Genomic DNA, 54681 nt, shown 5'->3' with positions numbered 1-54681 from the left:
CTCTTTGATGCCCTGAGCTTGCCAAAACCCGCCTGACCCCTCCGTGTTGTACCATTTTCGGCTATCCAGCCTAAATGATATCAGTCGTTTACGCGTTCAACTGATGAACTTCGGTGCCTCCTGTCGAATGCTGGCGGGGCACTAGCCCCAGCCACGCAGCAAAGTCCCTACCGCGCCGAAAGCTGGACAGGTCAGGTGCAAACGTTTCGATCGCCAGTGCCGTGACCGGCCCGACGCCAGGCATGGTTTGAGCGCGGCGTGCCGCGGCCGTGTTCTTGGCAGCCTAGCCCATCTTGAGGCCGAGTTCCGCAATGCGTTCGGTCAACTCCCCGATCTGCCTCAGATACATCTGGCCGAGGTCCCGGACTTCGACGGGCAAGTTTGTGTTGATGTCTTCGATCGCGTTCGCAAGTTTCTTGAGGTGGGCAGTCCCTCTCGCCGCGACCAGGCCGTGCTCGGCGAGATGCCCGCGAAGGGCGTTGATCATTTGAGTGCGCTGCCCGACAAACATCTGCCGCGTCCGAAACAACATGGCGCGGGCTTGCTGACCTTCCGTCTTCAGCGCGACAAAGCGCATCGACAGGCGCAATGCCGCTTCGACGATTGCCTCGGCATCAACGGAATCGTTCTTCTGACGCTTGACGAATGGCTTCACATAGACTGGCGGGATTAGGCGCACTTCATGTCCGAGCTTCTCGAAATCACGGCCCCAGTCATGCGCCGTCGCACATGCCTCCATGGCGATAACACACCGCGGCACCTGCGACACGAACCCCAGTAGCTGGCCACGGGAAAGCCTCTTGCGAAACACGGCGGACCCGTCGCGGCCGGCACCGTGCAGGTGGAAAATGCGCTTTGCCAGATCGATCCCGATAATCGTAACCTCGGACATGGATGCTCCCTCCTTCTGTGATGGCTTCAACACTCATCACATTGAAACATTGGCACATTGCGATGCCGTCAGGTGGGGGCATCCACGCCATCAACAGAGCCAAGGGGCAGAGCAGAGGCTACCCAACCCAACATCAGAACCCGTTTTTCTTAAAAGCAAAGCTCCAGTTTTTAATCAAAGTGCAACCATTAGGGGGTAGTTTGTCAATTCTGTAGATTGATGAGCGCACAAAATGATTGACCCAGCGTACACACCGTTCTCAGGACACGAAGCGCAATTAGCTCTTAGCATCACACACGGCGTGTACGTTCAAGCCATCAGAAGGGGCGACTTGGTACGGAGCGTTCATTTTGAAGCACGGGTCTCGCAGGCGACGGCGATGCACAGTATGGTCGACATTGTTGCCTTCGATGTGTTGTTGAAAATGGGCTGGCCGAGTCATGAAGCGTGTTGTTTAAGAAATGAGCTAGAACTCATACTCGACGAGCTTTGCTCCGACTATGAACGAGATCGCCACGTCAAAACCACCATACATCGGGGCGATCCTCATCTGTTGTTCAGCTTGGTATTCAAGAATTCCGGTGCGCGGCTTGGCAAGAACATGACTTTAGTCAGCCAGAGGAGAAAAAACTTACAGCGACTAAGCGTGGATTCCTGGTGCAGATGTTGGACTCGCCTAGCCCTTCTGCTGGTTGAGGACGCACACCCTATTGAGACGTTGTTACACTGACCGGCTGCTGAAACAGGTTTTTTCAGAAATGGAAAATTCCAGTTCGCAACGGCCCTGTTCCTGGGAGGAAGGTCAACGGCACCCAAACCTTCCCATCAGGAGGCCATTCCCGCCAACAATAACGCTTCTCCCGCGTCAGCGGGATCGTTCAATCTCCTTTGTCAACACGCCTAGCTTTTCGCACGGATGCTTCTCATGAGGCTAATAAGTTTTCTTACAACACCCTTCTCATTCGATCTCGTCTCCGTCCGAACGCGCTCACGGTCAATGTCGGAATCAAGATTTGAAGGCAAAACTTTTGAAAATGGTGGAAATACCTTGTACTCAGAAAAAAAGCGTTCGGCCATAATATGTATGACCACATCAGGTTCCTCCCTTTCAATTATATCATCGTATACCTGCCCCTTGTGCCAGACAAACACACTTCGCGAGAAGTGTTCGGCCAATAGCGGAATTATGAAATCAGATGTGGAGTCCCGAAAGATGACCGCTCGCGGCAGATTAGATTCACCGTTTTCAAACACAAGCAATGGTCGCTCACCAAGACTGTCGATATACTCCTTGGGTGCCGCGACTTGTTGAGCTTTTCGCGCTTCATTAGGTAATTCATAGCTAACTAAATATTCAAACACGCCTTCGGGAGTTATGGGCCCCCAGGTTGTTTTTATTATACGAGCCTGATCTTCAGGCAGTTGAGCGGCAATATCCCCTTCATATCCGGCAATCTTTGGCATCAATTGCGAAAACCCTATGGGAGCTTTTTGCCACCCGTCGGCCAAACTCGAATTTAGACGCTCTGCAATGTGCAGATAAGCCACAAAAGCACCAAGCCAATTGGTGTGACTGTCTCCTTTAAAGTAAAGAAATCCCAGAGATTTGGCGTCATGAAATATATCCGCCAAATAGCTAAAACCCGGCACTCCTGCGTCCATCAAAAGCTGCGCCGGACGCTCCTTATCAACCTGCATTCCGCCGAACACCTTAGGCAAGTACTCGGGGTATATCGCCGACTTTTCGGGGATTACAAACTTCAAGTATTGGCAGCCTCGTTGACCCAAAGAGGCATGCCGGCTCTTTAGCGTCCCCATTGCGAACTGCAACTGCGCTTCTGTCCACCTCAACTGACCAAACAGATACCGCATATAGTCTGAGCTGTCATTAACGAGGAAAACCCAACCATATTCACTCAACATTCCTTTGTGAGGAAAGCAGCATTTTTCGACATAGGTGATGACATCTCCCTCACCTATATTGAACATAGATGATCTTGCTGACCATAAACGTACATCATAAGATATGCTGGCGTTTTCTCGCCCCAACTGCAAGACCTCTTTCAACTCTAAGAACTCAGAGAGAATCAGTGAATTTTTCGAGTTATCATCATCAATATTGATCTCGCAAAATCGAACCCCTCTTTCTCCAGCCAGCACCCTAATGCGCTCATTCAACTCAACATAAATATTTGACAGATTCAAGATGTCGAGCGCAATTCCAAATTTCGTCATGAACTCCGTCATACTGCGCTGCCACACCTCAACGTTTTTTCGCGTAGAAAGAATAAAATAAGCATCTGGATAGGCGTCCATAAGCTCCTTATAGTAGGTCCTAGTTGGATAGTCAGAAAATGCATCAAAGCCAGAATCGTCAATGAACTTCTTGAGACGCGCCCAGTTATCAGTTAAATGAACATTGATCAGCTGATCAGATTCCGAGTTTTCGATTACGCCGCTCTCTTTAAAATAATAATGAATCGACCTATAACCCGCCCCAAGAAGGAATCTATGGATGGACGTGGTTCCTGTTCTGGAATCACCAAGCACGAAGACCTTGGGGTGTACATCCTTATTCATAGAGCCTCCATCCAGCAGATAATCCCGACCTTTCCGCAGCTAGGCACTTTCTATCAGATCGGCAAGATGAGCCAACCACCCTCGTCAGTTCGTTCTGAACGGGTTCGGAAATGCCTTTCGTGGATTGCCACGGTCCCCGGGCAGCTCGCGCGCCCAACGTGGGATTAGCGATCTATCACGCAATATGCCGTAGCACCACAACCTGTCAATCCCGGCGCAATATCGGTCAGCGCATGGAGTGCGCCCCCGGGCCTTTACCCGCAAGCTGGCCGTCATTCTCAACGCCATGTGGAAGACAAACACCCCATTCCTCTGGAGCCAGCTCGATGCATGACAACCAAGGAGCGTGGCTGAGCGACTGACTTCACGGATGCGTCCTGCCGGGACGCGTGGCCAGGATCAGGCCGGCCCTCTGAAACGCGACGCCTTCAAAAGAAGCAGGTAAGATGATCGCGAGGAACACTTCGGCCGATCCGCCATCAGACGCCAACATGCAGCGACCATGACGAGCGACTGCGGAGAGAACCCTGAACCCGGCGAAGGCGCAGACCTGAAACAGAAACCTAGACCAGAGCGATTAGAGAACATCAGTGGGAGAGGTTCAGCCCTACGAAGCCATTTCCCTCAGTGGCGGGCCACGTTAACGAACATTCAACAAATTCGTTCGGAGATTGCTAACAAAAGCCTAACGCATCACCGATGTTGGGAGATGAGATTTGTTCCTACCGTTTGTCTTGATCGGAGCCGGGATCGGGCTTCTATCGGCGCTCGTCACCCTTTGGATGGGCTACCCATTGCTCTTGGCGTTGGGCGTCTACAGCAGTCTCGGATTGCTGGCTGTTGTGGCGACGATCTGCGTCGAGGCGGTGCTGCCGTGTCAAACGCGGAGCGGTGACGACGACGCCGACACCGTCCCGCACCAGACTTCCTGAACAGTCTCCTCACGCGGCGACGTGCGCGGAGGACTGGTCAACGTCGTTATGTACATGCCTGAAACGATCAGACCAAACTCAGGCTGGCGGTGGAAACTGGCCGGTTACATTCCTCGACGTCGAGCGGCAGTATCACGGGAGGGCCTGGAGGTCTTCGCCAATTGAGGACCCCACCATTTTCTTGAGGCGCGCTACGACGGCGTCATCGGTGCCGAGTGCCACATCGATACTCGCCATTTCAAGCGCCGTCGCCTGACCCGTTATCCAGAACTGTCCTTGGATTCCATCGGCCCCCGAAAGCCCAATGTGATGGGGATAAAGCAGCGTCACGCGGGGCGCTTTGTAAAGATGGGCGTAGGCCATCATCTGGTATACATCGGATTGGGAAACGCCCTGTTTGGGATCATCGATGCGGGAGGATATCCGCTTCCACTTGGTGTCGATCACCTGAACAACCTGGCCGCCACGGCGGATCAGGATGTCAGGTTTGGTCTGAAAAACCTGGCGACCACTATCTTGCTCCGTGAGGCAGTACTCCCGGCCTCCTTGCAGACTGACACGGTACTCCGTCCCGGCCATCGAGCGCGCGACCAGTCGCCCGACATACTCCTCGAAAAGCGTGTTCATTTCGAACAGAAGCGCAGTTCCTTGCCTGGCACCGGTGCTCGTCGTCTGAAACTGGTTGCGCAGGAACATCCGCGCCATCCCGATTAGGTCCTGCCAGCCGCGATTGGTTCGATCGATCACGACCTCGCCCCAAGGCAGAGCGGGCACCGGAACAGAAGAAATATCCGCGTAGACAAATGCCAGTTCCCGAAGCCGCTGAAGGTTAGAGAAGCTGCGCGACAGCCTGGAAAGATGGGCAAGTGCCGCCTTCATGATGCGGTTCAGTGCGATGTCGGTCGACAGCTCGTCAAACCGGCATGCAAGGCGGCTGGGGTTTACTGCATGGCGGGTGAATTGGCGGGGCACGTCGAGGGTGCCACGTAATGTGGGCAAGTCGTCCTCGTGGCCGATATATCGCCGAGGCATGCCGCGACGGACGGCTTCCGTCAGCTTGTCACAGAATATTCGGATCAGGATTTCGAGAAGCGTCTCGTTCTGCCAGTCCAGATACGACAAGCGCCCGGTCTCGATCTTCATGTCCAGCGCGACGGCGAGCATATGAACAAGACGCTTACGGATTTCGCTTCGCTCCTCGACGGAGCCGTCCGCGGCGGGCACGTCGATCTTTGGAAGGATCTCAAGGCTGCAATCCTCGGCTGCGACGACGCCCACCACGCCGCGGGCCCGCAATTCATGCCGACGGTCCTCAAGAACGCCACCTTCGCCCCGTCCAGCAAAGGTTGAGGCCTTGGCGACTGCGGCCAAACGATCAGCCAGCAAGTCCGGAATGCAACCGGGCCCGTCACCGCGGGGGAGCGACCGGTATTCCAGGACACTGAAGGCGGCCATCAGACTTCGAACTCTGTGAAGTCGAAGCCGCCATTCCTATCGCCTTGGACCTCGGGCCGGACGCGCCAGCGATACCGCGCGCCGGAGAACGTGTCGTTGTCCAACCCGGTTGGAGCGGTGATGACTTCTCGCACCAGGAACCGTGGATTGTTTTGCGCCGCATCGCCCAGAACTGCGGCGACCTTCGACCAATCCTCGTAGAAGTACTCAGCCAGCAACGGGATCACCTTGTATCGCATCACCGCAGCGATCTTGGCACGGGTGTCGCAGCCGGTAAAATAGGCATGCCCGACCTGGTGTTCGCGATCGAACAGGTATTCGATCCGTTCATTGATTGTGCGCAGAAACTTCTGCAGGTTGATCCCTTCAACGTCAGCTGACAGCGCCCCGGGCTCCGGCATCAGTTCGCGAAACGTGAACCTCCGGCGGAGGGCGGTGTCCAGAAGCGCAATGGATCGGTCGGCCGTGTTCATGGTGCCGATGATGTGCAGGTTCGCTGGTACACCGAATGGCCTCTTCGAATAGGGCAACATGAGCCGGATCTCATTCTGAAGGCCCAAACGTTTGTCCGGCTCCAGAAGCGTGATCAATTCGCCGAAGACCTTTGAAATGTTGGCGCGGTTAATTTCGTCGATGATGAGAACGTGGTTTCGCGCGGATTGGCTTGCCCGAGGCGCTTCATCGCCAAACACGATCGCCTCGAGTGCGTCCCAGTCGACGAGACCCTGGTTCAGCTTGTAAACAGAATGGCGGCGAAAGCCGTTCGGGTAGAAACGATCGCGCTCGACACCCGCATCGTCGCGCCACATCCACTCTACCATGCGTCGGTGCGGATGGAATGAGGCATCAGGATCATAGAAATACTCTCCAGCGACCCTGCCAAACGCTTGGATTCGGTCTCGCCCATCGGAGACGACAACGTAATCGCCCACCTGCATATCCGCCCTGAACGAGAAGGTCATAACGATGTTACCATCGTTGCCGGTCGCTTCCGGATCGCGCTTGGACCTCCATTCGGAGAATATCCCGTTGAAATCATCGAACCGCTCGTCCGACCAATCGATATCTCCTCCCCAGCCGATATGGATCAAACCGTGATCCAGGCCAAAGCGGATCCTGTCATCTTCGACCTGCCGTCTTCCAAGAGCCACCTTGAAAACACGCGCGGATCGGTCGAGACGCTCCGTTGTACCGTTGTCAGATCGATCAAGCCTTGCGCGCTCGCTGACGCGCTTGAATACTCCATCGTGGGGCTTCAACCGAAAACCGTTACTGACGTCCATTTCTGCCGCGACCTCGGACGCTTCGTCTCCTGTGCTTGGCCGCAGTCCTTCGACGAATTCCTCATAGGACATGGATTGGTGGAACGTCACAAACTCAATTCGCCCCTCGCTGACCAACCGCCGATACTCAGCCATCAGCGCGTCACGCTGTTCATCACCCTGGAGGAACGCAGCCGCTTCGCTCCCCAGACAAAGGCGTACCGCCTCCCAGGCTGTTCGATAAGTCTTCCCGGTGCCGGGGGGGCCGTATAGGATCAGGTTGATCGCGGGCGTCTGGGCGGAGTAGTCAGGGGTCATGCTGGGCTGCCCTCTCGAAGGGGTGAGTTGATATGTGAGGATGGTCGCCGAACTCTCATCGACCCCGGTCTGTGTTGGCTCGGTGACATTCGCCAGATCCTGAAATGCCTTGCCTCTCAAGGCTTGCCAAACGTCGCGATAGTGATGATTGGGGAATAGATTTTCCGACACATCTCCAACGCGCACAGCCACTTGGGCGTCCCCCCTCTCACGGGCGGGAGAAATGAAATAGTTCAATGCGACAAGCCGTGCGCGATCTGCACCTTTTATGAGATAATCCTTATCTGGCGGAGCAACCGGCTTGTTATCTTGATCAACGATGATGAAACCGGAGTTGTGGAGCGCCGCAGCCGAGTAGGCGGGACCGCCCCATCCGCCCGAACTGCCTTTGTTTCCGTTCGCCCAGAAATGAAGCGGTTTTGAGGGATAAACCTGGTTAGGCCGAAGCTTAGTTGATCTTACCCAATAGTCCCGAGGCTCGCCGAAAGCCTCGAACACATCCGCGTGCGCCCCGCTGCTTCTATAGGCGTCATAAGCATCCATTGCAGCTTCAATCGCGTCGCGCCCTATGACTTTAGGATCTAAGCCTTCCTCTCTTCTGACAACCTCGTACCCAAGCCGCTCCAGCGTGCTGAAAGCCTGTGTTTCACCGAAGCCGTTGAAGAACCCCTTGGCCGACAGCGTACGGCCATTAGGTAAATGCGCGAGAGCTCCCGCAACGGTTGCCTTAGCAGGGTAGGTCTGCTCTCCGACGCTACCTTTGACCCAAACTTGCGGACGCACGAACCCACGCCTCGTAAGGAAGCCATGCAGGCCCAATCGGTCGCAGTCACGCATCGCTGCGTCGATTTCCTTCCGCGTCAGAAGGTCGAGTGATGCCTGCTGCGTTTCAGACGAAGCAGCCATTGCGCCGTCCGAACCGTCCTTCTTCCAATGGCTGCCGTTGCTGTTGCCGTCGATCACGACCCCAGCAGCGGTGCTTTTGCTGGAAAAGACATGGTCCTTGGCAAATCGAAAGAGTGCCGGATTAGCATCAGGCACCAAGACGCCTAACGCAACCAGCCGATCACGCTCAGGGCGATTGCGCTTCTCTTTGGGCGAACCCTCGCGCATGGTGGTCGACCCGGCACGAACCAGAAACTCCGTGCTGGAAAGCTCCTTGCCATAAGCCAAGGCCCGCTCCTTGCGGATAACCATCCAGTCATCATTGTCGATCATTAACTTCCCTCTCCGAAAGGTACTATCTGCAACGCACAGAGCGTGTTCACCAGTCGCATCTGGTCGACCGCCTCGCATTTCGCCTCGCGAAGACGCGGCGCGCCGAAGACCAGCGCCAGCCCCTTCGCACGGGACACGGCCACGTTTATGCGGTTCAACGAGAACAGGAACTCCATCCCACGAGATGTTTCCTCGGCCGAGGACGCGGTCATCGAGACAAGGCAGATCGGCGCTTCCTGGCCTTGGAACTTGTCCACCGTGCCGACACGGATTGCCTCGGGTAGCACTTCGCGTAGCGCGTTCACCTGTGCGTTGTAGGGGGCGACAACGATGATGTCGCTTGCGCGCATCGGGCGCGCGGTGCCGTCCTTATCCGTCCAGGTGCCCTTTAGCAGGTCCGCAACGGTGCCACTGATGGCAACGACCTCCTCGGCGGCGATCTGCGCATTGCCCTCGTGGGGCACCGGCACCCAAAAGGCCCCGGCCTCGGGGAAGCTTGTGCCGCGGACGGCCTGGCGCGCGGTGTCGGGATGGCTTTCCAGCCGCCCCTCGTAGACCAGATCCGAGATGAAACGGCAGACCTCGGGGTGCATCCGGCGCGAAACGGGCAGGAAGATGCCCCGGTCGGGAGGCACCGTGGCACGGTCTCCCAGCACCCAGTCGAGACAGGAAAGGTTCGCGGGTTCCGGATGCGCGCCTTGGATGACTTGCGGCAGTTGGCGAGGGTCGCCCACCAGCACGATGTTCTTCGCCGCACGGCCCATCGCAGCCAGGTTGGCGAGGCCGACCTGTCCAGCCTCGTCCACGAATAGCCAGTCGAAAGCCTGCACGTTCTCGTCACGGGAGAAGAACCAGGCGGTCGCGCCGACGACACACATTCCGCCTGCGGCCTCGTCATTGCTGGTGGTGCGGCGGACGGGGCAATCCTCGGGATAGCCATCATCCTCGCCCGAAGTCTTGTGGACGAGGTCCAGCGTCAGGTCAGGATCGTTATCCTCCAGCGCACTCAGGCAGCCCATCAGCACATTTCGGATGGCCTCGTGGCTGTTCGAGGTCACACCCACACGCGCGCCCTTCCGCACCAGCGACAGGATCGCCCGGGCGGTGACGTACGTCTTGCCCGTTCCAGGAGGCCCCTGGATCGGCAGCACCGTCTTATCCATGGCGCCCACCGCGGCGATGGCGCCCGCAACCGGATCGACGACGGGCTGCAGAGGGCCGGTGGTCAGGCGGGGCGCCGCACGAGACAAAAGGTCATCAACCGCACGGTAGGCGCGTGGGCCGCATTGATCGGCGATCACGTCGCGCAAGGCCGTGGCGATCACCTTGGTGTCCAGCGGCCAGTCAGGGTGTAGCGTCAGCCGGTCGGCCAGAAGATGTTCCTTGCCCGGCCCGGCCTTGATCGTGATCCGTCGCGCTCTGCGGTCCATATCGTCAATGATGACCGAGACGGGAGGGCCGTCGAACACCGGCACGGTCGCTTTCTTGCCGCCCCGAAGCTTGGTCTCCTGCGGCGGAAAGCCGTAACTGCGCGCGAAGGATCGCTTCACCGGCTCCACCGGTCCGATCGCCTCTAGCCCCGCCAGAGCATCAAGATCGTCGATGAGTTCATCCTCGTCCTTGGAGGCCGAGTCGAACACCGCCCATTGCGCCGGTTTCACTTCGCGCTTGTGGAATACTCCGAGGTTGAACAGCATCGTTTGTCGATCCTCGGGCAAACCCGACGCGGCAAGGGTTGCACGCAGCGCCTGCGTCTCGGCGTCCTCCTCGGCCTCCTTTTCGCCTGCGTCCTGGCCCAACCTGGGCCAGGGGTCCGGCGGCCGGATGCCTACCAGCCAATTGCGCAACTCTTCGGTCGAGATGCAGTCGATGCGGTTGTAATCCTCGATCTCGTCCAGGATGTGCTGATCGTTCGTTTCGCGCCAATTCTCGTAGGCGACGACTGATCCACCCGCTGTCTTGACCTCGCCGTCGCGCTTGCGGCCATAGAAGGCCTCCATCGACTTGATGGAGTAGTTCGGCTCAGAGCCGATCAGCCCTCCCCGCACCACGGCGAACAGATCGACAAAGCGCCGCTCGCGCAGCAGTCGGTCGATCAGGGCTTCGCCGATCCCGTATTTCGTGGTCAGGCGGCGCAGCGCGGTGATCTCGTAGGCCGCATAGTGGTAGATGCGGGCCTGCGGGAACGCCTCCAGCCGCGCGCGGAAGAACACCAGAAGATCCTCCAGCGCCTTCGCCTCGGCGATGTGGTCATGAGCCCAGAAGGCCCTGAACTGCCCATCGCACCAGACGCCGTGCAGGTATTCGAGACCTCCTTCGTAATGCGGATCGCCTTCTATGTCGTAGAACAGATCGCCCGGCTGTGGTTCGGGCAGCAGGTCGAAGCCCTTGCCGGGTTCGGGGGCGCGTAGCTCATAGGCAGGCGCCCCGCTCTTGCGGGCATGCTGGAGGCGGGCTTGGGTCGTAAGTCGCAGCCTCGTGCCTTCGGCCATGCCTCGCACGGGGTGGTCGAGGCCAGCCAGCGCCTCCAGCATCGCGATTCCTGCGGCCTCCAGCTTCTTCACCTGCCCGCGGCTGATGTTGGCCACATTGAACAGGCTGTCCTCGGCCAGCCAAACGCTGTCGCAATGACCGCTCCAACGGCAAAGCCCGCAATCGGCGCAGGGGATCGGCCGTGTCGGTTGCGGGTCGGCCACGAACGCCTCCAGCTGGGCCCGCGCGGCCCGTGCGTAATGTATGTAATCGTCGAGCCGCAGCGTCGCCCGTTCGCCGCTGCCCAGCTCGACATGCGCGCATTCCGGCGCGACGCCCTGAATCTCGGTCAGCAGGTCGGAATAGAGGACGAGTTGCAGAACATGCTTCGGATGCGGTCGGCGCTTCAGCTTGGTGTCGGCCACCTCATAGCCGAAAGACCCAAGCGCCGAGGGCCGGTTTACTCGCATCAGGAAGTCTGACCAGCCGCCCCAATTGCCCGATAGGAACGCGCCCTGGAAGACGACCTCCGCCCCGCGGGCGAGCGCCTCCCGTGTCGTCACAGCATCTGTCACCAGATTTCCACGCGGGATTTCGACCACCGTCCTCCCTGCGGATTTCAGCCGTTTCAGATGAGCTGCCTCATGCGCGTCGCCTTGCTTTTGCAGGAGCGCCGCATCGTCGCTATCCTCACCAGGTTCCGGGCCTTCGCCGCGCAGGCGCAAGAGGTCGAGTGTGGTCGCATGAGCGCAGCCCATGAACCGCATCAGGTCTGTCGCCGAAAACAGGATAGTGCCGCCGAGATCTCTCATGGTCACCCTTCAATCGCAAATGAGCGCAACCCAAAGAGGAATCGTCTCGTCGGATCGCAGCTTCTTCAATAACCGCCATGGGTGTCAATTCATGTCGGGTACCGCAAGTGACTAAAACGTGCCGCAGAGCCCGAGAGTGCTGCGCACGTCAGTCGACAAGCGCGACGTCCTGCCGCACGATCCGCAGGCTTTTCGGCGCAATCAGAGAGGCACGTTTGCCCTTGGCGCCCATCCAAAGAGAGAAGCCGCGCTCGATCAGCGTCGCCGCCTCATCCAGCGTCTTCACATAGGTTGCATGGTCGGCATGATGCTTGTGCTTGCCATGCGCCGGGTCGGCCAGCTGATAGCCTTTGGCGGTGATGGCGGGCTCCTCCACCGCACCGCTCCGAGAGGAAGTCCGTTCAATTTTGATGACATTTCCACGCATTGCTATTCCTTTCCATGCTCTGGTGCGCCTGCCGTGCCTCTGCAACCGTCATGGAAATCACTCGTGAATCGGCTCGACAGGACGCAGGAACCTTCCTAGCGTGCCAGGGTGACAAACTCTGACTGGCTGGCGGGGCGTGCATGTCTTTCTCCAAGGCACAGGATTTAATCCGCCTCGCGCAGATGGCGGCGTCGCGGCGGGGCGGCATCAGCCTTGAGGAGATCTGCGCGGAGTTCCGTGTCTCCCATCGCACCGCGCAACGCATGACCGATGCGCTGGAGGAGACCTTTGGTAATGTCGAAGCCGAGGATGGAGAGGATCGCAAGCGGCGCTGGCGGCTGGTTGATGCTGGTCTCGCCCGAATGCAACTAAGACACGAAACCGGCGTGGAAGCGTTGGATATTGCGGCCCGCGCAGCGGAGGCCGAGGGTCGGCTGCGCCACGCCCGGGCGCTGGACGACCTGCGCGACGGGCTGCTGGCACGGGTTCCGGCACGGGCCCGGATCGAGGCGGATGCCGAGGCGGTGCTGGCCGCCATGGGTCAGGTCACGCGACCGGGGCCGCGGGTCAGCATGGCTCCTGACATCCTCGATGCGATCATCGAGGCCCTGCGCGGCCCCTTCCGCCTGCGCGTGCGCTACAATCAGGATACGTCGACGCGCATCCTTGAACCGCACGGGGTGCTGCTGGGCCACCGGACCTACCTCGCCGCCCGCGACCCCGCGAAAGCGGAGGAAGTGCGGAACTTCCGCATCGACCTGATCCACGAGGCCGAAGCCCTGAACGAAAGCTTCGCACTGCAGGAGGGCTTCACCATTGCCGACTACGCCGCGCAGGCCTTCGGTGTCTGGCAGGACCCGGCGCAATTCGGCGAAGTTATCTGGCGCTTCACGCCCGACGCCGCCGAACGCGCCGCCGGTTTCCGCTTTCACCCGAGGCAGGTGCTGGAACACCAGGACGACGGCAGCCTGATCGTGCGCTTCCGGGCGGCGGGCTGGCTGGAGATGACGTGGCACCTCTACCAATGGGGCGACAAGGTCGAGGTGATCGCACCGCAGGCGCTGCGCGAGATGGTCTACGAGCATCGCCGGTCAGACTTCGCCGCCATGCCGTGAGCTGATTTCAAGAGGATGAACTTGATGACCAACCAACTGACATTAACCGCCCCGAAGAAAAGCTACGCGCCATCCGTTTGGGTTAGGCGCGATGAAGGGCAGCTCCGCCGTCTTCGCTCCGGCTTCCTGTTCCCGTAGGATGGCGATGATCAGTTCCTCGGTGAACTCCGATTTCTTCATGGTCCGGTCCCCCCTTGCGGCGGACTCCAATCGGCGGTGAAGAAGAAATTCTGTGGCAGGTCAGATGCCCACCGGCATGCGTCGCCGCTTCACCCGCGCCCGCTCCTGCGGAACACCAGCTCCGGCAGGACCGTCTCCCAGTCGTCGCGCTTGATATAGGTCTGGTAGCGCTCCTCGTTGTCGGATTTGCGCCAGCGCACGATCGCGCCCACTTTACCCGACACCAGAGCGGTTCCCTCTGGCGGCGCCCAGCTCGCGGCCATGCGGCCAAGCAGGCGACCGTTGCGGTCGAGGATCATCCATTTCCCGTCGCGCCGTCCAAGCGTCACCGGATCGTCGACCTTCGCTTCGGCGATGGCGACAATGGTCGGGCTGGTCTCGGGCAGTCGGCCTGCATAGGACAGATCGACAGAGGTCAAATCCGGCACCTGATACTGATCAGGATCGGGAAGATCGAGCCGCCTCGGCATCTCGACTTTTCGCAACATCTCGCAATCGCTGTCCGCCAGCACGAAGGCATGCGCCCCGCTTGTCACCACCGCCAGGCTGCGACGCGCGCGCGTCATGGCCACGTAGAACAGGCGGCGCGGGGCTTCGCCGTCTTCGCCCTGCGAGAGCACCTTCCAGCCGCCGTTGAGGATCACAACATGGTCGAACTCGAGCCCCTTGGAGCGGTGCGCGGTCAGCAGCAAGAGCCCGCGCTGCGTTGCGCGAATGTCTTGCGACCATTCTGCAAGCCACTCGATCGTATCGGGAACGGGAATCGTCTTTCTTCCCAGTTCGCGGGCGAGATCCGCAATTCCTTCCGCGATGAGATCAACCCAGCGATTAGGCTGCTGCTCGTTGAGCACATCGAGAATGTCCTGGACTGTGAGCATTGCGGCGGGGTTTCTGCGCAAGCTCGCCACAAGGCGCTGCATCTCGCGCAGGCGCCAGACGCTCGGCAGCTTTTCGTTGGCCATCTCGACAGGCAAACCAAGCTTCTCGGCATAGGCGCGCACAGGGCCAAGACGCCGCCAGTCGCGCGAGATGATCGCAGTGCGCGCCCAGGTAAAGCTGGGGTCGAGCCGCGAGATACGCACCAGCTCGTCCACCGCCGCCACCGCCTGTGCAACGTCATCGGCCGCCACATCAAGAAACTGCACCCGCCCCTGACCAACCGGATCAAAACGGGCCATCACCCCGCCACCGGGATCAAGGCCGCGTATCTTGTCCACGGTGATCGCGTGCCCGACCTTCATGCGGCCTCGCGCAGGTTCGATGACCTGGTTGGCAGCATCGATGATGTGCCGGGTCGAGCGGTAGTTCTCGGTCAGGAACTTGGGTTTGGCGCGATAATCCTCCTCGAACTGACGAATGAAGGAAATCGAGGCCCCGGCAAAGGCGTAGATATTCTGGTCATCGTCGCCCACGGCAAAAAGGCTCAGCCGCTGGTCGGGATCATCTAGCGATCGCCCGGCCACAGCGGCGATCAGCGCGTATTCCTCGGGGCCGATGTCTTGGTATTCGTCCACAAGGATCCACCGATAACCTTGGATGAGCGCCTCACGCTGGGCCTCAGCCTCGGAGCGGCTCAGGCCCTCGCCGTTGATCTGACGTACGGCCTCCCTCACGATGCCGTCGAAGTCGCGCGGCTCAGACGCGCCGCCGGCAAAGCTCGCCCCCACCAGCCGCATCGCCAATGCGTGGCAGGTCGAGACGGTGACGCGGGCCGCATCCTCTCCGACCAGATGGCGTAAACGCGCGCGGATTTCGGCCGCCGCATGCCGGTTGTAAGTAAGCACGAGGACACCGCGCGGATCCTCGCGCTTGACCCGCAGCAGATAGGCGATGCGATGCACGAGAACCCGCGTTTTGCCCGAACCTGGCCCGGCCAAGACCAACACGTTCGTTTCCTCGCGGTCATCCGCGACGATATCTTGCTGGACCGGATTACCCAGCCCCTCAACGATTTGCTTCCAGGCCTTGCCGGTCGTCTGGCGGCGGATCTCGACGCTGCGGCCGGGCATCCAGCGCTGTAAGAAGCGGTCTTGATCGAGCGCGAAGTAGTCCTCCGACAAACGCACGGCTTCGTTGATCTGCTCCAGCCCTTTTTCGGCATAGGCGGCCATGACATGGGTCTGGAGGGTCTGCTCGCGGTAATGCTCTTCGAGCGGCAAGAAGTCTTTTTTGGTGAAGCCTGAGCGTCCCGGTTTCAGGTAGATGGTCATGGCCGAGCGGAACACTGTCAGCCCCTTGCCCAGCGTGACCACCTGCTGTTCGTGCAGCCATAGAAGCGCGCGTTCCATGAGCTTGGTCATGTCCTTCACGCCCGACGCCTTGATCAGGGCATCGCCGCTGAGTGCAGCCAGCATGTCGCCGACAGTTGTATCGACATGAATATCCTTGCCTTTCGTGCCCATTGGCACCTTGGCAATCAGGAAATCGAGGAGTTTCTCCGCCGCCATCCAGCGCACCGAGGCGGTCTGGTCCACCACCCGCCACGAGCGTTGCAACACCACCTCGAGCGTCTTCGCCGAAAGTTTGCGCAGGCGGATGTTGCCCATCCCACCGTCGCTGTCCCGGCCGTCCCGCTCGATGCTGCGCAAAAGGCGATCAAGGATATGGGGGCTGGTGTCCTCATGCCCCTCACCGCGCAATAGCTGGCTCGCCGCCGCCATGTCGAGCGGCGCGCTATCGCCCACACCCGCCTCGGGCGCTAGCTCACGCATCCTGGTAATGAGCGCCTTTTCCAGCCGCACCGCGCGCGTCATGCGCTGGCGGGATTGGTTCTCAACGCCGACATGCACCGAGACCGTGATTGCAATGTCATTGCGCGCGATGCCAAGGGTCTCGAGATCGGCCATCGCCTTGCTAAGCTCTCGGTGTGAAAGCCCGCTGATGCCGGTCAGCTCGTCGGTTGAAATGCCCTGATCGGGCGGTGTGTTCATCACGTGGCGCACGATGGTCAAAAGCTGCTCGCGCCGCGCCTGCGTGATATCGGCGCCTTTCAGGCGGGTCTCGGCTTCGGTCAGCGTACGCACCAGAAGCGAGGACGGAAACACCTGCACCCGGTTTTCTTCACGCGAGACGAGCGTCGCCTCCTCAAGCCAGGACACAGCCGTTTTGACCCGTGTGTCGTCGGTGGCGCTGTCGCGCACGAACTCGCGGTCCTTTTCCTCGCGCACGATCTCGCCCGGGGTCGCCACCACCTTGCCGCTGTTGCGGGTGTGCTCGTCCATGCGGCGCAATGCCTTGAGAATGGCGCCAATCTCGTGGCGCTCGAGCCGCGAGCGCGCGGTCAGGGTGAACTGCCGTTCGACATCGTCGGAGTGGTAGAGCAACACACATTCGGCGGGTGCCCGGTCGCGCCCGGCACGTCCTGCCTCCTGCAAATAGTTTTCCAGTGATCCGGGAATGTCTGCGTGGACCACCAGCCGGATGTCGGGCTTGTCGATGCCCATGCCAAAGGCGTTGGTGGCCGCAATCACTCGCAAATCACCCACGCGGAACCGCTCCTGCACCGCCTGCTTGTCGTCTGCCGTCAAGCCTGCGTGGAAATGCTCGGCCGCAAGTCCTTGTTGTTTCAAAAAATCTGCAACGCGTTCGGTTTCCTTACGGGTTGCGCAATAGACAACCGCCCCCGATTGATCCCCGGAAGGCAAACGCTCGGAAATCACCGTCAGCAGATCCCCGAGCTTGCTCTCCTTACGGGTCGCCAGCACCGAAAACGAGAGGTTTGTGCGCGTGGCCCCGCCATCGAACAGCCCAAGCTCGACGCCCAGACGATCGCGGAAATGTTCGGTGATGTCGCGCACGACTTCCGGTTTGGCCGTGGCCGTCAGGCACAGCACCGGCGCGGGGCCCACGTCGCCCGAGAACTCGCGGATGAAGCGCCCGATGTAGCGGTAGTCGGGCCGGAAATCGTGCCCCCATTTCGAGACGCAATGCGCCTCGTCCAGCACCCATAGCCCCACTTCACGCTGTGCCAGAACCGACCGGATCGAGACACTGCGCAACTGCTCGGGCGAAATAAGCAGGATCGCCGCCTGCCCCAGCCGCACCCGATCGAGCGCGTCCTGTCGTTCGGGCATCGACAGCATCCCGTTGATGGTGACGGCGGACGAGATCCCGGCACGCTCCATCCCTTGCACCTGATCGGCCATCAGAGCCACCAGCGGCGAGATCACCACAGTTAGCGCGCCGGTTTTTTCATAAAGGCTGAGTGCGGGCACCTGATAGCAGACTGACTTGCCCGTACCAGTGGGCAGGATGCCAAGGACATTGGCATGCCCCATGGCCTCAGAGACGATGACCTCTTGTAGAGGCCTGCCGTCACTGTCCACCGGCTGGGGACGGTAGCCGTCAAAGCCAAACCACTTCTTGAGCGCGCCGACCGGGTTGTTCATCTCGGCACACCAGCCGCAAGCCCTGTCGCCACAGTTCGTATCGCGCAACTCACGCACGATCAGCGCGGCTTGCGGAAAGGCCGCCCGCACCCAGGGCGGCATCACGGATTCCCCACCAGATACCGAGATCCAGGCGAGCGCATAGGCCATAGGCCAGGCCATCTGCGGGTCTGAGAGCTGCTCGAGTAGCGACCCCACCTGCGCGCCACAGGCTTTGCCCGCAAGCAACGCTTTTATCGCCGCAAGCGCTTCGGCCCGTTCCGGCTGGGGCGCTTTGCGGATATCGCTGAAAACGGCGTCAAACCCGGCGGCACGGTCCATGCGGGTCGCCAGATAGTGATAAGCAAGCAGCGTTCCGGGCGACTGCACGGCCAGTTCCGTCAGCGCCTTGATCTGGTTGCTCAACACCTCGAACACCAACCGCGCATCAAGCTCCGGGTCGTTTACATGCCCCGCTTGCAAACGCCCGTCGTGGTAGTGCTTCACAAGGTGGTGGTAGGGATTGCGCGGAAAGGCCAGCGGATTGAGCCAAAGCGTATCAATGGGCTCGGCCATTTTCGCGGCTAGCCGCGGGCGCGCCGCCAGAAGATGCTCGAGGTCGTGGCGCAGGATATTGTGGCCGATAACATACGGAATTTTCGCCAGCGCTTTTTCGAGCTGGTCGAGGCCCTGCCGGATCTTGCTCTTGGGAGCCACAACCGCAGGCCCGCCGCCGAACCGCACTGCAGCCATGTCGAAAATCTCGGCGGTCTTGGGATTGACCTCGAGATCAACCGACAGACACCGCTCGAGCAGAGGCCCCTGGTCATCGGCCTTTGTTCTTAGGAACGTCAAAAAAGCCATCAAACACGAGGCAATAGCATATGGTTGTGCGAGCTTAGAGCGGCCCAACCGGCACGGCAATAGAGCAAGCCTGGCCCAGGAAACGGATTTACGCAGCGAAGTGTCGTTTGTCGGTTCAACGCTTGGGCAGACCCGTCACACGAAGTCACGGATGCCGAGGCAAATCTCGTCCTTCCTGGGCCACTTCACGACGCCGCGCACCCGCTTCGTGCGTACCCTTTTTCGCACGAGTTTGTTGCCCGCGAGTGCTTTGCGGATGAGGCTTGGAACACCCCCGAAGATTTTTTGAAGCACAGGTCGCCAGCGCGAGGGTAGTGCCCGCCACAACACCGGCCCTCGGGTCACGCCTTGCGCAAATGTCACAACGCTGGGTTGCTAACATGCTCAAGCTTGCAAGCCCACTGGACAACGGCGCTGTAGCGGGATTCTGCTTTGCTTTGAGTAGTTTCGATCTTCGGGGTGAAAATGCCAGATACGTCGATACCGGTTTCCCCCGTCGTTATTGATCTCGATATTGCCACCCGAACCACATTCGCGTCAGCGCAGAACTCGGTGCCTATTCTGAGGCGGGTCGCGATCTCGAACACCCAAGACGAAGCATTGAGCGACCTGCGCCTTACGATGGTCGCGCAGCCCGGCTTCTGCCGTACCAAGGAATGGGCGATCGACCGCATTCCAGCCAGCGAGACAGTAGAGTTGCGCGACCGCGACGTGGCGTTGGATTTCGCCACGCTCGATCGCCTCAACGAAGCCGAGTTTGGGCAATTGACCTTTCGTCTTTGCCGGGGCGATGAGATTCTCGCCGAGCATGTCGCCAAGATCGAGCTTCTCGCCCGAGACGAATGGGGCGGTTCGGGTGAGATGGCGCAGATTCTCGCGGCCTTCGTTTCTCCGAACCACGCGCAGACGGCGCGGATACTCAAGGAGGCTTCGCGGCTTCTTGAGCAGGCCGGGCACAGCGGTGCGCTCAATGGCTATCAAAGCGGCGATCCAGCGCGGACCTACATTCTCGCGGCGGCGGTCTGGTCGGCCGTTACGGCCATGGGCCTGTCATATGCCGAGCCGCCGAAGTCGTTCGAACTGACAGGCCAGAAGATCCGCGACCCCGGCACGGTCGCGGAAACCGGGCTCGCCACCTGTCTTGATACCGCGCTCCTGATGGCCGCGGCTTTGGAGGCGACCGGACTCAACCCTGCGGTCATCTTCACCGAGGGCCATGCATTCGCCGGTGTGTGGCTGACGGACAGGACCTTCCCGGCCACGGTCGAGCGCGATGTCACCGAAATTCGCAAGGCCATCGCGGCGCGGGAGTTCGTTCCCTTCGAGACGACCTTGCTGACCCAGCGCCCCAGCGTCGGCTTCGATCACGCGGTCGCGAACGGCGGCCAGCAGTTGAGTGAGGAGCGTGAAGCCGGGTTTCGGATGGTTGTCGATATCGGCCGAGCCCGATCCGCGGGTATCCGGCCGCTGTCGAACCGCAAGGTTGCCGATGCCATGGGCGTAGCGGAACCGCACGAGGTCGCCGCCGCGCCACTTCCAAAGGCACCGGACTTCAGGTTTTTGCCTGCGGAAACCGCCGAGGAGCCGCAAACCCCGCAGGGTCGGATCGAAAGATGGCAGAAGAAGCTGCTCGATCTTTCGCTTCGCAACAGGCTGCTGAACTTCTCGGAAACCAAGCAGACGCTGAGCTTTGTCTGCCCGGACGTGCCCGCGCTCGAGGACGCGCTGGCGGATGGCGCGCGGTTCCGGGTGATCTCGCTCAACGACGAGAATCCCGTGGGCGACCGCGACCCGAAGCTTTACCGTCAACAGACCGGGCGCGACATCCACGCCGATTTCGCGGCGAGAGCGTTCGAGAAAAAGCAGCTCTGCGCACCCGTGACCGGCAGCGATATGAAGGGCCGGCTGACCACGCTCTACCGCAAGGCCAAGGCCGACCTCGCCGAAGGTGGTACCAACACGCTCTTCCTCGCCGTCGGGTTTCTCCGCTGGAAGAAGACCGAAACGGACACGCGCAGCTACAAGGCGCCGCTGCTGCTTTTGCCGATCAAGCTGAACCGTCGATCCGCGCAGTCCGACTTCTACCTGTCTCATCACGAGGACGACATCACCTTCAACCAGACGCTCCTTCAGTTCCTGGAGCAGGATTTCGGCCTGACGGTCCCGGCACTCAGGGGAGATCTGCCGACGGATCACTCCGGTCTGGACATCGCGCGGATCTTTGACCTGATGCGTGCCGCTGTGCGCGAGGTTCCGGGCTTCGAGGTGACAGAGGACATCGCGGTTTCGACCTTTTCCTTCGCCAAGTACCTGATGTGGAAGGATCTGGTCGATCGCACCGACAGCCTGCGCAACAACCGGCTGGTCCGGCACCTGATCGACAACCCGACCGAACCCTTCGCCGGCGGCGAGGGCGGTCTGCCCGACCCGCGCGAGATCGACCTCCGCGTGCCGCCGTCGAACCTCTTCCTGCCGCTGCCGGCGGACAGTTCGCAGATCGCGGCCGTCGTCGCGGCCGAGGAGGGCAAGGATTTCGTCGTGATCGGCCCGCCCGGAACCGGCAAGAGCCAGACCATCGCCAACATGGTCGCCCATTGCCTCGCCAGCGGGAAGACCGTGCTGTTCGTGGCCGAGAAATCAGCGGCCCTAGACGTCGTCCATCGACGGCTCAAGGCCTACGGGCTTGCCGATGCCTGCCTGGAACTGCATTCGAACAAGACCGACCGCAAATCCGTGATCGGGCAGCTCGGGGCCGCATGGGACCGCGCGGCAGCGGATCAGAACGGTGACTGGCTGCGGCTGACCGGCGACCTCGAGATCCGGCGCGACGAACTGAACGACTATGTCGCGGACCTGCACCGGCCGGGCAGCCATGGTTACAGCATCTTCGACGCTATCGGGACCGTCGCGGGGCGGACGCCTGCTTTCCGCCTGGCCTTCGCCAGCGCGGAAGCGCATGACAGCGCCAGTTTCAGGTCGCTGGAAGACCTGTCCGATCGGCTGTTCCTGACCCATACCGCAGTTACCGGCTTTCACGGGCTCGACTCCATCGCCCGCACCGACTGGTCGTTTTCCTGGCAGAACGAGCTGACGGGCCGCGTCGAGACGCTGGAAGTCGAGACCCACCGGTTTGCCGAAGCCTGCCTCGGTTTTGCGTCCGCTCTGGGCTTGACCGCCGATCCGGACCTCGCCGCCGAGCGATTGGCCGTGCTCGACCGCCTTGCCACCGTTATCGGCAAGACGGCGGAGCGGGACTTCCGCATCGCTCTCGATGCGAGCTTCGACAGCGTCGCCCAGGGTCTTGGTGCCTTCGAGACGGCCGTGCAAGACTACCGGCGCGAGCAGGCGCGGCTGAGCGCGCGTTACGAGGATGCCGAACTGGCGCGAATCCCGCTGGATGAGCTTGACCGAGACTGGCGCAAGGCGGAGGCAAGCCTTTGGCCGCTCTCCGCGCTCGGCCGTCGGCGGGTGCGAAAGCTTCTCCAAAGTTACGCGGCGTCTGGCAAGGCGAACCCCGCCACGGAGATCGCGCCACTCAGGGCCTTGCAGGAATCGATTGGCGCGGTCGGGAAAAGCCCGCTTTCGGCGCTGCCAGCCTTTGCAGGCACCCGCAGCGACCCCGAAGCGCTGCGTGGCTACCTTGCGGAGGCCGGCGAATTGCGCGCGGCCTTGGCCGAGCTCGCGCGGTTGGCGGGCGAGGCCGGTCAGGCGCTGAGCGCGCTCGATGCCGTCGCCGCAGCGGGCGGCGAGGGGACAGACATCGCGCGGAAAGCTGCGGCTTTCCATGTGGCAAAGGCTCGGTTCGACTCCGCCAGGGCCGCTTATGAGACCGTGGCGGACGGGCCGCTGGATGCCGCATCGCTGTCGGATTTGCGACGCACGCTTGATGCCGTGAAAGCCCAGGTCGGCCAGCTTCAGGACTGGGTGAAGTGGGCCGCCGTCCGGCAGGAGGCGGAGGTGCGCGGTCTTGCACCGCTGATCGAGGCGCTCCGCGACGGCAAGGTCGCCGATGCGCGGGAAGCCTTCCGGGTTTCCTATTTTTCCTGGTGGCTGCCGCTTGCCGTCGACGAGAGCCCGCTATTGCGCAGCTTCGTGCATTGGGAGCAGGAGGATCGCGTCGAGCGGTTCCGGGAACTGGATCGCAAGGTGCAGGCGCTTGCCGCAGCGCAGGTCCGGCACCGCGTCGCGCATGGGCTGCCGAGCCGCGATGGCGTTGCGCGGAATTCGGAGCTTGGGACGCTTCGGCATCAACTTGGGCTCCAGCGACCACGGATCTCGATCAGACAACTCCTCGGTGCGATGCCCGAAACCTTCACGCGCCTGACTCCGTGCGTGCTGATGTCGCCCCTCTCGGTCGCGCAGTACCTGCCGGCCGACCAGGCGCTCTTTGACATCGTGATCTTCGACGAGGCGTCGCAGATCACGACGTGGGATGCCGTCGGCGCCATCGCACGCGGGCGCCAGTCGATCATCGTGGGTGATCCGAAGCAGCTGCCGCCCACGAACTTCTTCGGTCGTGCAGACGACGATGAGGGCAACGACGACCTTGCGACGTACGAAAAGGATCTGCCGAGCATTCTCGACGAGGCGACAGCGGCTGGCTTGCCCGAACACCGGCTCAACTGGCACTACCGCAGCCGCGACGAGGCTCTGATCGCGTTTTCGAACCATCACTACTACAAGACGCTCGTCACCTTTCCCCCACCGAAGACCGAAACTGACGCCGTGCAATTCCACTTCGTCGGGGGCGTCTATGCGCGCGGATCGGGCCGCACCAACGAGGCCGAGGCGCGGGCAATCACCCGCCTCGCGACGCGGCGAATGCTCTCGTGGCTGAAACACCCTGAGCCGGAGCGTCCGACGCTCGGGATCATCACCTTCAACGCGCAGCAGCAGGAGTTGATCCTCGATCTTCTCGACGCCGAGCGCCGGACGTCGCCGGAACTCGAATGGTTCTTCGATGACGAGCGCGAGGAGCCCGTGATCGTAAAGAACCTGGAGAACATCCAGGGCGACGAGCGCGATGTCATGCTGTTCTCGATCACCTTCGGGCCGGACAAGGCGGGCAAGCTTTCGATGTCCTTTGGGGCGATCAACCTCGATGGCGGGGAAAAGCGGCTCAACGTGGCGGTGACGCGCGCGCGGGCCGAGCTGCATGTCTTCGCCTCGATCCGGGCCGAGGACATCGACACGACCCGCGCGAAGGGGCTCGGTGTCGCGCATCTGAAGAACTTCCTCGATTATGCGGCGCGCGGCGCACTTGCGCTGCCGGCAATGGAGGAGGGCTCTCTCGGCCCCGCCGAAAGCCCCTTCGAGGACGCGGTGGCCCGTGCCCTGCGCGGCCGCGGCTGGGAGGTGCGCACCCAGATCGGTGTCTCGGGCTTCCGCATCGATCTCGGTGTCGTTCATCCCGACAAGGCCGGGGCCTATCTGGCGGGCGTCGAATGCGATGGCGCGACCTATCACCGTTCGGCCACGGCGCGTGACCGCGACCAGATCCGCGAGGCGGTGCTGCGCAACCTCGGATGGGAGATCCTGCGCATCTGGTCGACCGACTGGTTCATGCGCGAGGCCGAGGCGCTGGACCGCGTCGATGCCGCCCTGCGCCGGCTACTGGAGGACGATCGGGCCGCCCGGACCGTGGCGGATAAAGAGGATTCGGAAGAGGGTGACGCCAAGGATCTGATCGATCCTGAACCGCTGGCCGATCTGGCTGCGCCCGGCGGGCAGGGGGCGGCCCTGAACCAGCTCGACCAGAACCGCGATATGGGCCGCCTTGACCAGATAAAGGGCCCAGGACCGTGCCCATCGGATGAGCCATATCGCGACGACCAGCCCGAGAAGCGCCCCGAGGACGAGCCAGAGCACGGTTCTGGGCAGCACCTGAAGGTCGCCCAGATAGGAAATGGACCAGACACCTGCCCAGATCGCGACGACGAGGACGGCCGCGAAGATCATCCAGACACCGATTTTTAGGAACAGGAACGGGATCGTGCGCAGCAGCAACGTGATCGAGAGCAGAATGCTGAAATCCCACACTTTACAAAGCCTTTCGGTCAAGGGTCCGGCAAGACGACCCTAGGTCATGTTGACAATTGGCGGAGCCAGAGGCGGATCGAGGTTATGTCGATGAAGCCCAGTAAGCTTTCGGCAGTCTTGTCGTAGCGGGTGGCGACACGGCGGGCGTTCTTGAGCTTGTTGAAGCAGCGCTCGACGAGGTTGCGCAACCGGTAGAGTGTGCGGTCGACGGCCACGCGCAGCTTGCGGGTCTTGCGCATTGGGATGACCGGCACCACGTTGCGAGCCTCCATGGTTTTGCGAACTCTGTCAGAGTCATAGCCGCGATCGGCGAGGAGAACTGACGGTTCGGGCAGGTGTCCGTCGTCAGATGATTTGGGACACGAGGGCCTGATCGGGAGCGGAGGGCCAAGCTCGTTGGGGTTTCAGTTTACGCTGCGGTCTGGCTGTGCAGCAAGCGGCGCTGGCGGATGGTGTTCTGCTTGATCTCCTTTCGTCGTTTGAGGATGGTTTCCGCCCTGCTGAGATAGACATCGGCGGGTGTGAGGTTTCCCAGGCTCTCGTGATAGCGGTGGTGGTTGTAGTGGCCGATGAAGGCCGCCACGGCCTCCTCGAGCGCCCCGGGCAGGTAATAGTTCTCGAGCAGGATGCGGTTCTTCAGCGTCTGGTGCCAGCGTTCGATCTTGCCCTGCGTCTGGGGATGGTTCGGGGCTCCGCGGACATGGTCCATGCCCTGACCTTCGAGCCAGTCGGCCAGATCGCCGGAGATGTAACTGCTGCCGTTGTCGGAGAGCAGACGCGGCCGGTGGGCGACCGTGGCGTGATTGCAGCCCGAAGCGACCAGAGCATCTTCCAAGGTGGCGGTCACATCGGCGGCTCGCATCGTGGTGCAAAGCCGCCAGGCGACGACGTAGCGGCTGTAGTCGTCGAGGATCGTCGAGAGGTAGAACCAGCCCCAGCCGACGACCTTCAGATAGGTGAAGTCAGTCTGCCAGAGCTGGTTCGGCCGTGTCGTCTTCTCGTGGAACTCGTCCGCTGCCTTGATGACCACGAAGGCCGGGCTGGTGATCAGGTCATGGGCCTTCAGAACCCTGTAGACGCTGGCCTCCGAGACGAAGTAGCGCCGACTGTCGGTGAAGCGGACGGCGAGCTCCCGGGGTGACAACTCGGGCTGTTCGAGGGCAAGATCGACGATCTGCTTGCGCACCTTGTCGGGGATCCGGTTCCAGACCCGGGCCGGGCGCGAAGGCCGGTCCTCAAGCCCCGCCTTGCCGAGAGACAGGTAGCGGTCATACCAGTGGTAGAACGTCGTGCGCGGCACGCCGACCATGTCGAGGGTCCGCTTCGCCGGCAGGTGCGAACCCTCCACCAGCCGGATGATCTCGAGCTTCTCCGATGCGGGATATCTCATTCCTCGTCTCCCCCATCCCCGAGCATGCTTTTTTTGAGCAGGCGGTTCTCCAGGGTGAGATCGGCCACAGCCTCCTTCAGCGCCGCCGCCTCCTGCCGAAGTTCCTTGACCTCGGGGCTGCGATCGTCGGGAAAACAGTCCACTGGACTGTTTTCTGATCCTCCTCACACCAGGCGCGCCGTGTCGCCCGCAAGCCGCTTCTTGCCGGCCTCAAGGAACTCCTTCGACCAGCTGTAATAGAGGCTCGTCGCGATCCCCTCGCGCCGGCAGAGCTCGGCAATGCTGTCGTCGCCGCGCAGCCCTTCCAGGACGATGCGGATCTTCTCCTCGGCCGAATGGTGCTTCCGAGTGCGCCGGCAGATGTCCTTCACAAGGGCTTCGGCCGTCGGCTTCGCTGTTCCGGGTTTCTGTCTCATCTCCACTCCTTGGCGGTTACGATGAGCCTGAAACCCTCCGTCACAAAATCAACCCAGATGTCCCAGGGGTGCTGACGGGAGACATTCCGCGACCTCGCGATCTTCAACACCGCGATCGACAGCAAGCTCAGGGGCCGCGATCTTGTGAAGCTCAAGGTCGCCGATGTCTGCGCCGCGCAACCCTTCCAAGACGATGCGGATCTTCTCCTCGGCCGAATGGTGCTTCCGAGTGCGCCGGCGGATGTCCTTCACAAGGGCTTCGGCCGTCGGCTTCGCTGTTCCGGGTTTCTGTCTCATCTCCACTCCTTGGCGGTTACGATGAGCCTGAAACCTTCCGTCACAAAATCAACCCAGATGTCCCAGGAGTGCTGACGGGAGACATCCTCGTCGACTACGAGATCGCGCAGGAGGACGTGACCGCCTTTCTCGAACTGATGAGCGAGCGCCGACGCATCCGAATCCGCGACGGAGCGCAGCAATGGGCGCTCCTGCGCGATCTCGAGAACCCCGACATCTGGACGGAGACCTACCACGTGCCGACCTGGGTCGAGTATGTGCGCCACCACGAGCGGCGCACCCAGGCCGACGGCGGCGTCACCGACAGATTGCTCGCGATGCACAGGGGCGCCGGTCCCGTGCGCGTGCATCGGATGATCGAACGCCAGACCGTCTCGCCACGCGACGACATGCCGCTCAAGCAGCCCGAGCCCAAGGGCGAACCGCGCGAAACCTGACCGGATTCCGCCCGAGCACCAGAGCTCCACCGGCAAGCCGCGTCCGGCACGATCATCACCGAATGGAATCCTCGCCGTGCCGTCGATTCAGCAATGTCGTTGGCGTCCATGCGGGGTCCATGGGATAATCGGGACATGCTCGCACCCGTCCCCGAACCGGTCTGCCTGGAGCGCCGCGATCCGGCGCAGAACATGGCGCGGTTCTACGTGCTCGCGCTTCAATACACATTGTTCGGCGAGACCTCCCTCATCCAGAACTGGGGACGCATCGGCGCGTGGGGTCAGGTGAGGACCGAGACGTTTTGCGATGCGGAGGCCGCGCTGGCAGCCGCCCGGAGCATCGAGAGGGTCAAGACGCGGCGCGGCTATCGGCGGGTCGCTTCCACAGCCGCGCCCCGGCCCTGACGCCTGAACATCCCGCGCCATCGCCCGCGCGAGGTGCGCATCGTGCTGGCACGCAAGTCCGGACTTATACATAGAAAACGCCTTGGCGACACAGGTCACCAAGGCGAACGCCTACTGAAATACAAGGCGCCTCCACCACTCACGTAACGACGCCTTGGGGACGCTAACACGGGGTGGTTTCGATGCCAAGAAGTTATCAAAATGATAATTTAATCGTGGGCCGTCTTGCGTGAGCGTTGACGGAAATACCTTTGAGAAAATACATTCCCGACATGGACAGGCTCCGATCGATAATCGAACTCCGGGAGATGTTGCGGCAGCTCGAGAAAGACGTCGGCCTCGCGGACCTGAGCCGGGCCGAACGGGACATTCTGCTCGCCGCGCACAGCCTTTGTGACCGGCCCGGAGATATCATCAGTTCGGAGAAGATCCGCGGCCACAGGCTCGTGCGGTCCCTCGCCCAGGCAACGTTCTACCGCGCCGTCCGCACGCTGCTCGGCCTTGGCCTATTCGAGAGGGCCCCGGCGTCCAAGGCGAAGTCCTACGTCATACGCGGTGATCTGATCGACCATGACCGCCAAAGTCCTTAGCAAACCGGTACCGTTCCCGACGATTTCGCGACGATTGCCATGACGCCACGCGCAGCAATGTTAACGAGTGCAACGTGACGACCCGTCATGCTTTCATCGGGGTGACCATGGCCTACGTCCTGGCGCACGGGCTTACCGCGCTACTGATCACCCCGCTGCAGGCGCGTCTTTTCCCCGACATCACGGCATTTGCCAGCCTGGTTTACCTGCCTCACGGTGTGCGGGTACTGGCAATCTGGCTTTTGAAGCGAGGCGCGCTCCTTCCGCTCTGCCTTGGCGCGTTCCTCTCGGAACTCCTGTTCACGCCAGCGGATGTCAGCCTTGCCACGGACCCGGTCATCCTCGCGTCGATCGCCGTCGGAGCCGCCTCGGCGCTTCTGGCTTTCGAACTGATGCGAGGGCTCGGCCATGACCTCTATGCGCGGCCGACGTTTCATGTTCGCTGGCAATGGCTCCTGCTTGCGGGCGCCATTGCCTCGGTCATCAATTCGATCGGTCAGACGGTCGTCTTTTCCGGCAGCATCCAGCCCGGCGACGCCGCCGCGGTGATCACCACTTACGCCATCGGCGACCTGCTCGGGCTGATCGTCTCTACCCTGGTGCTGATGTTCGTGTTTCGGTGGATGCGCATTTCGTCGGGTGGCGTCTAGCACCGGCATCGACACATCGCGTTGATGCCGCCGCGCTTCCGTTCGGGTTGCGGTTGCGGCCCGAAACGTGCAAGCTGATAGTGGATGCGCAGCGAGAACGGGCCGGTTCGCCCGATCGGAAGCAACCTCCCGATCCCGTGACGGACTGTTCGGTTGCCGCCTCGCGCCGGCGGCAGTAACAGACCCGTCTCCGCTGCGCGGACCAGAGACCGCGGCCGGCGCCTTAGACCGGTCGCGCGGTGGCCCTTCGGACGGAAGCAGCGAAGCATGGAGCTTGCCCTCGCCCTTGGCCTGATCGCCTTCAAGGTCGCGTTGCTGATCGCGGCGCTGCTGCTGCTGCCGCTGCCGCTCACCTGGCTCGAACGCAAGATCGCCGGGCGGATACAGCAGCGGATGGGTCCTATGCGCGTCGGCTGGCACGGGCTCCTTCAGCCCCTGGCCGACGGCATCAAGCTCCTGACCAAGGAAGACCACATCCCCGCCGAGGCCGACCGGTTCCTCTTCAAGCTGGCGCCGATCCTGGCACTCGCGCCGCCCTTCGTGGTGTTCGCGGCGGTTCCCTTCGGCGAAAGCATCTCGGTGATGGGCACCGAGATCTCGCTTTACGTCGCCAATCTCAACGTGGCGCTTCTGTTCATCCTCGCGGTGATCGGGATCGAGGTCTACGGCGTCGTCTTCGGCGGCTGGGCGGCGAACAGCAAGTATGCGCTGCTCGGCAGCCTCAGGACCTGCGCGCAGATGATCAGCTACGAGATTCCGATGGGCTTTGCGGTGATCGGCGTCGTGATGCTGGCGCAGTCGATGAGCCTTGTCGACATCGTGCGCGCGCAGGCCGATATGTGGAACATCGTCTACCAGCCGGTCGGGTTCTTCGTCTTCTTCGTGGCCGGGCTGGCGGAGGCGCAGCGCATCCCCTTCGATCTGGCCGAGGCCGAAGGCGATCTCGGGGCGGGGTTCCACACCGAATACAGCGGCATCCGCTTCATCTTCTTCATGGTCAGCGAATACGTGATCATGGTTCTGGTTTCGGTGCTCGCGGTGATCCTGTTCTTCGGCGGCTGGAACGGCGTGCTGATCCCGCTGCCGCCGCTGCTGTGGTTCTTCATGAAGGTCGCGTTCTTCATCTATCTTTTCATGTGGTTCCGCTTCACCTTCCCGCGCTATCGCTACGACCAACTGATGGCGATCGGGTGGAAGGTCTTGCTTCCGCTGTCGCTCGCGAACATAATAATTACCGGCATTCTATTCGTGTGAGGGACGCAACCACCCCGTGCGGGGGCTCTATGGCACGCGCGCTTGAAAAGTCTGGAAATTGGATCGGCTGGGCGTTCTTCGCCGATTTCGGGACGGCTCTGTCGCTGACCTTCGGCTACATGTTCTCGCGCCCGGTGACGATGCAGTATCCGGACAAGGAGAAATGGCTGCCCTATTCGCGCTATCGCGGCCATCACTTCCTGACGCGCGACGAGAAGGGCGAGATCAAATGCGTGGCCTGCGAGCTCTGCGCCAAGATCTGCCCCTGTGACTGCATCGAGGTGGTCCCCTACGAGGACGCGACCGGCGCGCGCCATCCCAAGGTGTTCGAGATCGACACCGCCCGCTGCCTGTTCTGCGGACTTTGCGAGGATGCCTGCCCGGCCGATGCGATCGCGCTCGGGCAGCAGTATGAGTTCTCGAGCTACGCGTCGCGCGATCTGGTGATCGGGCGCGACGAGCTCATGCGAAAGCCGGGCAAGGCGGAAACCGGCGGCGGCGTCGTCGGCGCACGGCTCGACACCAGGGACGCCGTCCGCGTCGAAACCGACGAACCGGCCGGCTACGACTGGTGGCGCAACATCCGGCGAAGCTGACCGGGCCGGTCCGGGGACCGGAGCGTGGAGAAGGGAGGTCCAGATGCGTGTCGGCGATATCCTCAAGGAGAAATCACCCGAAATCTTCTCGGTCACCCCCGACCGGACCTTGGTTGACGTCCTGCGCCTGTTTGCGAAGCGCAACATCGGCTTCGTCCTCGTGGGGAACACGCCCGGCGAGTACCAGGGCACCCTGTCGGAGCGCGATTGCTGCAACGCCATGGCCGAGCGCGGCGCCGACGCGGCGCAGGCGCGGGCCGGCGAGATCATGAAGCGCGACGTCCCGACCTGTTCGGCCAGCGACCTCCTGCCTCTGGCAATGGCGATCATGACCAGGCAGCGCACGCGGCACGTCATCGTCCTGGACGACGGAAAGCTGGTCGGGATCGTGAGCATCGGCGACGTCGTCAAGCACCGGCTCGACGAGGCTCTGCGCACCGAACAGGAGCTGGAGGAGTATGTCGCCGGGAAGGGCTATCACTGAGGGCGGGTCACGGGCTCCCCGTCAGCTCAGACCGATGGCGCCACCGGGCTTCGCACCGGCGCCCGGATCACCTCGACCGGGCAGGGATACTCGCCGCGCCGCAGGAGGCTGTTGAGCCGCAGGTCGCGATAATTCTCCGGGATGAAGACGAGACCGTCCGGGAACCGCCGGTTGATCTTCAGTGCGACCGCGACTTCGCCGGCGGCGGATCGCACCAGCAGGCGGTCGCCCTCCGCGAATCCCAGCCGCTCCGCGTCCGCCGCGCTCAGTTCGACATAGGGGTCCGGCGCGATCGTGTTCAGGATCGAGGACCGTTCGGACAGGTATCCGTTGTGGAAGAGGCCGTTGCCGGTCACCAGCAGGAGCCCGCCGCGCGGTAGTTCGGCGGGCGGGAGGGCCGGAAGTTCCGCCGCCCCTTCCGGCACCGGGTCCGAGCTTGTGAACGCGCCGTCCGCTGCCGGCGGCTTTCCCGCCAGCCCATCGTAGGCCATCACCATCCGGGCGATCTCGTCGCGGACTTCGTCGGTGCGTTGCGGCCGCCACGGATGGTCGCCTTGCGCCGCAACGAAGTCGAAGATCGCCAGATTGTCCCGCGCCTCGAAAGCCGGCTCGCGGAACTTGCCGAGCGCCTGAGCGCGGCCCTCGCCATTGGTGAACGTGCCCGCCTCCTCGCCGTAACCGGCGGCCGGCAGAACGATCTCGGCCAGCGCCGCGGTCTCGGAAAGGAAGGTGTCCTGCACGATCAGCAGCTCCGCCGACCCGAGCGCCCGCGCCGCGAGATCGCGGTCGGGATAAGCGGCGAGGATGTCGCTCTGGACGACGTAGAACGCGCCCATGCGACCCCCGGCGCACAGATCGAGCATGCCGTCGAGCCCGTGGCCCGACTCGGCCGGGATCGGCGCATGCCAGGCCTCGGCGAAGCGGTTCCGCACCGCGTCATCCCTGACCGCCCCCAGCCCGGGCAACACGTCGGGCAGGACCCCGAGATCCCAGGCACCAAGCTGGTTGGCCCGGTCGAAGAGAAACTGGAAGGCCGGGCCCTTGTCCAGCGCGGCGAGGCGCCGGAGCAGATGGCCCAGATGCCGGAGCGTCGTCTCCGCCGTCGGCGGCCGCAGCACGTCGGCGCTGACCAGCACGCTCACGCGGGCCGCGGCGGCAAGCTCGGCCGCGAGCCGTCCCGCATCGCCGGCGGCGGCCTCCGCGACCAGCGCCGCCGCGACCGCCGCAAGGCCGGATGCCTCGCCGCCCGGCTCGACGCGAAGCACCGCCCGCGCATCGGCCTCCAGGCGTGACGGCCGGGCCGAGAGCATGAGAAGCCCTGTCCTCCCCTGCCGCACGGCGTCCCGCAGCAGATAGTCGGTGACCGGATTTTCCTCGGTCACGTTGCCGCCCACGACGAGCACGCGGTCGCTGCGCGTGAGGTCGTCGAGCGGCGCGCGGGTCAGGAACTCCCCGAGCAGCGGCCGCAGCGCGTCGACCGGCGTGGACCAGCGCGAGGAGCAGTCCATGCTGTTGGTGCGAAACGCCGTGCGCATCAGTTTCTGGAACTGGTAAAGCACTTCGTTCGGCAGCCGCGGCGAGGCCACGCCGCCCGACGGCTTGCCCCGGACCGCATCGAGGCAGCGGCGCAGATGCGCGCCGGCCTCGTCCCAGGATACCGGGGCCAGTTCCCCGTCGCGGCGGATCATCGGCCGCTTCACACGGTCCTTCGCCTCGACGAAATCGAGCCCGAACCGCCCGCGCGCGCAGAGAAGCTCGCCGTTCAGCCCCGCGTCCCATTTCGAGCGGATGCGCTTGAATTCGCCCTTGCGGGTGCCGACCGTCAGCTGGCACCCGGTGCCGCAATGCGGGCAGACGGTGTCGGTCTCCACCAGATCCCAGGGCCGCGACTTGTAGCGGTAGGGAAAGCTCATCAGCGCGCCGACCGGGCAGACCTCGACGCAGTTGCCGCACTGGTCGCAGCTCGCGAGGCTGCCCTCGAAGCCGGTCACGGCGGTGTCCATGCCCTTATCGACGGTGCCGAGCGCCACCGCGCCGACGACATCCTCGCAGACCCGCACGCAGCGCTGGCACTGGACGCAGCGGTTGACGTTCATGATGATGACCGGGCTGAGCCGGATGTCCTTCGAATGGAACACCCGCTTGGCGTCGCGGAACCGGCTTTCGCGCGGGCCGTATGCCATCACCATGTCCTGCAGCTCGCATTCGCCGCCCTTGTCGCAGATCGGACAGTCGAGGGGGTGATTGGCCAAGAGCATGTCGAGCATCGACGACCGCGTTTCCGCGATCAGCTCGGACTCGGTCCTGACCACCATGCCGTCGGCCACCGCCGTCGCGCAGGCCGGCTGCAGCCGCCTCTGCCCCTCGATCTCCACGAGACACATCCGGCAGGAGGCGAGCGGCGGCAGCCGCTTGATGTAGCAGAAGGTCGGGATCGCGAGCCCAAGGCTCTCGGCCGCCTGAAGGATCGTGGTGCCGGGCTCCACTTGAAGCTTCTGGCCGTTGATCGTGACGTCTGGCATCGCCGTCTCGCACTCCTCGCTCAGTGGAACGGGCATTTCTGCCGGTCGATATGCGCGGCGAACTCGTCGCCGTAGTGCTCGAGCGCCGCCCGAAGACCCATCGCCGCGCCGTCGCCGAGGGCGCAGAAGGTGTTGCCGAAGATGCCCTTGCAGAGGTCCCGAAGCTGATCCAGATCGTCCGGCGCCCCCCTGCCCGCCTCGATCCGGCGCAAGACCTTCACGACCCAGTTCAACCCCTCGCGGCAGGGCGTGCATTTGCCGCAGGACTCGTGGTGGAAGAACTCGATGATCCGGGTCGCGACCTTGACCATGCAGGTCGAGTCGTCGATCACGATCACCCCCGCCGAGCCAAGCATCGAACCGGCTGCGGCGAGGGAGTCGAAATCCATCGCCACGCCGAGCCCCTCGGCCGGGATCACCGGCGCCGAGACCCCGCCGGGGATCACCGCCTTGATCCGGCGCCCCGAAAGCGGCCCGCCGGCATGTTCCTCGACCAGCTCGCCAAGCGAAATGCCCATCGGCAGTTCGTAAAGTCCCGGTTTCCGCACCTGTCCGCTGAGGCAGTAGAGCTTCGGGCCGGGGCTCTTCTCGGGGCCGATGTCGCGAAACCAGTCGTCGCCGCGGGTCAGGATATGCGGCACGCAGGCCAGCGTCTCGACATTGTTGACGACGGTGGGGCTCGCATAGAGCCCCTCGACCGCCGGGAAGGGCGGCTTCAGCCGCGGCTGCGCCCGCTTGCCTTCGAGCGAGTCGAGCATCGCGGTTTCCTCGCCGCAGATATAGGCCCCGGCGCCCTCGTGGATATGCATTTCGAAATCGAAGCCGGAACCGAGGATGTTCTGGCCGAGATAGCCCTTGTCGCGCGCCTCGCCGATCGCGGCGCCGAGCGTCCGGATCGCCTTCACATATTCGCCGCGGATATAGACATAGGCCGTCGCGGCGCCGATCGCATAGGCTGAGATCGCCATACCCTCGATCAGCTGGTGCGGGTCGCGCTCCATGATGATCCGGTCCTTGAAGGTGCCGGGCTCGCCCTCGTCGGCATTGCAGCAGAGGTATTTGGGCCTTCCGGGCGCCTTCGGCACGAAGCCCCATTTCATGCCGGTCGGGAAACCCGCCCCGCCCCGCCCGCGCAGGTTCGCGGCCTTGACGATACCGATCACCTCGTCGGGCGTATGCTCCTTCAGCGCCCTGGCGAGCCCCCGGTAGCCGCCCGTCGCCTCGTAGGCGGCAAGCCGATGCGCGTCGGGCCTGTCGAGGTTCTTCAGGAGGACCGGCTCGAACATCGCTACTCCCCCGCCATCTCGGTCGCTCCGGCGGCCGCGCCCGCCTCCGCCCGAAGCCGCGTCAGAAGCGCGTCGAGCCGCGCGATGTCGAGCGCGCCGTGATAGTCGTCGCCGACCTGCATCACCGGCGCCATCTCGCAGGCGCCAAGACATTCGACGGTGGAGAGCGTGAAGAGCCCGTCTGCCGTCGTCTCCCCCTTCCCGATCCCGAGCACCGTCTCGATGTGGGCAAGTAGCGCCTCCGATCCGCAGAGCATGCAGGAGACGTTGTCGCACAGCTGCAGGTGGTACCGGCCCACCGGCTCGGTGTGAAAGAGCGTGTAGAACGTCGCGAGCTCGTAGACCCAGATCCGCTCCACCCCGAGGATGTCGGCGACCTCCTCCAGCACTTGGCCCGGCAGGTGGCCATGGAGGCGCTGCGCGATCAGCAGCGCCGGCATGATCGCAGAGCGCCGGTCGGGATAGCGCGCGGCGGCCGCCTCGATCTCGGCGCGCATGTCGGAGGGGGGGCTCACTTGTCCACCTCGGCCATCACCGGGTCGAGGCTGCCGAGAACCGCTATCATGTCGGCCAGATAGTTGGCGTTCCTCGTCCCGAAGAGCCCCTGGAGATTGACGAAGGACGGCGCCCGGACCTTCATCCGGAACGGTTTTTCCGACCCGTCGCTGATGATGTAGAAGCCAAGCTCGCCCTTCGGCGCCTCGATCGCCGAATAGACTTCGCCCGCGGGCACCTTGAAGCCGTAGGCCGAGAGGTCGAAATGCTGGATCAGCGCCTCCATCGAGCAGTGTACCTTGGTCTTGTCGACCGGAAAGGCGATGGTCGGCATGTCGATCTGGAACGGGCCGTCGGGCATCTGCGCGAGACATTGCTCGATGAGGCGGACGCTTTCGCGCATCTCGTCGACCCGGCACTGCCAGCGGGCGTAGCAGTCGCCCGCGTCGCGGGTGATGACGTTGAAGTCGAGCCGGTCGTAGATCTCGTAGGGCTCGTCGCGGCGGATGTCCCAGTCGACGCCCGAGGCGCGCAGGTTCGGGCCGCTGAGGCCAAGGTCGATCGCATCCTCCGGCGCGATCACGCCGACGCCCTGGGTGCGCTTCAGGAACACGCGGTTGTCCTCGACCAGCCGCTCGTAATCGCGGATCCGGTTGGGAAAGATCTCGCAGAACTCGCGGATCTTCGGGAAGAACTCGGCCGGAAGATCCTCGCGCACGCCGCCGACGCGGCAATAGGAAGTGTGCATCCGCGCCCCGGTGATCATCTCCAGAAGATCCATGATCATCTCGCGCTCGCGCATCGCGTAAAGCAGCGCGGTCATCGCGCCAAGGTCCATCGGCAGCGCCCCGGTGATCAGGAGATGCCCCGAAAGCCGTGCCAGTTCCGCCATCAGCACGCGGATATACTGGGCGCGGATCGGCGCCTCGATGCCCAGAAGCTTCTCCACCGCCAAGGCGAAGGCGAGGTTGTTCGAGGGCGGGCAGAGATAGTCGAGCCGGTCGGTCAGCGGGAAGATCTGGGTATAGGTGAAGCTCTCGCTCAGCTTCTCGGTGCCGCGGTGGAGATAGCCGATATGCGGATCGACGCGGGCGACGTATTCGCCGTCGAGCTCGAGCACGAGGCGCAGCACGCCGTGGGTGCTCGGATGCTGCGGGCCGAGGTTCAAGAGCACCTCCCGCGTGTCGGGCGCGGCACCTTCCGGCGGCGTCAGTTCGGTGACTTCGGTCATCTCAGGCTCCCGGCGTGGGTTCGTCCTCCTTCGGTGGATCGTGGGTGGCGAGGTCGGGTCGGGTCGGCGGCTTGCCCTCCGCGCCATAGGGATTGAGGTCGTCCTTGTAGCCGCGCAGCGGGAAGTCCTTGCGCTGCGGGAAGCCCTCGAAGCCCTCCCACATGTAGATCCGGCGCAGATCGGGATGCCCCGCGAAGCGGATGCCGTACATGTCCCAGGCCTCGCGCTCATGCCAGTTGGCGGTGCGCCAGACGCTGACCACCGACGGGACCTCCGGCGGATCGCCGAGCCGGCACTTGATGCGGATGCGCCATTTGTTCGCGAGCGAATAGAGGTGGTAGACCGCCTCGAACCGCGGCGTCTCGGGGTGGTAATCGACACCGCAGATGTCGGAGAGGAAGTCGAACCCGAGCGTGGAATCGTCCTTCAGGAACCGGCAGAACCCGACGATGAGATCGGGCGGCGCCGCGAAGGCATGGACCCCGTGGGTGAGGCCGAGATCCGCCACCCTCTCCCCGAACCGCGCAAGGATCGGGGCCGGGTCGAGGGGCTTACGCGCGCTCATGGCCCGCGATCCGCTCCAGGGGCGTCCCCGCAAGCGCCCGGGTCCGCTTGATCTTCTCCTGCAACAGCAGGAAGCCGTGCATCAGCGCCTCGGGCCGCGGCGGGCAGCCCGGCACATGGACGTCGACCGGCACGAAGGTCTCCGATCCCTGCACCACCGCATAGGTGTTGTAGACCCCGCCCGAGATCGCGCAGGTGCCCATCGCGATCACCCAGCGCGGCTCCGGCATCTGGTCGTAGAGCCGGCGCACAACCGGCGCGAACTTGCGCGTGACGGTGCCCGCGATGATCATCACGTCGGACTGCCGCGGCGAGGGCCGGAACACGACGCCGAACCGGTCGAGATCATAGCGCGCGCAACCGGCCGAGATCATCTCGATCGCGCAGCAGGCGATGCCGAAGGTCTCGGGCCAGAGCGCCGAGCGCCGGCCCCAGCTGACGATGCTGTCGGCGGTGGTGAAGAGCACGCTGTCGCGGATCGCCGTGTTCACAGTTCCCATTCGAGCGCCCCTTTCAGCCAGGCATAGGCGAAGCCCACGAGCAGGAGGAGGATGAAGACGAACATCTCGATATAGCCGACGATCCCGATCTCCTTCAGCACCATGGCCCAGGGAAACAGGAACATCGCCTCGACGTCGAAGACGACGAAGAGGATCGCGAGTACGAAGAACTGGACCCGGAAGAGCCCGCCCGCGGCCTCGCCCGCCGGGTCCATGCCGCATTCATAGGGCATGTTCTTCGCCGGATAGGGGTTCGACGGGCGCAGGAGCGACGAGACAAAGAGCGTCGCCACCGCCACGAGGACGATTCCGGCGATCATGAAGAGGATCGGCAGGAACTCCATTTCGGTCATGTCGCATCGCCCCGCTTGACTGCCGGGGAGCTCTGCTCAGGCCGCACACGACCCCCTCTGGGACCGGTGTCGCGGACCCCCGGAAGCGACTTGGGCATTCCTTTCTTGCCCTTACAGCCTATTCGGACGGCCGGTTTTTTGCAAATCCAATCCCTCAGCCGCCGAACACGGATTGTTGAGCAAGTCCAAGAAACCATGCCGGAAACAGGCCGATGCCGAGCGTGCCGAGAGCGGTGACGGCAAGCACGACCCGCAGCCCCGGCGTCAGCGCCGGGTCGAACGCGCCGGACGGCTCGCGCATGTAGATCACCATGACGATGCGGATGTAGAAATAGGCCGCGACCGCGCTCAGGAGCACCGCGATCACCGCGAGGATGACGAAGCCCTGATCGACGAGCGCCACCAGCACGTAGAACTTGGCGAAGAAGCCCGCCGTGGGCGGAATGCCGGCCAGCGAGAAGAGGTAGAGGAGCAAGAGAAGCGCCAGCACCCGGTGCGACCGCGCGAGGCCCGCATAATCCTCGATCGCCTCGCCGGACCTCGCACCGTTTCGCATCATGACGACGGCGCCGAAGATGCCGAGGTTCATGAAGGCGTAGATCAGGAGGTAAAGCATCACGCTCGCGATGCCGTCCGCGCCACCCGCCACCACGCCGAAGAGCGCGAAACCGGCATGGGCGATGCTCGAATAGGCCAGAAGACGCTTGATGTTGTCCTGCACCAGCGCCACGAAGCTGCCAAGCGCCATGGTCGCGACGGCAAGCACCGCGACGATGATCCAGACGTCGGACGCGGCGACCAGCGGGTTGAGGAAGACCCGGAGCACGACCGCGAAGCCCGCCGCCTTGGGGCCCACGGACATGAAGGCGGTTATCGTCGTCGGCGCGCCCTCATAGACGTCGGGCACCCACATGTGGAACGGCACCGCGCCGATCTTGAAGACGAGCCCCGCGACGATAAAGATCACCGCGAGCGCGAGGCCCGTATCAGCCCCGCCCTCGCCCGCCGAAGCGGCGAAGGCGTCAAGCTGCGTCGTGCCGGTCAGCCCGTAGACGAGCGAGACCCCGTAAAGGAACACCCCGGTCGCCACCGCGCCGAGGATCACGTATTTCAGCGCCGCCTCGTTCGATCGCCGCTCGGTCCGCATGAACCCCGTGAGCACATAGGTGCAGAGCGACATCAGCTCCAGCCCGACATAGACCATCAGAAGATCCGTCGCCGAGGCCATGATCATCATGCCGGTGAGCGCGAAGAGCAGAAGCACGTAGTATTCGCAGCGCTCGATCCCCTCGATCTCGGCGTAGCGGCGCGACATCAGGATCGTGAGCGCGGTGCCGAGGTAGCAGACGACCTTGATGAAGACCGCGAAGCGGTCGGCCAGAAACATGCCCGAATAGGCGGGCCGCACCTCTCCGGCGAGCATCAGCGTCATCGCAGCGGCGATCAGCACGACCGCGACCGAGGCCAGCACGAGCACATCGCCCCTGCCCTTCGGCACGAAAAGCCCGCCGATCAGGAGGATGCAGGCGGCGGTGACCACCCAGATCTCCGGCAGGCTCGCAAGGATCGACTGGAGAAGCTGCGCCTCGTTCATGGCCCGCCCTCCTGCCCGTGGACCTGGGCCAGGAGATGGCTCACCGAGGCGTCGATGATGCCGAGGAAGGGCTTCGGGTAGAGCCCGACCCAGAGCACGAAGACGGCAAGCGGCAGCGCCGCCGCAAGCTCGCGGGCGTTCAGGTCCCAGACCTCATGACGCTCCGCGACCCGCGCCGGGCCGAGCGCCACCCGGCGGTACATGCTGAGAAGATAGGCGGCACTCAGAAGCGCCCCGAGCACCGCCGCCGCACCGGCGGCGAGGCTCACCGCGAAGCCGCCCGACAGGACCAGCAACTCGCCCACGAAGGCATTGGTCCCGGGCAGCGCCATCGAGGCGAGCGTGAAGAGCGCGAGGAACACGGTATAGACCGGCGCCACCTTCATCAGCCCGCCATAATCGGCGATCGAACGGCTGTGGGTGCGTTCGTAGATGAGGCCGACGAAGAGAAAGAGCGCCCCGGTCGTGACGCCGTGGTTGAACATCTGCAGGATGCCGCCCTGAAGCCCGCGTATGTTCAGCGCGAAGATCCCGAGCGTGACGAAGCCCATATGGCTGATCGAGGAATAGGCGACGAGCTTCTTCAGATCGTCCTGCGCCAGCGCCAGCAACCCGCCATAGACGATCGCGAGGGCCGACAAGGCCAGCATCAGCGGCGCGAAATGGACCGAGGCATCGGGCAGCATCGGCAGCGAGAAGCGCAAAAAGCCGTAGGCGCCCATCTTCAGCAGCACGCCCGCGAGGATGATGCTGCCCGCGGTCGGCGCCTCGACATGGGCGTCGGGCAGCCAGGTATGGACCGGCACCATCGGCACCTTGACCGCGAAGGCGACGAGGAAGGCGAAGAACAGCCAGGCCTGGACGGCGAACGGATAATCCCCGTCCATCAGCGCGAGGATGTCGAAGGTCCTGCCGCCCTGGAAGTAGAGCACGATGACGCCGACGAGGAAGAGAAGGCTGCCCGCAAGCGTGTAGAGGAAGAACTTGACGGCGGCATAGACGCGGCCCTCCCCGCCCCAGACCCCGATGATGACGTACATCGGGATCAACATCGCCTCCCAGAAGACGTAGAACAGGAAGAGGTCGAGCGCCGCGAAGACGCCGAGCATCAGCGTCTGCATGACAAGGAGGCTGACCATGAACTCCTTCACCCTGGTCGCGATCGCGGCCCAGGAGGCGAGCACCGAGACGACGCCGAGAAGGGCCGTGAGGAAGACGAAGAGCGCGCTGATCCCGTCCACGCCGAGCGCATAGCGGATGCCGAGCGCCGGCACCCAGTCGCGGGTCTCGGTGAACTGCATCGCATGGGTCGATCCGTCGAAACCTGCGAGCAAGCCGAGGCAGAGCGCGAGATCGGCGAGCGTTACGGAAAGCGCCACCCACCGCACCGCTGCGTCGTCGCGCAGGACCATCAGGAGGGCCGCCCCGGCGGCGGGCAGGAAGACGATGAGGCTGAGCCAGGGAACCGCCATCGCCCCCCCTACCGCCAGACCACGGCGAAGACCGCGATCGCGGCGATCACGCCCGCCACCATCGCCAGCGCATAGTGCGTCACGAGCCCGCTCTGAACCCGTCTCAGCCGTGCGCCGCCGCGCAGGATCGTCCGGGCGACACCGTTGACGATGGCGTCGATGCCGCCGAGATCGGCCCTCAGCCCGGCCTGCGCCGTCTTGTGCAAGGCGGGCAGCGCCGTGGTCTCGGTCACGTCGCTCACGGCGGCCTCGTAGCGCGCGAGCGGGCGTTCGGCGAGCCACATGAAGCCGCGCGCGGCCCGACGGTAGACCCAGTCGGTGTCGAGGCTGATCGTATCCTCGGGATCGAGCGCGCGGAGGAAGAGGACGAAGCCAAGCGCCGTGAACATCAGGATGCCGAGGCTCTCGGTGACATGGGCGCCGGTATAGGGGACGAAATCGACCGCATGGGGCAGGAGCGCATAGAGCGGGTCGGGATAGACGCCGATCGCCACGCAGAGGACCGCCGCGATCGACATCGCGAGCAGCATGTTCTTCGGCGGCTCCGGCGGTCGCAGCCCCTGATCCTTCCCGAAGAACATGTAATAGGGCAGCTTCAGCCCGGTATGGAGGAACGTGCCCGACGAGGCCATCGTCAGGGCCAGCATCACCCAGGCCCGATGATCCTCGCCGGCCGCCGCCACGACCATCGACTTCGTGACGAAGCCCGAGAAGAACGGGAAGGCCGAGATCGCGAAGGCGCCGATCATGTAGAGCGCCACCGTCAGCGGCATGGTCCGGTAGAGCCCGCCAAGCTCGGTCAGCTTGCGCCGCCCGGTGACATGGATCACCGCGCCGGCGCCCATGAAGAGAAGCGCCTTGTAGAGGATATGGGCGAAGGCGTGGCTCGTGGCGCCGTTCAGCGCCATCTCGGTGCCGATGCCGATGCCGGCCACCATGTAGCCTACCTGGCTCACGATGTGATAGGCGAGAAGCCGGCGGCAGTCGTTTTCCAGCACCGCGTAGACGACGCCGTAGAGCGCCATCGCCGTTCCGAGCCAGACCAGCAGTTCCGTCCCCGGAAAGGCGCGGGCGAGCACGTAGACCGCGGTCTTGGTGGTGAAGGCGCTCATGAACACCGCGCCGGTGACGGTGGCCTCGGGATAGGCGTCGGTCAGCCATGCGTTCAGGGGCGGCACGGCGGCGTTGAGGATAAAGCCCGCGAGGATCAGGTACCCGGCCACGCCCATATCCTCGCCGATCGGGCCGAACAGCACCGATCCCCTGGCGAGCCCGTAGAGGATGACCCCGCCGAGAAGCGCCACCCCGCCGGTGACATGCACCATCAGGTAGCGGAACCCCGCGCCGATCGCCTTGTCGCCGCCCTGAGCGAAGATCAGATAGGCGGAGGCGAAGGCCATCCCCTCCCAGAACAGGAACAGCGTCAGGTAATCCCCGGCAAAGACCACGCCGAGCGCGCTGCCGACATAGGCGAAGGCCGCGACATGCTGGCCGGGGCGCTCCAGATGCAGGGCATAGATGGTGCCGATCAGCGCCATGATCGTGAAGACCGTGGCGAAGAGGATGCTGAGCCGGTCGGCTTTCGCCACCAGGATCTCCTGCCGGACGAAGCGCGCGGCGCCGTAGCTGCCTGGCTCTATCGTCTGGACCGCGAGGATCGCCAGCACAGGAATCAGCACGAGCCAAGCCTTGCGGAGCGTGCCCTTCAGGAACGGGACCGGCAGGGCACCGAGGAGGAACAGCAGCGAGGGATGCACGAAATCAGTCATAGTAATCCTCGCGCCGCATCAGCCCGCCCCGGTGGCCGAGGAACTTGGAGACGAAGATCAGAAGCACGCAGGAGCCGAACCCGTAGGCCGCGGGCCAGCCCGGCATGCGTTCCCAGATGTAGTCGGCATGGCCGCGATAGACGAGGAAATCGGCGATGACGATCGCACCCAGCGTGGCATAGAAGAGCCGCCGCCGGCTGCGGGCGTGTTTCGCGTCTCCGAAGAAATCGACAATGCGCCTGATCATCGGACGACCCCTTCCGCGAGCGCCAGGAAATAGCCCGGCAGAATGCCCATCAGCACCGACAGGACGGCGGTCGCCACCAAGGGCACCGCAACCATCGGAACCTCGCGGACCGGGGCCGGGCTGTCCTGCGGCTCGGCCCCGAAGAAGGCCACGTAGCTCACGGGCAGGAAATAGGCGGCGTTCAGCACCGAACTGAGGAGCAGCACGATCAGGAAGGTGACCTCGCCGGCCTCCATCGACCCGAGCGCCAGATACCATTTGCTGACGAACCCGGCACTTGGCGGCACACCGATCATGGAGAGCGAGGCGACGAAGAACGCCCCCATCGTCCAGGGCAGTTTGCGCCCGATCCCGCCCATCTCGCTGATCTTCCGCTTGCCGGAGGCGCAGAGGATCGAGCCCGCGCAGAAGAAGAGCGTGATCTTCGAGAATGCGTGCGCCGCGATATGGAGGATGCCGCCCACCATCGCCACCGGCGACAGCAGCACCGCGCCGAGCACGATGTAGGACAGCTGGCTCACCGTCGAATAGGCAAGCCGCGCCTTAAGATCGTCCCGCGTCAGCGCATAGACCGAGGCCATCAGGATCGTAAACGAGACGAGATAGGCCGTCGCGAGGCCAAGCCCGAGTCCCTCCATCAGCCCCGCGCCGAAGACGTGGAAGACGACGCGCAGGACGCAGAAGACGCCCATCTTGACGACGGCCACCGCATGGAGCAGCGCGCTCACCGGCGTCGGGGCGACCATCGCGGCGGGCAGCCAGGCATGGATCGGCATCACCGCGGCCTTGGCGAAGCCGAAGAGGTAGCAGAAATAGACCACCGTCAGCAGCGCCGGCGCCGCGGCGCTCTCCGCCAGAAGCCCGCCCGGCACGAAATCGAGCGACCCCGCGAGGTGATACGTCAGCGCCAGCGCCGCCAGAAGGAAACTCTTCGACGCGCCCATGAGGTAGACGAGATACTTGCGGCTGCCGGCCCAGGCCTCCTCGTCCTCGTGGTGATAGACGAGCGGGTAGGTGACGAGGCTCAGGATCTCGTAGAAGATCACCAGCGTGAAGAGATTGGCGGCGAAGGCGCCGCCCGCGGCGGCCGCGAGGCTTGTGGCGAAACAGGCGAAGAAGCGGGTCTGGGCGTGTTCGTTCAGACTCCGCATGTAGCCGATTGAATAGATCGCCGCGAGGATCCACAGAAGCGACGCGACGGTCGCGAAGACCATGCCGAGCGGATCGACCCGGAAGGCGAAGTCGATGCCGGGCAGGATCTCGAACAACCGCAGTTCCACCACGCCGCCCGCCAGGACGACCGGCGCCATCGAGACGACGATCGCGAACATCACGACCGCCGCGACGGGCGAGACCAGGTCGCGCAATCTTTCGCGGTCATTCAGGAGAAGCACCAGCACCGCCGCCAAGAGGGCGACCGCGATGGCCAGAAGCGGCCGGATCGAGACAACCGGGTCCAAACCGCTATCCTTTCAACATGGTGACCTCGTCGACCTTGAGGGTGGCCTTGTTCCTCACAAGAGCGACCAGGATGCCGAGGGCGATGGCGACCTCCGCCGCGGTGATCGCGATGACGAAGATCGCGAAGATCCGGCCGCGGAAATCGTCGTGGAACGCCCCGAAGGCAATGAAGTTGATGTTGACCGAGTTGAGCAGCAGCTCGAGCGACATCAGCACGACAAGGATGTTGCGCCTCAGCAGCACCCCCGCCGCCCCGATCACGAAGAGCAAGACGCCAAGGACGACATACCAGGAAAGCGGCACCATCAGTCCGCCTCCTTCCGCGCCAGCACGATGGCGCCGACGAGCGCCACGAGAAGGATCACCGAGGCCACCTCGAACGGCAGCAGATAGTCGGCAAAGAGCGTCGTGCCGAGCTCCCGGATATTGCCCGCGGTGCGGGAGGTCGCGGGCGCCGCGACCGAGAACCGGTCCGACATGATCACCAGCGCCAGCATCTCGACGCCGAGGAGGACGAGCAGCACCAGCGCCGGCAGGCTGCCGCCCGGAACGAAGCGCTGCAGCACCGCCTCGCGCACGTCGATCATCATGATCACGAAGACGAAGAGGACCATGATCGCGCCGACATAGACGAAGATCTGGATCACCGCGAGAAGCGGCGCCGCGAGCAGCACGAAGATCGCCGAGATCTGCAGGAAACACGCCATCAGCGCCAGCGCGCTATGCACGGGATTATGCGTCAACACCATGATCAGGGCCGTGATCACGGCCGCGGCAGCGAAGACGAGAAAAAACCCCTGCTCCATCGATGCCGATCCTTCTGAAGTGACCTGCGAAGCGGCGCGCGATGGCCGGAAACAATGTGACTAGCCACCTCAGATGCGTGCGTAAATTGTGCCCCAGTTTCGGAATTTTCTCAAGATTTTACCGAGTTGGCGCCACGGCCGCCGGGCTGCGCAGCAACATGCCCTTGCCCGCATCACGAGGCGTCACCGCGCAAGGGAAAGCCCCGGACGAGGAGGAGATCCGTCCGGGGCAAGTGCGTTAGGCGATACGGCTCCGCTCAATACCGGCGCGTCCGCCGCTGACGGCTGGACCTGCGCCGCAAGGGTTCGTCACCACCGCTTGCATCGAGGGTTGCAACGCGGTCGCGGCGCGAATGCCCGATCCGGCTGCCGTAGCTTCGACGGGCCGACGGCGCGGCAGGTCAGGCGGCCGGCTTGCGCCCGCGCGCCTCGAACACGAAGCCCAGGAAATTCAGCAGGATCTGCGCCGCGAGAATCGAGGTGCCGCCGGTCGGATCGTAGTCCGGCGCGACCTCGACCAGATCGATGCCGACGACCTCGTTGCGCCGGGCGAGCGCCTGCAGCATCTCCAGCACCTCGTAGTAGAGGAAGCCGCCGTGGCTGGGCGTGCCCGTGCCCGGCGCGATCGAGGGACAGAACCCGTCGATGTCGAGCGTGACATAGACGCGGGCACCGGCCGGGATGCGGTCGATCACCGCCTTGGCTCCCAGCGCCCGCATCTGCCGCACCGAGAGAATATCCGACCCCATCCGGCGGGCATCCTCGTACCCCTCCTTCGCGGTGGAGGAGACATTGCGGATGCCGACCTGGGTGAGCCCGGTCACATAGGGCTTCTCGGCGGCGCGGCGCATCGGATTGCCGTGGCCATAGCGGACGCCGTGGCGCTCGTCGACGAAGTCCAGATGGGCGTCGATCTGCAGGATGTGGATGTCGCCGCGCCCCTCGAAGGCGTCAATGCAGGGGATGTTGACCGAGTGGTCGCCCCCGATGACGACCGGGAAGGCCCCGGCGTCCAGGATCGCGTTCACGCCGGCCTTGATGTTGGCGTGGCTCCTGACGGTGTCGGTATGCACGATGTCGGCGTCGCCGAGGTCCACGATCCGCACGGCGGCCGGCAGGTAGGTGCAGTCGTCCTCATGGTCGTAGGCGCCGGCATGGCCGAAGCTGAACAGCGTCGAGGCCTCGCGCACCGCGCGCGGTCCGAAGCGGGCGCCGGACCGGAACTGGGTGCCGAAATCGAAGGGCGCGCCCAGGACCGCGACATCGGCGTCGATCCTGGACCAGTCCTCGACATAGGGCCGCTTGCCGAAGGTGGAAATGCCGACGAAGGGCAGGTTCAGGCGGCCGGTCGCGTAGCCGTGGGTTTCGGTCTTTGCGTCGTTCATGTCGTCACTCCTTGTAAAAGGGTCAATGGGTCAACGGAAGGCGAGGTCACGCAGGCCGAGGGCGATCGGCGGGAAAACCATGACCAGAACCGCCACGGCGAGCAGGATCAGGAGGAAGGGCGGCACGCCGCGGATCACCTCGAGGAACGGCCGGCGAAACACGGCGACCGCGGTGAAGAGGTTGCAGCCGAAGGGCGGCGTGGCGGCACCGATGGCGACCTGCATCGTGATGATCACCCCGATCAGCACCGGATCCAGCCCGGCGCTCGCGACGAGCGGGGCGAAGAGCGGCACGAGGATCAGCATGACGACGATCGAGTCGACGAACATGCAGCCGAGAAAGAAGGCGATGTTCACGGCAATCAGCACCTTGACCGGCCCGGCCCCGTCCAGTCCCACGGCCGCGATGATGGCCTGCGGAACCTGGGCGTAGGAAATGATCCAGGAAAACGCCGAACCCGCCGCGATCAGGATGAACACGATCGAGGTCATGACGCCGGTCGAGAGCGCGATGTCCCAGACATCCCTGAGGCCGATGGACCGGAAGCAGACGAGTTCGAGGACCAGCGCGTAAAGAACGCAGACCGCCGCCGCCTCCGTCGGGCTGAAGATGCCGCCATAGATGCCCCCGACGACGAGCACCGGAAAGCCGAGCGGCCAGACCGCGCCGCGCACCGCGGCAAGGCGCTCCGCCCAGGTGGCGCGCGGCAGGACCGGGATCTCCTGTTTCCAGGCCACGACCCAGCACCAGGCCGAGAACAGCGCCACCACCACCAGGCCCGGCCCGATTCCGGCGATGAAGAGTTCCGAGATCGAGGTGCCCGAGAGAACGCCATAAACGATCATGCCGATCGAGGGAGGGATCAGATAGGCGAGGTCGGCGGCGTTCACGATCAGCCCGATGGCGAAATCGTCGCGGTAGCCCGCGCGCAGCATGCGCGGCCGCATCGGCCCGCCGATGGCGACGACCGTCGCCTGGGTCGAGCCGCAGACCGCGCCGAACAGAGCGCAGGCGGAGGTCACGGAAATCGCCAGCCCGCCCCGGACATGGCCCATGAAGCGCATCACCAGATCGACCAGCCGGTCAGCGGAATGGCCGCGCGTGATGATGTCGGCCGCAAGGATAAACATAGGCACCGCGACCAGCGCGGAAGGCTTCACCCCGCCGATCATCTGCTGCACGACCTGCTGCAGGGAAAGATCGGGGAAATAGACGAGGAAGGCGAGAAGGGTGGCGCCGAGCAGCGGCATCATCATCGGGTAGCCTGCGATCAGCAGCAGGCACATGACGGTCAGCATCATGAGGGTCATGGATCAGGCTCCTGCGTTCGGCTCGGCGGAACCGTCGGTGGCGTGATGGGCGAGGAGTTCGGCAAGCTCGGGGTCCTCGTAATCGTCCGTTTCGCGCAGCGCGATCCACACAGCGGTCCGGTTCGCGACATTCGCCCAGGCCGCCAGGGCGAACTGCACCCCGGACAGGAGAAAGCCGGCCACGACGCCGACATAGCCGATCCAGAGCGGGATCTGCATGGACGGCGTCAGACGGCCCCGCGCGGCGACCTTCTGCACGTATTCGAAGGCGTGCCAGGCCAGCAGGAACATGGCGGCGGCGGTCGACACCGCGATGACGACCATGAGCCACCGGCGCAAGCCGGCGGGCACCATGTCATAGACCGCGGACATGCGGATATGGCGGCCCTTGCGGGTCACGTATCCAAGACCCACGAAGGTCACCGTGACCATCAGGATCTCGTTCAGTTCCTCGGAAAAGTAGATGCTGTGGGCGAAGACGTAGCGCCCAAGCACATTGGCGATCGTGTTGACGGCCATCACCACCATCGAGAGTCCGACGACCGCGGCCTCGGCCCACGCGACGGCGTCGTCGAGGCGCACCAGCGCGCCGCGGTTTTCGTGTACTCGCTGTTCCATGACATCCTCCTCCCGGACAGGAACACCCCCCGCCGGCCTGACGCCGCCGGGGGGAGGATCTTCACCCGCCGATTTCGGCCTGGAGCGCAGTCAGGAGTTCCGCGCCGCGCGCCCCCACGATCTCGCCCACGGCCGCCTGGGTGGCTAGCGACCGCTCGCGGAACACGGCGCGCTCCGCTTCGGTGAGCTCGATCGTCTGGATACCCGGCTTTGCCGCCTTGATCCTGTCCAGCCGCTCCTTGTTGAAGGCCTCGACAACCGGCGGGATGAAGTCGTTCAACTCGGCGAAGGTCTGGTCGATCAGCGCCTGACGGTCCGCCGGAAGCGTCTGGTACCAGTCGTCGCTGGCCATCACGGCCGTGATCAGGTCCTGCTCGCCGGCCCAGATCAGGTAATCGGTCACCTCGTAGAACTTCATCTCCTCGATCGTCGGGACCGGATTGACCTGGCCGTCAACCTGACCGAGCTGCAGCGCGCCGTAGACCTCGCCGAAGGGCACCGGCGTCGGGCTGGCGCCGAGATCCTCGTACGCCTTCAGCAGGAGCGGCGACACCATCACCCGCATCTTGAAGTTCGACAGATCGTCGGGCGCACGGATCTCCTTGCGGGTCGTCCAGACCTGCGGCCCCTCGCTGTACAGCGCGCCGAGCCTCAGCCCCTTGGCCGCGAAATCCTCGGCCAGCTCGCCGTGGATGGTCGGGCTCGTCGCCAGCACCTCGTTGAGCGTCGCGCTGTCGCTCGGCAGGATGTAGGGGGCGAGAAAGATCTGGCTCTCCGGCACGATCGTGCCGAGATTGCCGATCGAAAGGTTGGAGAGCTGGACCACGCCGTCGGCGGTCTGTTCGGCCACCTCCGTCGGAGAGCCGAGCGCGCCGAGCGGGTAGATCGTCACGGTGACCTCGCCGCCGGTCGCGGACTCGACGCGGCTTTTGAATTCCTGCGCGTAGCTGTCCATGATCGAGCCGGGGATCTCTTCGATCGCGAATTTCCATTCCTCGGCCCCGGCGATGCCGGCCAGCATCATGCCGATGACACCGGCGAGCGCCGACGTTCTGAAAGTTCCAGTTTTCATAGGGGTTCCTCCACGTTTGACGCCGGATTCGCTCCTCGACGATTGGCGCCCGCCCCCTTGTTGCAGCTCGGTAAGCCGCCAAAAATCATAAGTTTGAGTTGTTCACTTCATGTTTTTTGAAGTAACTTGCGGATCGAAGGCGGAACCGATGCGCGTCAGCGACTACACATTGCGGAACCTGCGGACGTTCTGCGCCGTCGTGGAACACGGCGGATACGGCGGGGCGCAGGAGATCATCGGCGCCGGGCAGACGGTGATCTCGACCCATATGCGTGATCTCGAAACCGCTCTGGGGTTCAGCCTCTGCCAGCGCGGACGCGCCGGCTTCGCCCTGACCGAGAAGGGCGAGGAGGTCTACCGCGAGGCAAAGCGCATGCTTGTTTCGGTGGACGATTGCGAAGCCAATCTCGGTGCGCTGCGGAAGATCCTGACGGGCCATCTGAGGGTCGGAATCGTCGACAGCGAGGCCGACAATCCGGACCTGCCGGTCCACGAGGCCATCCACCGGTTCTTTTCCCGCGAGCATCAGGTCCGGCTGAGCCTCGACGTCGGCACTCCCGAACTTCTGGGCAAGGGCCTGCGGACCGGCGACACCCATGTCGCCATCGGCCCCTTTCCCAGCCGGCAGCCGAACATCAGCTACACGCCGGTCTATGTCGAGGAACATGTCCTCTACTGCGGCCGGGGGCACCCGCTCTTCTCCGCCGATCCCGACGAGCTAACGCTTGCGGCGATCGCCGCCTATCCGATGACCCTGCGGCCCTATCTGCAAAGGAGCGAACTGGCCGCGCTGCCGGATCCCGTCGCGACCGCGATGGTTTCCAATATGGAGGCGCAGGTGGTGCTCATCCGCAGCGGGTCGTTCCTCGGGTTCCTGCCGGTCCACTTCGCCCGGAAATGGGTGGAACGCGGCGAGATGCGGGCGCTGAGCCTGCCCGGGCTCGGCTGGCGCTCGCAGTTCTACATCGCCTGCCGGATGCAGCCCGACCTGCCCATGGTCGCCCGGCAGTTCGTCGACGACCTGATCCACTGCCTGTCCTGACCGGGCCGGCGGCGCGCCGCCGGGGCCGGATCCTCAGCATTCCGGCAGGTTGACCGCGAGCCCGCCGGTCGAGGTTTCCTTGTACTTGAGGTTCATGTCGATCCCGGTCTGCCGCATTGAGCCTCCCCATCTGAATTGGTCCACCGCTATGGTTAGGAAACGGAGGATCAGTAATGGGCAACAAGCGACACAAGCCGGAAGAGATCGTTACGAAGCTGCGGCAGGTTGAGGTGCTCGTCGGGCGAGGCATGGCGCGGGTGGATGCGATCCGAGAGGTGCGCATATGGTCACTATCGGAACGACTTGCTCCGAACTCGCTATTTTCTCACAAGTCCGTGAGATTGGGCCGAGCATCGAGCGCGCGTGATATACTTCGCCCTTGGGGCCCGATCGGGCAGCTTTGGCAATCCGATATGAAGTGGGGGTCACAATTATGAAATCGGCAACGACGACATCAATGCTGCTTCCGATCGCTGCACTGGCATTCGGAGCGGCTTTCGCTGGCGACATGAGCCAAGAAACCCAAGAAACTACCGTACATCGGTTCTCAGACTTGTCCGTTGTGGATGGAGCCAAGGGCACGCTTACACGGATGGACAACGGCGTCTACTTGTCGGTGGATACACACGAGTTGGCGCCGGGCCACGCTGTGACCATGTGGTGGGTCGTGTTCAACGAACCCTCGATGTGCTCGGACGACGAGTGCGGCGAGAACGATGTGCTGATGATGGACGCAGATGGCAATATCGCAGACAGCCAGGACGGATCCGTTCCGATCAATCCTGAGGCGTGGGAAGCAGCCAAAATATCAGTTCTGCGCGCCGATGGCCTCATCATACCCGAGGGCGGTATGGCCAACTTCCGCGGCCACCTACCGGTGGGAGACACGACGGAGGCACTAGGCGGGCCGGGTTTGCTAGATCCGCATAAGGCGGAAGTTCACTCGGTAATCCGCACACACGGCAAGGTCGCACCTGACGAACAGAATGCGGCCGTCAACTCATTTGCCGGTGGCTGCGACGAAAACTGGCCGAACGCGCCCTGCGAAGACCTGCAGTTCACGGTTTTCAAGCCAACGATGTGAGGCATAGCGGGTTACTTCCGATGCGGAGCGGACGGGCACAATGAAAACGGGGCGGATGCCGACGCTTCCGTCCCGATGACGAAGGTTAAACGCTCACCTGACATGAAGAGAAAATCTGAACCGATGCGATCGATGTTGCCCGCGATGCTCTTGGTCGGGGCGTTCGCCCTGCCCGCGTGGGCTGCTTCAATTATGATCTCGGCGTATTCCATCGACGAGGTCGCCGGCGGCGCATTGCCCGAGGTAAGCGAGGTAACCGCGATCGAGGCGATCATTGTGTTCCGTTCCTCGCAGCCTTTGGCGTGTTCCGTTGTCTTCGGGGAGAGCCCCGACTTTGGGCGCATTGCGGTTGACGATGACATGAATGGCGGCGCGCACAGCGATCACCATCCGGTCTTATCGGGTCTAACGCCGGACACCGAGTATTTCTATCGTGTCCAGGGCACTGGGCACGATGGAAAACTCTATGTCGGCGATGTGCGCAGCTTCAGAACGCTGCAACAGGCCGCTGCGCAACCGAATCTGGCCGACCTTTCGGAAGGCGCGCGGATCCGTTCAGTCAGCAGCAACTTCGGCGGCGCGGCGAATGACGGAGCATGGGGTGCAAACGCTGCGATTGACGGCAACCGCGCTACCGCGTGGTCCTCGAACGGCGACGGCGACGGGGCGTTTATCGAGATCGAGTTAAGCAAAACGGCTCGCATAGGCGAGGTGGCGATCTGGTCGCGCTCCATGGCCGACGGCACGTCGCGAATTGCCAGCTTCACGTTGACTGACGATGCAGATCACAAACATGGTCCCTTCGTACTTCCGGATACGAAGGAAGCACACCGATTTCCACTGCTCACCGAAACTAGAACCCTCCGCCTAGACGTGGTTGAAAGCACGGGTGGAAATACCGGACTTGTTGAGTTCAGCGTGTTTCCACGTTAACGTTTGTCCGAACCTTTGACGGACTCTGACCGTAAGCGTTTGTGCCGGCCGCTGCGACCTTGAAGGGGTCACCCGGCTTCCGCGTAGGGACATAACCCAAGCCACCGATCGACCGACCGTATCAGGATGGGATCGCCACTGACGTAAATGCGATCATTGGCGATTTCGGTTTCAAGTGCTGAGTATCCCATCCACGCCGAGGTCAGTGCCTTGACCTCGGCCTCGATGAAGAGATCAACCTCGAATCCCGGATCTGACATGCACAGATCTACATCCACGCCGGGCTTGGCCACCATCCAGTAACTCGCCACCTCCTCCGTCAGATCGGTGAAATGGAACCGGATCACAATCCGTCGGCGGGGAAGCTGCACGGGGTCAATCGTGCGACGCAGCTGCCACATCAGATAATCGGGATTGGGCTCTCCGAGCACGACGGACGCCCGGATATTGCGATAGGCCCAGTCGCCCAGACACGTCATTGCATCTTCGAGTTCGGTCGCCAAAGGCGTGCGGACGTAGTCGACCGTAGCCTTAGCTCGATCTTCGATGCGCTCGACGAGGCCGTTGGCCTCCATTTCCTTCAACCGTCGCGACAGGAGCGTCGGCGAGATACCAGGAACACCGCGCCGGATCTCGTTGAAGCGGGTCGAGCCGTCCCACATCTCTGCCAAGATCAACAATGTCCAGCGCGGCTCGATGATCTCGCAAGCCATGGCAAGCGGACAGAACAGGCTGTAGCTCTTTTCCGCCATTTCCGGTCCTCCGTCTGCCAAAGGTACCCGCGAATACGCCAGGCAGCCAGTCCACAAAGTGTACCGGCGGCACTACAATCTCGTGACTGGTCGGGCGGGGGCCGGCGAGTGATCTTTCGTCTACACTCTTACGGAGGACGAAGAATGATCGATGCTATGGAAATCGTCGAGACCATGTGCGAGCGCTACAGTTCGGCCGTCACCGCCAATGACTCCGCCGCCTACCGGCAGCTGTTCTGCGCTGACGCGATCCGTGTTCCGCCAGGGTCCGAACCGGAACGCGGCCCGGACGAGATCGCTCGCGGAGAGCAGGCAGACTATGACAAGGCCCGGTTTACATGCAACTCGCACCCGATAGACGCGCTCCACCTCGCCGACAACCGCGTTTTTGGCTTCGCTGAGGCGGCAGTGAAGACCGTCGCGCATGGCACCGGCGAGATCAGGTCGTTCAGGGCGACCAAAGCCTGGCTTCTGGAACGTCAGCCGTCAGGAGACTGGCTGATCAAGCGGCAGATGTGGAACCTGAGATGATCTGGTAGATATTCTTCAGCCACACAGACGATTCCGTAGCGCGCGCGGCCCTCCTTGGCACGCGTTTGCGGCAAAGCGTAGCACCTGCCCCGCCCCACCTGAGTGGTCCGTTTTGAGTGTTAGTGCATGATCGGCCTTTGGTCTATCGGGACGATGGTTTCAGGAGCCGGCGGACGGTAGCCCAGAGCACTGTGTGGTCGC

The 54681-nt window shown here is 63.2% G+C and carries 39 protein-coding genes and 5 pseudogenes; 15 read left to right on the top strand and 29 right to left on the bottom strand.

The genetic code is table 11. The features are described 5' to 3' along the window. Window positions 1–106: 106 nt before the first annotated feature. Window positions 107–892, bottom strand: a pseudogene (locus tag OM960_RS20345) (IS110 family RNA-guided transposase); the annotation flags it as partial. Window positions 893–1124: 232 nt separating this feature from the next. Here OM960_RS20345 and OM960_RS20340 point away from each other — a divergent pair. Further along, window positions 1125–1622: a hypothetical protein gene (locus OM960_RS20340; RefSeq protein ID WP_264773253.1), complete on the top strand. Its 498-nt coding sequence runs from the start codon at window positions 1125–1127 to the stop codon at window positions 1620–1622. A gap of 170 nt (window positions 1623–1792) precedes the next feature. On the opposite strand, the gene OM960_RS20335 is transcribed toward OM960_RS20340, so the two are convergent. The 5 genes from OM960_RS20335 to OM960_RS20315 form a co-directional block, all read right to left on the bottom strand. Further along, complete coding sequence (locus tag OM960_RS20335; RefSeq protein ID WP_264773252.1) at window positions 1793–3472, bottom strand: sulfotransferase; 1680 nt, start codon at window positions 3470–3472, stop codon at window positions 1793–1795. Window positions 3473–4536: 1064 nt separating this feature from the next. Next, window positions 4537–5859 carry an McrC family protein gene (locus OM960_RS20330; protein WP_264773251.1) on the bottom strand — a complete coding sequence of 441 codons (1323 nt, stop codon included), beginning with the start codon at window positions 5857–5859 and terminating at the stop codon, window positions 4537–4539. Next, complete coding sequence (locus tag OM960_RS20325) at window positions 5859–8657, bottom strand: DUF4357 domain-containing protein (protein WP_264773250.1); 2799 nt, start codon at window positions 8655–8657, stop codon at window positions 5859–5861. Before OM960_RS20325 ends, OM960_RS20330 begins: the two co-directional genes overlap by 1 nt. Then, window positions 8657–11941 (bottom strand): TM0106 family RecB-like putative nuclease, encoded by a 3285-nt coding sequence (locus OM960_RS20320; protein WP_264773249.1) that lies wholly within the window; start codon window positions 11939–11941, stop codon window positions 8657–8659. Before OM960_RS20320 ends, OM960_RS20325 begins: the two co-directional genes overlap by 1 nt. 148 nt (window positions 11942–12089) lie before the next feature. Next, a complete protein-coding gene (locus OM960_RS20315) occupies window positions 12090–12368 on the bottom strand; it encodes a hypothetical protein (RefSeq protein ID WP_264773248.1) in 279 nt (92 codons plus the stop codon). Between the two features lie 140 nt (window positions 12369–12508). On the opposite strand from OM960_RS20315, the gene OM960_RS20310 reads away from it, so the two are divergent. After that, window positions 12509–13483, top strand: coding sequence for a helix-turn-helix transcriptional regulator (locus tag OM960_RS20310; RefSeq protein WP_264773247.1), 975 nt, complete (start codon window positions 12509–12511; stop codon window positions 13481–13483). A gap of 42 nt (window positions 13484–13525) precedes the next feature. Here OM960_RS20310 and OM960_RS20305 read toward each other — a convergent pair whose 3' ends face one another. Continuing rightward, window positions 13526–13663 carry a hypothetical protein gene (locus OM960_RS20305; RefSeq protein ID WP_264773255.1) on the bottom strand — a complete coding sequence of 46 codons (138 nt, stop codon included), beginning with the start codon at window positions 13661–13663 and terminating at the stop codon, window positions 13526–13528. Window positions 13664–13752: 89 nt separating this feature from the next. Beyond that, entirely contained in the window at window positions 13753–18783 is a 5031-nt protein-coding gene (locus OM960_RS20300; protein WP_264773254.1) for a RecQ family ATP-dependent DNA helicase, read from the bottom strand. 576 nt (window positions 18784–19359) lie between these two features. On the opposite strand from OM960_RS20300, the gene proA reads away from it, so the two are divergent. Beyond that, window positions 19360–24870 carry an anti-phage protein ProA gene (gene proA / locus OM960_RS20295; protein WP_490372115.1) on the top strand — a complete coding sequence of 1837 codons (5511 nt, stop codon included), beginning with the start codon at window positions 19360–19362 and terminating at the stop codon, window positions 24868–24870. A gap of 107 nt (window positions 24871–24977) precedes the next feature. Here the strand turns inward: proA and OM960_RS20290 are convergent. Together OM960_RS20290 and OM960_RS20285 are read right to left on the bottom strand one after the other, a co-directional pair. After that, a pseudogene (locus OM960_RS20290) lies at window positions 24978–25271 on the bottom strand (transposase); the annotation flags it as partial. A gap of 71 nt (window positions 25272–25342) precedes the next feature. Next, window positions 25343–26739 (bottom strand): annotated as a pseudogene (locus tag OM960_RS20285) (IS3 family transposase). A 99-nt stretch (window positions 26740–26838) separates the two neighbouring features. On the opposite strand from OM960_RS20285, the pseudogene OM960_RS20280 reads away from it, so the two are divergent. The 8 genes and pseudogenes from OM960_RS20280 to OM960_RS20245 all read left to right on the top strand — a co-directional run. After that, window positions 26839–26914: pseudogene (locus OM960_RS20280) on the top strand (integrase); the annotation flags it as partial. Window positions 26915–27131: 217 nt separating this feature from the next. After that, a pseudogene (locus OM960_RS20275) lies at window positions 27132–27473 on the top strand (MFS transporter); the annotation flags it as partial. 135 nt (window positions 27474–27608) lie between these two features. Beyond that, window positions 27609–27878, top strand: coding sequence for a WGR domain-containing protein (locus OM960_RS20270; protein WP_264773245.1), 270 nt, complete (start codon window positions 27609–27611; stop codon window positions 27876–27878). Window positions 27879–28186: 308 nt separating this feature from the next. Then, window positions 28187–28468 (top strand): hypothetical protein, encoded by a 282-nt coding sequence (locus tag OM960_RS20265; RefSeq protein ID WP_264773244.1) that lies wholly within the window; start codon window positions 28187–28189, stop codon window positions 28466–28468. A gap of 107 nt (window positions 28469–28575) precedes the next feature. Next, on the top strand, window positions 28576–29118 hold the full coding sequence (locus OM960_RS20260; protein WP_264773243.1) for a hypothetical protein: 543 nt from the start codon (window positions 28576–28578) through the stop codon (window positions 29116–29118). Between the two features lie 267 nt (window positions 29119–29385). Then, entirely contained in the window at window positions 29386–30372 is a 987-nt protein-coding gene (nuoH, locus tag OM960_RS20255) for an NADH-quinone oxidoreductase subunit NuoH (RefSeq protein ID WP_264773242.1), read from the top strand. Between the two features lie 29 nt (window positions 30373–30401). Further along, window positions 30402–30968 (top strand): NADH-quinone oxidoreductase subunit I, encoded by a 567-nt coding sequence (locus OM960_RS20250; RefSeq protein WP_264773241.1) that lies wholly within the window; start codon window positions 30402–30404, stop codon window positions 30966–30968. 43 nt (window positions 30969–31011) lie between these two features. After that, the gene (locus tag OM960_RS20245) at window positions 31012–31452 is read left to right on the top strand and encodes a CBS domain-containing protein (RefSeq protein ID WP_264773240.1); all 441 of its coding nucleotides are present in this window, start codon (window positions 31012–31014) and stop codon (window positions 31450–31452) included. Window positions 31453–31478: 26 nt separating this feature from the next. On the opposite strand, the gene nuoG is transcribed toward OM960_RS20245, so the two are convergent. The 18 genes from nuoG to dctP all read right to left on the bottom strand — a co-directional run bounded on the left by nuoG (window position 31479) and on the right by dctP (window position 50138). Next, window positions 31479–34010, bottom strand: coding sequence for an NADH-quinone oxidoreductase subunit NuoG (nuoG, locus tag OM960_RS20240; protein ID WP_264773239.1), 2532 nt, complete (start codon window positions 34008–34010; stop codon window positions 31479–31481). Then, window positions 33995–35260: an NADH-quinone oxidoreductase subunit NuoF gene (nuoF, locus tag OM960_RS20235; RefSeq protein ID WP_264773238.1), complete on the bottom strand. Its 1266-nt coding sequence runs from the start codon at window positions 35258–35260 to the stop codon at window positions 33995–33997. The genes nuoG and nuoF overlap by 16 nt, the downstream gene beginning before the upstream one ends. Window positions 35261–35262: 2 nt before the next feature. Continuing rightward, window positions 35263–35775 (bottom strand): NADH-quinone oxidoreductase subunit NuoE, encoded by a 513-nt coding sequence (nuoE, locus tag OM960_RS20230; RefSeq protein WP_264773237.1) that lies wholly within the window; start codon window positions 35773–35775, stop codon window positions 35263–35265. Beyond that, window positions 35772–36986, bottom strand: a complete 1215-nt coding sequence (nuoD, locus tag OM960_RS20225; RefSeq protein ID WP_264773236.1) for an NADH dehydrogenase (quinone) subunit D — start codon at window positions 36984–36986, stop codon at window positions 35772–35774. Before nuoD ends, nuoE begins: the two co-directional genes overlap by 4 nt. A 1-nt stretch (window position 36987) precedes the next feature. After that, window positions 36988–37551, bottom strand: a complete 564-nt coding sequence (locus OM960_RS20220; protein WP_264773235.1) for an NADH-quinone oxidoreductase subunit C — start codon at window positions 37549–37551, stop codon at window positions 36988–36990. Further along, entirely contained in the window at window positions 37538–38050 is a 513-nt protein-coding gene (gene nuoB / locus OM960_RS20215; RefSeq protein ID WP_264773234.1) for an NADH-quinone oxidoreductase subunit NuoB, read from the bottom strand. The genes OM960_RS20220 and nuoB overlap by 14 nt, the downstream gene beginning before the upstream one ends. Further along, the gene (locus OM960_RS20210) at window positions 38038–38403 is read right to left on the bottom strand and encodes an NADH-quinone oxidoreductase subunit A (RefSeq protein WP_264773233.1); all 366 of its coding nucleotides are present in this window, start codon (window positions 38401–38403) and stop codon (window positions 38038–38040) included. The genes nuoB and OM960_RS20210 overlap by 13 nt, the downstream gene beginning before the upstream one ends. Window positions 38404–38557: 154 nt before the next feature. Continuing rightward, window positions 38558–39997 carry an NADH-quinone oxidoreductase subunit N gene (locus tag OM960_RS20205; RefSeq protein ID WP_264773232.1) on the bottom strand — a complete coding sequence of 480 codons (1440 nt, stop codon included), beginning with the start codon at window positions 39995–39997 and terminating at the stop codon, window positions 38558–38560. After that, complete coding sequence (locus OM960_RS20200; RefSeq protein ID WP_264773231.1) at window positions 39994–41469, bottom strand: NADH-quinone oxidoreductase subunit M; 1476 nt, start codon at window positions 41467–41469, stop codon at window positions 39994–39996. The genes OM960_RS20205 and OM960_RS20200 overlap by 4 nt, the downstream gene beginning before the upstream one ends. Window positions 41470–41477: 8 nt before the next feature. Next, a complete protein-coding gene (locus OM960_RS20195; protein ID WP_264773230.1) occupies window positions 41478–43238 on the bottom strand; it encodes a Na(+)/H(+) antiporter subunit D in 1761 nt (586 codons plus the stop codon). Next, window positions 43231–43485 carry a hypothetical protein gene (locus tag OM960_RS20190; protein WP_264773229.1) on the bottom strand — a complete coding sequence of 85 codons (255 nt, stop codon included), beginning with the start codon at window positions 43483–43485 and terminating at the stop codon, window positions 43231–43233. Before OM960_RS20190 ends, OM960_RS20195 begins: the two co-directional genes overlap by 8 nt. Further along, entirely contained in the window at window positions 43482–44945 is a 1464-nt protein-coding gene (locus OM960_RS20185; RefSeq protein WP_264773228.1) for a monovalent cation/H+ antiporter subunit D family protein, read from the bottom strand. The genes OM960_RS20190 and OM960_RS20185 overlap by 4 nt, the downstream gene beginning before the upstream one ends. Before the next feature lie 4 nt (window positions 44946–44949). Then, window positions 44950–45252: an NADH-quinone oxidoreductase subunit NuoK gene (gene nuoK / locus OM960_RS20180; protein WP_264773227.1), complete on the bottom strand. Its 303-nt coding sequence runs from the start codon at window positions 45250–45252 to the stop codon at window positions 44950–44952. Then, window positions 45252–45752 carry an NADH-quinone oxidoreductase subunit J gene (locus tag OM960_RS20175; RefSeq protein ID WP_264773226.1) on the bottom strand — a complete coding sequence of 167 codons (501 nt, stop codon included), beginning with the start codon at window positions 45750–45752 and terminating at the stop codon, window positions 45252–45254. Before OM960_RS20175 ends, nuoK begins: the two co-directional genes overlap by 1 nt. Window positions 45753–46153: 401 nt before the next feature. After that, entirely contained in the window at window positions 46154–47137 is a 984-nt protein-coding gene (gene speB, locus OM960_RS20170; protein ID WP_264773225.1) for an agmatinase, read from the bottom strand. Window positions 47138–47167: 30 nt separating this feature from the next. Further along, window positions 47168–48448: a TRAP transporter large permease gene (locus tag OM960_RS20165; RefSeq protein WP_264773224.1), complete on the bottom strand. Its 1281-nt coding sequence runs from the start codon at window positions 48446–48448 to the stop codon at window positions 47168–47170. Window positions 48449–48451: 3 nt separating this feature from the next. Further along, window positions 48452–49066, bottom strand: coding sequence for a TRAP transporter small permease (locus OM960_RS20160; protein ID WP_264773223.1), 615 nt, complete (start codon window positions 49064–49066; stop codon window positions 48452–48454). A gap of 61 nt (window positions 49067–49127) precedes the next feature. Continuing rightward, window positions 49128–50138 (bottom strand): TRAP transporter substrate-binding protein DctP, encoded by a 1011-nt coding sequence (dctP, locus tag OM960_RS20155; protein WP_264773222.1) that lies wholly within the window; start codon window positions 50136–50138, stop codon window positions 49128–49130. A gap of 148 nt (window positions 50139–50286) precedes the next feature. Between dctP and OM960_RS20150 the strand changes: the two genes are divergently transcribed. The 3 genes from OM960_RS20150 to OM960_RS20140 all read left to right on the top strand — a co-directional run bounded on the left by OM960_RS20150 (window position 50287) and on the right by OM960_RS20140 (window position 53197). Next, window positions 50287–51180, top strand: coding sequence for a LysR family transcriptional regulator (locus tag OM960_RS20150; RefSeq protein ID WP_264773221.1), 894 nt, complete (start codon window positions 50287–50289; stop codon window positions 51178–51180). Between the two features lie 457 nt (window positions 51181–51637). Beyond that, entirely contained in the window at window positions 51638–52264 is a 627-nt protein-coding gene (locus OM960_RS20145) for a hypothetical protein (protein WP_264773220.1), read from the top strand. 75 nt (window positions 52265–52339) lie between these two features. Beyond that, the gene (locus tag OM960_RS20140) at window positions 52340–53197 is read left to right on the top strand and encodes a discoidin domain-containing protein (RefSeq protein ID WP_264773219.1); all 858 of its coding nucleotides are present in this window, start codon (window positions 52340–52342) and stop codon (window positions 53195–53197) included. Window positions 53198–53265: 68 nt separating this feature from the next. Here the strand turns inward: OM960_RS20140 and OM960_RS20135 are convergent, their stop codons facing one another. Then, complete coding sequence (locus OM960_RS20135; RefSeq protein ID WP_264773218.1) at window positions 53266–53949, bottom strand: winged helix-turn-helix transcriptional regulator; 684 nt, start codon at window positions 53947–53949, stop codon at window positions 53266–53268. 144 nt (window positions 53950–54093) lie between these two features. Between OM960_RS20135 and OM960_RS20130 the strand changes: the two genes are divergently transcribed. Beyond that, entirely contained in the window at window positions 54094–54480 is a 387-nt protein-coding gene (locus tag OM960_RS20130) for a YybH family protein (protein ID WP_264773217.1), read from the top strand. The last annotated feature ends 201 nt before the right edge of the window (window positions 54481–54681 follow it).

The organism is Defluviimonas salinarum (assembly GCF_026013545.1).
Classification (GTDB): Bacteria; Pseudomonadota; Alphaproteobacteria; order Rhodobacterales; family Rhodobacteraceae; genus Albidovulum; species Albidovulum salinarum.
Note: the sequence above shows the minus strand (reverse complement) of the source record. Positions and strands in the feature narration are given on the sequence as shown.

Coding starts and splice junctions, on each gene's coding strand:
- nuoG (WP_264773239.1), bottom strand. CDS start 34,010: ATGCCCGTTCCACTGAGCGAGGAGTGCGAGACGGCGATGCCAGACGTC.
- OM960_RS20135 (WP_264773218.1), bottom strand. CDS start 53,949: ATGGCGGAAAAGAGCTACAGCCTGTTCTGTCCGCTTGCCATGGCTTGC.
- OM960_RS20130 (WP_264773217.1), top strand. CDS start 54,094: ATGATCGATGCTATGGAAATCGTCGAGACCATGTGCGAGCGCTACAGT.
- OM960_RS20300 (WP_264773254.1), bottom strand. CDS start 18,783: ATGGCTGCAGTGCGGTTCGGCGGCGGGCCTGCGGTTGTGGCTCCCAAG.
- dctP (WP_264773222.1), bottom strand. CDS start 50,138: ATGAAAACTGGAACTTTCAGAACGTCGGCGCTCGCCGGTGTCATCGGC.
- OM960_RS20210 (WP_264773233.1), bottom strand. CDS start 38,403: ATGACCGAAATGGAGTTCCTGCCGATCCTCTTCATGATCGCCGGAATC.
- nuoD (WP_264773236.1), bottom strand. CDS start 36,986: ATGACCGAAGTCACCGAACTGACGCCGCCGGAAGGTGCCGCGCCCGAC.
- OM960_RS20270 (WP_264773245.1), top strand. CDS start 27,609: ATGCTCGCACCCGTCCCCGAACCGGTCTGCCTGGAGCGCCGCGATCCG.
- OM960_RS20310 (WP_264773247.1), top strand. CDS start 12,509: ATGTCTTTCTCCAAGGCACAGGATTTAATCCGCCTCGCGCAGATGGCG.
- OM960_RS20320 (WP_264773249.1), bottom strand. CDS start 11,941: ATGAGAGATCTCGGCGGCACTATCCTGTTTTCGGCGACAGACCTGATG.
- OM960_RS20250 (WP_264773241.1), top strand. CDS start 30,402: ATGGCACGCGCGCTTGAAAAGTCTGGAAATTGGATCGGCTGGGCGTTC.
- OM960_RS20205 (WP_264773232.1), bottom strand. CDS start 39,997: ATGAACGAGGCGCAGCTTCTCCAGTCGATCCTTGCGAGCCTGCCGGAG.
- OM960_RS20325 (WP_264773250.1), bottom strand. CDS start 8,657: ATGATCGACAATGATGACTGGATGGTTATCCGCAAGGAGCGGGCCTTG.
- OM960_RS20200 (WP_264773231.1), bottom strand. CDS start 41,469: ATGGCGGTTCCCTGGCTCAGCCTCATCGTCTTCCTGCCCGCCGCCGGG.
- OM960_RS20340 (WP_264773253.1), top strand. CDS start 1,125: ATGATTGACCCAGCGTACACACCGTTCTCAGGACACGAAGCGCAATTA.
- nuoB (WP_264773234.1), bottom strand. CDS start 38,050: ATGGGAACTGTGAACACGGCGATCCGCGACAGCGTGCTCTTCACCACC.
- OM960_RS20195 (WP_264773230.1), bottom strand. CDS start 43,238: ATGACTGATTTCGTGCATCCCTCGCTGCTGTTCCTCCTCGGTGCCCTG.
- OM960_RS20140 (WP_264773219.1), top strand. CDS start 52,340: ATGACGAAGGTTAAACGCTCACCTGACATGAAGAGAAAATCTGAACCG.
- OM960_RS20315 (WP_264773248.1), bottom strand. CDS start 12,368: ATGCGTGGAAATGTCATCAAAATTGAACGGACTTCCTCTCGGAGCGGT.
- OM960_RS20145 (WP_264773220.1), top strand. CDS start 51,638: ATGCTGCTTCCGATCGCTGCACTGGCATTCGGAGCGGCTTTCGCTGGC.
- OM960_RS20175 (WP_264773226.1), bottom strand. CDS start 45,752: ATGGAGCAGGGGTTTTTTCTCGTCTTCGCTGCCGCGGCCGTGATCACG.
- proA (WP_490372115.1), top strand. CDS start 19,360: ATGCCAGATACGTCGATACCGGTTTCCCCCGTCGTTATTGATCTCGAT.
- OM960_RS20305 (WP_264773255.1), bottom strand. CDS start 13,663: ATGAAGAAATCGGAGTTCACCGAGGAACTGATCATCGCCATCCTACGG.
- OM960_RS20150 (WP_264773221.1), top strand. CDS start 50,287: ATGCGCGTCAGCGACTACACATTGCGGAACCTGCGGACGTTCTGCGCC.
- OM960_RS20160 (WP_264773223.1), bottom strand. CDS start 49,066: ATGGAACAGCGAGTACACGAAAACCGCGGCGCGCTGGTGCGCCTCGAC.
- speB (WP_264773225.1), bottom strand. CDS start 47,137: ATGAACGACGCAAAGACCGAAACCCACGGCTACGCGACCGGCCGCCTG.
- nuoH (WP_264773242.1), top strand. CDS start 29,386: ATGGAGCTTGCCCTCGCCCTTGGCCTGATCGCCTTCAAGGTCGCGTTG.
- OM960_RS20265 (WP_264773244.1), top strand. CDS start 28,187: ATGTTGCGGCAGCTCGAGAAAGACGTCGGCCTCGCGGACCTGAGCCGG.
- OM960_RS20245 (WP_264773240.1), top strand. CDS start 31,012: ATGCGTGTCGGCGATATCCTCAAGGAGAAATCACCCGAAATCTTCTCG.
- nuoF (WP_264773238.1), bottom strand. CDS start 35,260: ATGTTCGAGCCGGTCCTCCTGAAGAACCTCGACAGGCCCGACGCGCAT.
- OM960_RS20220 (WP_264773235.1), bottom strand. CDS start 37,551: ATGAGCGCGCGTAAGCCCCTCGACCCGGCCCCGATCCTTGCGCGGTTC.
- OM960_RS20190 (WP_264773229.1), bottom strand. CDS start 43,485: ATGATCAGGCGCATTGTCGATTTCTTCGGAGACGCGAAACACGCCCGC.
- OM960_RS20165 (WP_264773224.1), bottom strand. CDS start 48,448: ATGACCCTCATGATGCTGACCGTCATGTGCCTGCTGCTGATCGCAGGC.
- OM960_RS20335 (WP_264773252.1), bottom strand. CDS start 3,472: ATGAATAAGGATGTACACCCCAAGGTCTTCGTGCTTGGTGATTCCAGA.
- nuoK (WP_264773227.1), bottom strand. CDS start 45,252: ATGGTGCCGCTTTCCTGGTATGTCGTCCTTGGCGTCTTGCTCTTCGTG.
- OM960_RS20330 (WP_264773251.1), bottom strand. CDS start 5,859: ATGGCCGCCTTCAGTGTCCTGGAATACCGGTCGCTCCCCCGCGGTGAC.
- OM960_RS20260 (WP_264773243.1), top strand. CDS start 28,576: ATGGCCTACGTCCTGGCGCACGGGCTTACCGCGCTACTGATCACCCCG.